Origin of the sequence: Pseudomonas sp. UBA6310 (genome assembly GCF_002438225.1) — a bacterium.
In the GTDB taxonomy this organism is placed as follows: Bacteria; Pseudomonadota; Gammaproteobacteria; order Pseudomonadales; family Pseudomonadaceae; genus Pseudomonas_O; species Pseudomonas_O kuykendallii.
Map to the genome: position 1 here is coordinate 1 of NZ_DJTK01000061.1, position 47274 is coordinate 47274.

A 47274-nucleotide genomic window follows, 5' to 3' on the forward strand; every position below is an offset into this window, starting at 1 on the left:
CCGGAAGTGGTGCGCATTATAGGGGCTCAGAATTAGCCGTCAACACTAAAAGCGGCTTTTTTTCGGAAAACGTCCGAAATCCACCTACATAACCGCCAATGCCACTATCCGGACAAAGAAAAGCCCCGCCGTGATCTGGCGATACGCCAGTCACAACGGGGCTGGTGCGAAGCCCGCCCCTCAGAGAACCGCTTTCTTGCGGCGACGAATAAGGAACTGCACGGGACCGGAAAGCGCGTAGGCCAGGAAGATCAGCAGGAGAACTCGCGGCGGGTCGCTGAAGATGACCGCGAACACCAGCACCACGATAAGGATGGCCACAAACGGCACACGCCCTTTCAAGTCCAGATCCTTGAAGCTGTAGTACTTGATGTTGCTGACCATCAGGAGCCCGGCGGCGGCCACCATCAACGCAAACAACATCACCAGCGGGATCGGCATATGCACACCTTCCACGCCGAAGTCGCGCAGCGTCCACACGGTTCCGGCCACCACACCCGCTGCCGCCGGGCTGGCAAGACCAATGAAGAAGCGCTTGTCGACCTTGCCGATCTGCGTATTGAAGCGCGCCAAGCGCAACGCCGCGCAGGCGACATAGATGAATGCGACCGTCAGGCCGACGTTGACCAGCCCGGACAGCGCCCACTCGTAGGCCAGCACCGCCGGTGCCAGGCCGAATGCAACCATGTCGGACAGCGAATCGTATTCGGCGCCGAAGGCACTCTGCGTATTGGTCAGGCGGGCGACACGTCCATCGAGGCTGTCCAGCACCATCGCGACGAAGATCGTTACCGCGGCGACTTCGAAGCGGCCGTTCATTGCGCTGATGATGGAATAGAAGCCTGCGAACAGATTGGCCGTGGTGAACAGGTTGGGCAGGAGGTAAACGCCACGGTGACGAACCTTGCGCCCCTCGGCGTCGTGACCTTCTTCGATGTGTTCATCGATGGGCAACAGACTGTCGGCCAGGGGGTCTTTTTTCGGTTCCTCGGGTTGATCGGTCATTAGCAGTACCTTGCAACGGATTCGTAAATTGGACAGGGTCGAACATTCAGGGTTCGAGCTTGCGCCTGCGTGGCGCTTTATACCAGAACGGGCCTGTAACGAAAAAACGCGGCCGAAGCCGCGTTTTTTCATTCGTGCAACCAGCCTTAGTTCTTGGCTTTGTCGACGATCTTGTTAGCCGAGATCCAGGGCATCATCGCGCGCAGACGCTCGCCGACCTGCTCGATCGGGTGAGCGGCGTTGTTGCGACGATACGCCGTCATGGACGGGTAGTTGCCGGCGCCTTCGGCGATGAACATCTTCGCGTACTCGCCATTCTGGATGCGCTTGAGTGCGTTGCGCATGGCCTGACGGGATTCGGCGTTGATGACTTCCGGGCCGGTCACGTACTCGCCGTACTCGGCGTTATTGGAGATCGAGTAGTTCATGTTGGCGATACCGCCTTCGTACATGAGGTCGACGATCAGCTTCAGCTCGTGCAGGCACTCGAAGTAGGCCATTTCCGGCGCGTAACCGGCTTCGACCAGGGTTTCGAAGCCGGCCTTGACCAGCTCGACGCAACCGCCACAGAGAACGGCCTGCTCGCCGAACAGGTCGGTTTCGGTTTCGTCCTTGAAGGTGGTTTCGATGATGCCGGTACGACCACCGCCCACGCCGCAGGCGTAGGACAGGGCGACGTTCTTGGCATTGCCGGAAGCGTCCTGATAGATCGCGACCAGGTCAGGGATGCCGCCGCCCTTGACGAACTCGGAGCGCACGGTGTGACCCGGCGCTTTCGGCGCGATCATGATCACGTCGAGGTCGGCACGCGGCACGACCTGGTTGTAATGGATGGCGAAGCCGTGGGCGAAAGCCAGGGTCGCGCCCTTCTTCAGGTTCGGCTCGATCTCGTTCTTGTACAGCTGCGACTGGAACTCGTCCGGGGTGAGGATCATCACCACGTCGGCGGCAGCGACGGCGCTCGGCACGTCGGTGACTTTCAGGCCATGGGCTTCGGCCTTGGCGACGGTGGCGGAACCTGCACGCAGGCCGACGGTGACGTCGACGCCCGAGTCCTTCAGGTTGCACGCATGGGCGTGGCCCTGCGAGCCGTAGCCGATGATGGCGACTTTCATGCCCTGAACGATGGAGAGGTCGCAGTCTTTGTCGTAATAAACTTTCATGAACGTTTCCTTCTATTTACCTGTTGGGCCTCGCGGCCACTCGCTAATTGGGTCAGATGCTCAGCACTTTGTCGCCACGGGAGATACCGGTGACGCCGCTGCGTACGGTCTCCAGGATCGACGCGGTGCCGACCGCCTGGATGAAGCTGTCCAGCTTGTCGCTGGTTCCCGCCAACTGGATCGTGTAGACGCTGCTGGTGACGTCGACGATCTGCCCGCGGAAGATATCGGTGGTGCGCTTGACCTCGGCGCGCTGCGCGCCGGTGGCCTTGACCTTCACCAGCATCAGCTCGCGCTCGATGTGGGCGCTCTCGGACAGGTTCACCAGCTTGACCACCTCGATCAGCTTGTTGAGGTTCTTGGTGATCTGCTCGATGACTTCATCCTGGCCGACGGTGGTCAGGGTCAGACGCGACAGGGTCGGGTCCTCGGTCGGCGCCACGGTGAGGCTTTCGATGTTGTAGTTGCGTTGGGAGAACAGGCCGACCACGCGGGACAGCGCGCCCGGTTCGTTTTCCAGCAACAGGGAAATGATGTGTCGCATGCTCAGGTCCGCTCCGTCTTGCTCAGCCACATGTCACGCATCGCGCCGCCCCGGATCTGCATCGGGTAGACGTGCTCGCTGGTATCCACCGCGATATCGAGGAACACCAGGCGATTCTTCATCGCGAAGGCTTCCTCCAGGCCTGGCTTGAGGTCCTTCAGCTCGGTGATGCGCATGCCGACGTGGCCATAGGCCTCGGCCAGTTTGACGAAGTCGGGCAGCGACTCCATGTAGGAATGCGAGTAGCGGCTGCTGTACTGCATGTCCTGCCATTGACGGACCATGCCCAGCGCGCCGTTGTTGAGGTTGACGATCTTCACCGGCAGGTCGTACTGCAGGCAGGTCGACAGCTCCTGGATGTTCATCTGGATGCTGCCCTCGCCGGTCACGCAGGCCACGTCGTCATCCGGGAAGTTGAGCTTGACGCCCATCGCCGCCGGGAAGCCGAAGCCCATGGTGCCGAGGCCGCCGGAGTTGATCCAGCGGTTGGGCTTGTTGTAGCGGTAGTACTGCGCCGCGAACATCTGGTGCTGACCGACATCGGAGGTGATGTAGGCGTCGCCCCGGGTCACGTCGTAAAGCGCTTCGATCACCGCCTGCGGCTTGATGATCGAACCGTCACCCTTGTCGTACGGGAACAGGCCGCGGTCGCCGCGCCACTCTTCGATCTGCTTCCACCAGCTGGCGACGGTTTCCTTGTTCGGCGTCTGGCCGATTTCCTTGAGCACCGCGACCATCTCGGCGAGCACGCTGTCCACCGGTCCCACGATCGGGATGTCTGCCTTGACGGTCTTCGAGATGGACGCCGGGTCGATGTCGATATGGATGATCTTCGCGTTCGGGCAGAACTTCGCCGCCGTCTCGCCATTGATCACGCGGTCGTCGAAGCGCGCACCGACGGCGAGGATGACGTCGGCGTGGTGCATCGCCAGGTTGGCGGTGTAGCTGCCGTGCATGCCGAGCATGCCGACGAACTGACGGTCGCTGCCCGGATAGGCGCCCAGGCCCATCAGCGTATTGGTGACCGGCAGGTTCAGCAGTTGCGCCAGCTCGGTCAGGGCCGCGGAAGCACCGCCCATGATCACGCCACCGCCGGAGTACATCACCGGGCGCTTGGCCGCGAGCAGCATCTCGGCTGCCTTGCGGATCTGCCCCGAGTGCCCGCGAACGGCCGGGCTGTAGGAGCGCAGCTTGACCTTCTTGGGATGGACGTACTCGAACTTCTGCGTCGGATCGCCCATGTCCTTGGGAATATCCACCACCACCGGACCGGGGCGACCGGATTCGGCGATGTAGAAGGCCTTCTTCAGAACCTCGGGGATTTCCGACGGGTGCTTGATCATGAAGCTGTGCTTCACGATCGGCCGGGAGACGCCGACCATGTCGGTTTCCTGGAAGGCATCGGTACCCACCACGGTGCTCGCCACCTGGCCGGAGATGACCACCATCGGGATCGAGTCCATGTACGCGGTGGCGATGCCGGTGATGGCGTTGGTCGCACCGGGACCCGAGGTCACCAGTACCACGCCGGCACGGCCGGTCGCCCGCGCATAGCCATCGGCCATGTGCGTGGCGGCCTGTTCGTGGCGAACCAAAATGTGCGTTACCGCCGGTTCCTTGAACAGGGCATCGTAAATATGCAGGAGGGCACCGCCCGGGTACCCATAGATGTACTTAACGCCTTCGTCACGCAGGAAGCGGACGACCATTTCAGCGCCAGATAAGAGCTCCACGTTTGTCACCTCTAGAACGCCAGAATGCCATCCACGATGGATGGCCCTAATAGGTCTACTGCCAAGCAGAGCATGAGCGACGGTGGTCGCCGACTACGTCAGCTACTGACTGAGCAAGTATTGGGAAGGCGCCAGACTGTTGCGGTGCCATCCCACCCAGCGCGAGGTAACGCGTTGCGGGTGTTACAGGTCGGCGCGGGTATGCGCCTCATGTCTGCTGAGCTGCGGCCTGCTTGCGGCGGACCCCACTACAGCGAGCGTTGAATTGTTCGGATTAGACCGGCGCAAGTCAAGTCGCGCGTCATGCTTTATTGGATTAGGCCGTGATGCGCTGCAGGATCGCGACGAGCGGCTTTTGGTTATAGTAGCGACACGTACCACCGCTAATCCAAGGACACCGCATGCACCGCATGATCCTCGCCGGCAGCCTGCTGCTGGCTCTCGCCGCCCCCGTTTCGGCCCAGGTCTACAAATGGGTGGACGCCGAAGGCATCACCCATTTTGGCTCGCAACCGCCACAGGGCCAAGCCGCCACGGCGGTAGACACCGCGGCGGCGCCCTCCAAGCCGGCAGCGCAGGTTCCTTCGCCAGGCAGCCTGCCGAAGCTCGACAGCCAGATGGAAGACGACGAGCAGGGCGCGATCGACGCCAAGGTGAAGGAAGAGGTCGCGGCGCGCGAGGCCGAGCGCAAGCGTTACTGCGATGCGGTGCGAACCAACCTCGCCCAGCTGCAGAACAATCCGCGGGTGCAGGTGAACATCGATGGGCAGGTGCGTCGTCTTCGCGAGGACGAGCGCCAGTCGCGGATCGCCGAGAGCCAGAAGGCGATCGCCGAAAACTGCAGCAAGTGACCCGCTAGCCTCGACCGACGATCAGTCGGTCGAATTCGCCGAGGGCCTCCAGCAGCCCTCGCGCCTGATAGACCCTGTCGCGATAGACCTCTTCAGCCATTTCGCGGATTCCCGATACCGCCGGCAGCGCGGCGTCGTTTTCCAGCAGCAGCTTCATCCGCGGCAGAAAGATCCACTGCAGCCATTGCTCGAACTCCAGCGTATCGATGCAGAACGGCTCGAGGCTGGACAGCGCGGCCTCGCTCGGTGAGACGTCCGCCCACCAGCCCTGTACCCGCAGCTCGCGCTCGATCAGCAACAACTGCTCGGCCACCGCCGGGAAACGCGAATCCACTACAGATTGACCTTCGCCTGAGCGCGCGCCTGGGCGGCACCCGCGCTGTCACCCTGCCGTTCGCGGGCCTGGGCGATCAGGTTCCACAGGCTGCCCTGCAAGGCGGGGCGCCCGTTGGCGTAGGTCAGCCCGCGCCGCGCCAGTTGCTCGGCCTGGGCGGCGTCGCCCTGGGCCAGCCGCACTTCGGCGAGGCGATAGAGCACCTGCGGCTCGCGCGGGGCAATGCGCTGGGCACGCTCGAGGCTGGATGATGCGCCGTTGAGATCGCCGCCGCTCTGCTGTTGCTGCGCGGAGGTCAGCAGCGCCAGCACCGGTCCGTCGAGCTGTTCATCGGCGGACAGCACGCTGCCGCCGGCACTGGGAATCCCGCTCGGCGCGGGCGCCGCGTACTGCGGCGTCGAGGCGTACGGGGCCGGCGCGGAATAACTGCCGCCGGTCACCGGGCCGACGGTGATCGGCGTGGTGCTGAGCGGTGCGCTGCTGGTCGCGCCGCCGTAAGGGGTGGAGGTCGCCGGATAGCTCTGCACCGGCGACGATCCGGCGCCACCGGGCACCATCACCACCACGCCGGAATCTTCCTCGATGGCGCGGGGCTGGGTCTGCGCGGCGGGCGGAGTGTAGCCGCCACTGCGAGAGAAGCGCTGCTCGCCGTTGGAGACCGGGGCGCCGGCGTCGACGACCGGCACCGAGCCGCGCGGGTTGGTGGTACAGCCGGCGAGCAGGGCGAGGACCGCCAGTGCAGGGAAAACCTTGTTCAACTTCATAACCTCCTGGCTCATGGCAGCCAGCCCTTGACCCAATCCATCACCGAGTCGACGGGCGCCTGAATACCGCCACAGCCGGTGCCGGCCGGCGGCTCGCTGCCGCGAATATACGGCATCTGTACGGAATTCGGGCAGCTCTGGTCGGAGCCCTGCCCGGTGCTCGCATCGATCCAGGCCAGCACCACGTTGTCCGGCATCGGCATGTCCAGCGGCAGCGGATCGGACCGGCGCATGAAGTTCGTCCACACCTGCAGCGCGCCGGTGGCGCCGGTCAGCGGGGTCTGCCCGTTGTCGTCGCGGCCGAGCCAGACCACCGCCAGCAGGTCCTGGCTGAAACCGGCGAACCAGCTGTCACGCGAATCGTTGGATGTGCCGGTCTTGCCGGCCAGGGTCAGCGACGCCGGCAGCTGGTTGTAGACCGAGCGCCCGGTGCCCTCGCGCATCACCCGCTGCATGGCGTTCTGTACCAGGTAGATGGCACCCGGATCGAAGCGCTGCTGGATCTGGAACGGATAGCGCTTGAGCGGCTCGCCGTCCGCCGCCAGCACGCTGCGGATACCGCGCAACGGCGTGTTAAAGCCACCGTTGGCGAGCGTCTGGTACATGTTGCTGACTTCCATCGGGCTCAGCGAACCGGCGCCGAGAAGCATCGACGGGAATGCCGGCCACTGCCGCGAAATGCCCAGCCGCTCGAGGGTCTTCAAAACGTTCGGCACACCCAGCTCCAGGCCGAGCTTGGCCGTCGACAGGTTGAGCGAGTTGGCCAGCCCCTGATAGAGGAAGATCGAGCCACGCGCCTTGTGATCGAAGTTCTGCGGACTCCAGACCTGGCCGTCCTTGCCCTTCACCGAGAACGGCTCGTCCTGCACGATGCTGGTCAGGGTGTAGCGGCTGGGCTGCTCCAGCGCGGTGAGGTAGACCGCAGGCTTGACCAGCGAGCCGATCGGCCGCACCGCGTCGATCGCCCGGTTGAAGCCGGCGAAACGCGGCTGACGACTGCCGATCAGCGCCTGTACCTCGCCGGTTTCGGGGTTGGTCACGACCATCGCCGCCTCGACCTGATCGATGCCCTTGCGCGTGCCGAGGCGCTTGAAGGTCTCTGCCATCGCGCTTTCGGCCTTGAACTGCAGGATCGGGTCGAAGCTGGTGAAGATGCGCAGGCCTTCCTCGGTGAGGTCTTCCTCGCGGTAATCCTCGCGCATCTGCCGTTTGACCAGGTCGATGAAGCCCGGATACGAGGTATCGGCCATGCTGCCGCGGGAGGTCACGCCCAGCGGTTTCTGCTTGGCCGCCGCGGCTTCCTCGGCGGTGACCACGCCCTGCTCGGCGAGCACGTCGAGCACCAGGTTGCGCCGTTCCAGCGCGCGCTCCGGATTGCGCCGCGGGTTGTAGTAGGTCGGCCCCTTGACCATGCCGACCAGCAGGGCGACCTGATGCAGCTTGAGTTCGGAGAGCGGCTGACTGAAGAAGTACTGGCTGGCCAGGCCGAAGCCGTTGATCGAACGCTGACCGTCCTGCCCGAGGAACACCTCGTTGAGGTAGCCCTCGAGAATGTCGTTCTTGTCGTAGTGCATCTCCAGCAGCACCGCCATCATCGCTTCGGTGGCCTTGCGGGTGAGGCTGCGCTCGTTGGTCAGGTAGAAGTTCTTCACCAGCTGCTGGGTCAGCGTGCTGCCGCCCTGGCGCAACTGGCCGGCACTGGCGTTGACCCACATGGCGCGGGCGATGGATTTGGGCGAGACGCCGAAGTGGTGGAAGAACTCGCGATCCTCAACCGCCACCAGGGTTTCCACCAGGTAGGCGGGCACCTGATCCAGCTTGATCAGGATGCGGTCCTCGTTATGCGCCGGGTAGATGCCGCCGATCATCAGCGGCTCCAGACGCGCCACGGCGAGGTCCTTGCCGTCGGCCTGGCTGAGGCCGGCGACGTAGCTGCCGGAGAAGCGCACGCGGATCGACTTGGAGGGCTCGGCGCCCTCGTAGAACTGGAAGCCGCGGGTATAGAGGCCGACGGTATTGCCTGCCACCGAGGCGGAGCCAGGCCCCTCCACGGAGGGCTCGCGCCGGTAGCCGAGGGCATCGAGTTCCTTGAGGAAGTCGTCCTTGCCCAGCTTCAGCCCGGTGAACAGTTCCAGCGGCCGCGCATAGACCTTGGCCGGAACCGTCCAGCGCTTGCCGGAGAATTTTTCCTGGACCACGGCATCGAGGTAAACCGCGAAACCGGCCAGTGCGACCAGGCCGACGAGGCCCAGCTTCAATACCCAGCCGAATAGAGTTCGCCAGCCGCCGGAGGGGCGTTTGGCACGGGAGCGAGAGGAGCGGGAACGAGTCATGGCGGCGGATTATACGCACTTTGCCAGGGCCGGGCAGGCGCCTCCCGGCGGTTTGCATCACCGCCCGCAGTCGCCATAATGCCGGCTCCGAAACGAACCCGAAGGCAAGGAAAGACCGTGAGCCAAGCACTGATAGCCGCGCTGCAGAACCCGGCCCTGTACGCCCACCCTGTCGAGGGATTCCAGGTCATCGAGACGCATATCTCCTGGGTCCTGCTCACCGGCCCCTTTGCCTACAAGATCAAGAAGCCGGTGAATTTCGGCTTCCTCGACTTCACCACGCTCGAGGCCCGCAAGCATTTCTGCGAAGAGGAAGTGCGCCTCAACCAGCGCCTGACCAAGAACCTCTACCTCGATGTGATCGCCATCGGCGGCCGCCCCGAGGCCCCGATGCTGAACGCCGACGTCGCGCCCATCGAGTACGCCATCCGCATGAAGCAGTTCCCGCAAAGCGACCTGCTCAGCGCGGTACAGGCCAGGGGCGAACTGGGCAACGCACAGATCGACCAGTTGGCCGGATCGATCGCGCACTTCCACCTGGACGCCCCCAAGGTGCCGGCGGACAACCCGCTGGGCTCGCCGGAAAACGTGCGCGCGCCGGTGACCCAGAACTTCGAACAGATTCGCCCGCTGCTGCGCGACGCCGCCGACCTGACCCAGCTCGATGCCCTGCAAGCCTGGGCCGACAGCAGTTTCGAGCGCCTCGAAGGCTTGTTCGCCCAGCGCAAGGCCGAGGGCTTCATCCGCGAATGCCACGGCGACATTCACCTGGGCAACGCTGCTGTCGTCGACGGCCAGGTGGTGCTGTTCGACTGCATCGAGTTCAACGAACCCTTCCGCCTCACCGACACCTATGCCGATGTCGGCTTCCTGGTCATGGACCTGGAAGATCGCGGCCTCAAGTGCCTGGCGCGGCGCTTCCTCAGCGGCTACCTGGAGCTGACCGGCGACTACCAGGGGCTGGAACTGCTCAACTACTACAAGGCCTACCGCGCCATGGTTCGGGCCAAGGTCACGCTGTTCGGTCTGACCGAGCAGAGCACCCCGGTGGAGCGCGCCGCCGCGCTGCGCCAGTACCGCCGCTACGCCAGCCTGGCGGAAAGCTACAGCGCCATCCCCTCGCGCTTCCTGGCGATCACCCACGGCGTATCGGCAGTCGGCAAGAGCCACGTCGCGCTGCGCCTGGTCGAAGCGCTGGGGGCCATCCGCCTGCGCTCGGACGTCGAACGCAAACGCCTGTTCGGCACCCAGCAGAGCACCGACAAGGGCCATCTGGACGCCGGCATCTATCACCCCGACGCCAGCCTCGCCACCTACCAGCATCTGCACCGGCTGGCCGATACCGTGCTGCACGCCGGCTTTCCGGTGGTGATCGACGCCACCTACCTCAAGCAGGCGCAGCGGCGCGGGGCGGCCCAGGTCGCCGAAGAGACCGGCGTGCCCTTCCTGATCCTCGACTGCCAGGCGCCTGAGGCGGTGATCGCCGGCTGGCTGGAACAGCGGCAGCAGGAGGCGCGCGACCCCTCCGACGCGACGCTGGAGGTGATCAAAACCCAGCAGGCCACCCGCGAACCGCTGGACGCCGAACACCAGGCGCACAGCAAACGCGTCGACACCCACGACGCCGCCAGCCTGGACAGCCTGGTGGCGCGCATCCGCGACCGTCTTCCCGGCCTCTGAGGCCGCCCCGTGTGCGCCGGGCAGAGCGCGCCGCACCCTCTATACTGGCGAGTAGCTTTCCACCGGGAGCTCGCCATGAGCCAGCCACATCAACTCGACAACCCGCTCTATGTCCTGTTGCGCGACGACAAGGTCCACGCCTTCAACGAAGGCAAGCCGCAGGAAGGCGAGATCGATCTTTCCGGCGGCGACTTTCGCGGGCTCGACCTGCGTCGGCTGAATCCGGAGCGGATCAACTTCACCGACGCCTATTTCCGCGGCGCCGACCTGCGCGGGCTGGACCTTCGCCAGGTGCGAATGGAGGGCGCCAGCATCGCCCACGCCCAGATATCCGGCACCTATTTCCCGGAAGCGCTGAGCGCCGATGAAATCCTCATGTCGCTGAATTTCGGCACTCGCCTGCGCTACCGCAGTGGCAGCCGATGAGCGAGGTCGTGCAACTGTTCGGCGCCCGTGCGGGCGCTTACGCGAGCTTCCGCCCGCACTACCCGGATGCGCTGTTCGACTGGCTCGCCGATCGCGCGCCGCGCCGCCGCCATGCCCTCGACATCGCCTGCGGAAACGGCCAGGCCAGCCGCCCGCTGGCGAAACGCTTCGAACGGGTGCTGGGTTGCGATGCCAGCGTCGAGCAACTGCAGGCAGCGGACATCGACGGCGTGGCGCTGTTCGCCGCCGATGCCGCACGGCAGCCGCTGGCGGATGGCAGCCTGGACCTGATCGTCGTCGCTCAGGCGCTGCACTGGTTCGCCACGCCGGCATTCTTCGCCGAGACGCGCCGCCTGCTGGTGTCCGGTGGCCTGTTCGCCGCCTGGTGCTACGGGCTGATGCGCATCGATGCGCGCACCGATGCGCTGGTCGACCACCTGTACCACGTCACCCTCGACGGCTGCTGGCCGGAAGGTCGCGCCAGCATCGAGGCCGAGTACCGCGACCTGCAGCCGCCCTTTCCACGCCTCGACGTGCCGGCGTTCAGCATGCAGGCGCACTGGAGCCTGGAGCAGCTGGCAGGCTACCTGCGCACCTGGTCGGCAGTTCAACGCTGGGAGCGCCAGCACGGGCATGACCCGATCGCCGACCTGATGCCGGCGCTGCGTCAGGCGTGGGGCAACGACAGGCACCAGCGGCGGGTGTCCTGGCCGCTACATTTCCTCGCCGGTTATCCCGCGGGCTGACCCCAACCCGCGCAAGGAGGCACGATGAACGACGAACTGCAGAGCATGAAGAACCTCGGCAAGACGTCCGCCCAGTGGCTGCATGCCGTGGGCATCCACACGCCCTCCGACCTGCGCCGCCTCGGCGCGGTGGAAGCCTATCGCAGCGTCCGGGCACGAGGTTTCCGGGCCTCGCGGGTGCTGCTGTATGCCATCGAGGGCGCGCTGCTGGACATCCACTGGAACCAGTTGCCAGAGGCGCACAAGGCGGAACTGAACGCCCGGCTGCAACAGTGAGCGCCACATTTAAGCGCTAGCTCACAGGCTGCGTATGAGATGATTTACGCGCGAAGCGGCGCCCTTTATCGTTGGGCCGTTCGTACGCTTTTGCCAGCCCAGCCAGTTCAAGGATTACTGTCATGTACCTACTCGGGGAGCAACCGGCCTACGCCGATCAGCTGATCAATCGCCTGCAGAGCATCCCCACGCAACTGCTGAAAGATCTCGCGCCGGCCGGCCCTGCGCTGCAGCTCGACCCCACCGACGATCTCGCCGAAGCGCTCCCGGGTACGCGGCTGTTCGTCATCGAAAGCGGCCTGCTGCATGCCTCCGTGGAGAACCGCCCGCTGTTCTATCTGCAGGAAGGCGATCTGCTCGGCCTGCGCCAGGGCATCGACATGCCCTCCTGCCGCTACAGCAGCGAGGAAAGCGTCAGCCTGATCCCCTACAACCGCACCGAAGTCTTCCGCCACATCTATGCCGACGAGCAACGCCAGGAGCTGTTCCTGCAGTACCTGATCGGCCAGACCGCCCTCCTCTCCGACGCGGTGGCACGACTGAAGCAGCCAGAGGTCCGCCCTTCCACCGGCTTCCAGCATTTCGCCGCCGGCGACCAGTTGATCCAGCAGGGCGACGAGGCGGACAACGTGTTCATCATCATCGACGGTCATGCCGAAGCGTTCGTCGACGGGCAGAAGGTCGGCGATGTGCAGAAGGACGAGATCTTCGGCGCGATGGCCGTGTTCACCCGCGAGAAGCGCAGCGCCAGCGTGGTTGCCAGCGAAGCCTGCACGGTGATGGTCATTCCCAAGGAGCAGTTCCTCAGCCTGATGCAGAGCAATCCGCGCATCGCCCACAGCCTGGTGGAAAGCATGGCCCGGCGCATCGACCTGATGAACAAGGAAATCACCCAGTTGCGCCGCGCGCAGCTCGACGACTGAAGCGAATCCGCATCAAACGAACCCGGCCATGTGCCGGGTTCGTGGTTTTCGGGAGGCGGATTTCAGGCGGCACAAAATAAGTGGAGGTCGGGTGTTGACTATGGAATGAGAATTGTTATTATTAACTCAACTGGTCGCGAGATCAGCCAGGTAAGCAAAGAGTCCCTCATCAGGCTCTTCGGTTATCTCCTCATCAGGCTAATCACGGTTATTGACCCGGCACTTTGCCGGGTCTTTTTTTTGCCTGCGATTTCTTGAATCCGGCGGCCTCAGCGATGCAGTTCGGCGCAGTGATCCTGTTCCGGCTGGGCGGCGGTGTACCAGATGAAATCGGCGCTGCCCGGCGCTACCTGCTGCCCGACCTCGACGAGCAGCAGCACGCTGGCATCGCGCACGCCGAGGTCAGCCAGGTGCAGCGGCACGCCCAGATCGCGGCTTGCGTGGTACGCGCCGGTGAACAACAGCGCAGGCAGCGGCGCATCGCGCAGGCGTTCGGCGATGCGCCGGTCGCGTTGCTGCTGCACCGCCAGCATCGCCGGAAGCTGCGACTCTGGCAGCAACCCGCAGTGCGACTGGCGAATCTGCTCCAGCAGCGGCTCGCGCACGGCCGGCGCGGTGGAAGCGCTGCCATTCAGCGACGGCGCCGCGCGATAGATGCCCATGATCTCGCTGCGATCGAGATTGGCCGCGAGCAACGGATAGGGTTGCGCCAGCACGTAGCGCACCAGGGGGCTGTAGCCTGCCCAATCCCAGCCTTTCTGCCAGGCCAGCGCGGCGGGCAGGTCCGTCGGTGGCGTGCCCTCGGCCACCTGCTGGCGAACCGTGTCGACGTTCGCCTGTTGTGCCGGCTCAAGCATCTCCAGCAGCACGCTGCCCTGTGCACGCCGGCTGGCGAGCGCCTGCAGCAGCCATAGCTCCAGCGCATGGTGATCCGGGTTGTCGTGCTGTTCGCCGACCAGCACTCGGTCGACTCCACCCAGGCGCTCGACCAATTGCGCGGGCGTCAGCCTCACGCCCGTGCTCGACTCGACGATCTGGCCCAACTGTGGGTCATCACGCCCCTTTGGACTCTGCCACGCGGGGATGGGCGCCAGACTCTGGCAGGCCGACAGCAGGCCGAGACAGATCAGCAGCAGTGCACGCATGGCGCGACTCCTCGGGAAGAACGATTGCTCCACGGTAAACGGAAGCTCGCACCGGGCAAAGGCTCAGCGCGCGATGATCAGCGGATGGCCGCGCTCCGGGTGGCGCTGCACCAGCACGTCGAGCCCGAACACCGCCTTTAGCGGCTCGGCCCGCAGCACCTCCTCGGGCGTACCGAGCACCTGCGGGCGACCGTCGCCCAGCAACAGCAGGCGATCGCAGTACCGCGCGGCGAGATTGAGGTCATGCAGGATCAGCAGCACCGCCGCGCCGCGCAAGGCGAATTCGCGTACTGCCTGCAACGTGGTGTGCTGGTGCAGCGGATCGAGCATGGAGGTCGGCTCGTCGAGCAGCAGCGTCTGCCCCTGCGCGCCGGGCCACAGCTGCGCCAGCACCCGCGCCAGGTGCACGCGCTGACGCTCGCCCCCGGACAATGCCAGGTAGCTGCGCCCGGCCAGGTGCGCCGCGTCCGCCGCCAGCAGCGCCGCCTCGACGATCTCGGCGTCACGGGCGCGGCCACTGGCGTGCGGCAGGCGCCCCATGCCGACCACCTCCTCCACGCGGAAGGCAAAATTCAGCGTCGACTGCTGCGGCAGCACGGCCAGTCGCTGCGCACGCTCTGCGCCGGGCCAGTGCGCCAGCGCGCGGTCGTCCAGGGTCACGTCGCCCGCGGCCGGCTGCAATTCGCCACAGAGCGCGGCGAGCAGCGTGCTCTTGCCGGCGCCGTTGGGGCCGAGCACGCCAAGCACCTCGCCGGGACGCACGTCGAGATCCACGCCCCCAAGCACCAGCGTGTCGCGACGGCGAACGTCCAGCCCACGACAGCACAACATCAGGCGCGCCCCCGCAACAGCAGATAGAGGAAAAAGGGCGCGCCGATCATCGCGGTGACGATGCCTATCGGCAGCTCCGCAGGCGCCAGCGTCAGGCGTGCGACCAGGTCGGCGAGCAGCAGCAGGCTGGCGCCGGCGAGGGCCGAAGCCGGCAGCAGGATGCGGTGATCGGGCCCGGCGATCAGGCGTACCAGGTGCGGCACCACCAGCCCGATGAAGCCGATCAGCCCGGCCGCCGCCACCGCGGCGCCGACGCCCAGCGCGGTGCAGAACACCAGCTCGCGTTTCAGTCGCTCCACCTCGAAGCCCAGGTGACGCGCCTCGGACTCACCCAGCAGCAGCGCATTCAAGGCACGCGCCCGGCGCGGCAGCCAGAGCGACACCGCCAACGCCACGATCAGCAGCGGCCAGAGCCGCGCGTAGCTGGCACCGTTCAGGCTGCCCATGTTCCAGAAGGTCAGGCTGCGCAGCGTGCTGTCGTCCGCCATGTAGGTGAACAGTCCGATCGCCGCGCCTGCCAGTGCGGTCAGGGCGATGCCGGCAAGCAGCATGGTGGCGACGCTGGTCTGGCCGTCGTGACGACCGAGCCGATAGACCAGCGCGGTCACGCCGAGCCCGCCGACGAAGGCGCAGAACGACAGCAGGTAAGGCTCGAACGCCGCGGGCACGCCGCCCAGCGAGGCCCCGGCGACAATGGCCACCGCCGCGCCAAGGGCGGCCCCGCTGGATACGCCGACCAGGCCCGGATCGGCCAGCGGGTTGCGGAACAGCCCCTGCATCGCCACCCCGGACAGCGCCAGCACCGCGCCCACGGCGAGGCCGAGCAGCGTACGCGGCAGGCGGATTTGCCCGAGGATCAGTTCGGCCTGCTCCAGGCCGGCGGCGGTAACGGGCAGTCCCACCATCCGCAACGCGGCGCGCAGCGTATCCAGCAACGGCAGGCTGACCGGCCCGAGGGCCAGCGACAGCCAGATCGCCAGCACCAGGAGGACGCCCAGGAAGATCAGCAGCCGGCGTGAACGAACGGAAGCACTCATGGTTGGCGGTCGGCGACCTTCAGCGGCGGTGCCGCAGGATAGAAGCCTGCCGACAGGTCGGCCAACGCCTGGGGAATCCGCGGTCCCAGGCCGCCGACCAGCAAGGTCGGATCGACCCAGAGGATGCGCCCGCCCTTCGCCGCCTTGGTCGAAGCCAGCGCCGGCGTGCTCTTGAGCAGCGCGGCGATGGCATCGTCACCGCTCAGCCGGCGGTCCGCGAAGACCACCACGTCAGGGTCCAGCGCCGCCATCGACTCGGCAGAGATCGGCTTGTAGCCGTCGTGCCCGGTCAGGTTCCGGCCACCGGCGTGCTCGACGAACCAGGCGGCGGCCGTGTCCTTGCCCGCGGCCATCGGGCTGTTGCCGACGTGACCGAGGAGAAACAGCACGCGCGGCGCCGGTGCGGTAACCCGCGCCTGCTCGACCCACTGTGCCTGGCGCTGCAGGCGTGCCTCGTAGTCGGCCAGGGTTCGTGCGGCTCGCTGGGGGTCGCCGAGCAGTTCGCCGAGCCGTTTCAGGTTGGCTTGCAGCGCGGGCACTTCCGGCGCGGCGGAGAGGGTTTCGATACGCACCCCGGCGGCCTTGAGCTGCGCCAGCACCGTGGGCGGGCCCATCTCCTCGCTGCCCAGCAGCAGGTCGGGCTTCAGCGCGAGGATGCCTTCCGCCGCCAGTTGCCGCTGGTAACCGATGCTCGGCAATGCACGCAGGCTGCCGGGATGCTGGCTGGTGCTGTCGACGCCGACCAGCTTGCGCTCGCCACCGAGCGCCACGACCCATTCGCTCAGCGAGCCGCCGGCGCTGACCCAGCGCTGCGGCAGGTCCTCGGCGCCGGCCAGGCCAGGCGCCGTGAGAACACCAATGAGCAGCGCGAGCGCGCCTGCGATTCGCCGCATGCTCATCCCTCCAGTACCGAAGCCTGCTCGGCCAAGGTCCGCCAGTCCTGGCGCTCCGGGGTGCCGGGCTTGCGTTCGCCGAACAGTTGAAGGACCAGCTCGCCGTCGGCATCGAAGGCTTCGAGGCTGGTGACCACGCCGTCGATGCTGGGTTTGCGCACGCGCCACAGTTCGTGGACGCCGGAAGTCTTCAGGTGCAGGTTGAACAGCGGATCGAGCACGTTGAACCACTCGCCCATCCAGCGCAGGTTGCGCACCGGCCCGGTGTGGATCTGGATGCAGTGGCGGTTGCCGACGAAGACCATCACCGGCACTTCGCGCACGCCGGCCACATCCAGCGTGCGCGGCAGTTCGGCCGACTGAAGCGGCTCGGCCCACTCAGCGCCGGCCAGGCGCAGCGCCTGGGTGCGGGCGACGGCGTGTTTCCTCAGCATCGCGTGGAAATGGTGGGTGTCCTTGAGGTCGGCCCAGTCGGCACGCAGCGCCTCGACGTCGACCGACGCGTCGGCCACGGTCGCCTCCGGCTCGGCGGCGGCCTGGAGCTCCAGTTCGGCGCTCTTCGATTCGGCGCGAAAACGCTGGATCAACGGCTCCCAGGCGGACACCTCGCTGGCCTCGGTGAGAAAGACCTTGTGCACCGCCGCGCCCTGGCGATCGAAGAACTGCAGGCTGCGGTGGGCGCCGTGGTCGGTCTGCTCGACGATGGCGAACGCGAAGGCCCAGCCGGAGAGGAAGAAGCGCAGGTCGATGTCCGGCGAAACCACCAGCCCCATCTGCCCGTTCGGCGCGATGCTGACTTCGCGGTACGGGCCCTTGCGTTCATGCACGCATTGCTCGTTGCGGGTCAGCGCCATCACCTGGCCGAGGTCGCCGAGCGCCGGCAGCAGCGTTGCCCACTCCGGACGCAGGCGCACCGCGTCGAGACCGATCCGGCTGGCGATCAGTTCGGCCTCGCTGACACCCAGCGCGGCCGCGGCATCGCGGGCGCGCAGATGTGGCTGCTGCTCGCGCAGCGATTGCCAGGCCTGGTAGAGCCGCGAGGGCGACGACGCGCCGGGAGGGGAAAGACTCATTTTCGAGGTTCCTTGGACGATCAGAAAGGCGTTGGACCATAGCGCAAGCGTTTTGCACGGGTCATCCAAACTTACACTTACTGCGCCCTCATTCTCAATTGAGATTTACTTGCAATAAAGTGCGACCGGCTGCTTCAGTCGAGGTCTCAGCGGCGCGAAGAACAGATGAAGCCCAAATGCCTGCGTTGACTTGCGCATATTCGGACGAATAATGCGCAGCCCGAATGGAGACCGCCGTGCACCTGCTCTGCACATCCGACCAACTGGCCGAAGGCCAGAGCCGCAGTTTCGTCTGCGCCGACCTGCCGCTGCTGGCGGTGCGCCGCGACGGCCGCGTGCACCTCTACCGGAACCGCTGCCCGCACCGCGGCGTGCGCCTCGACTGGCAACCCGACCGCTTCCTCGACGACAGCGGTAGCCTGATCCGCTGCGCCGTGCACGGCGCGTTGTTCCTCATCGAGGGCGGCGAATGCGTGACCGGCCCCTGTGAAGGCCAGGCGCTGGAAGCACTGGACTGCCTCGAGGACGAGCGCGGCATCTGGTTGAACGCGCAGCCGTAGGGCGGGTAAAACCAGCGAACGCCTGCTCGATCTGGACGCATCGACGCACCGATGCGTCGGGGGCAACGGTGGGCTGAAGCCCACCCTACGCGAGGCCTTCACACCGCCTGCCGATCAGTCTCAACACGCCATAGGGCACCTGAAACCCGCGAATGTACACTCGTCCTTACCGGAACGAGGATTGCACCCGCCCTGCACGAACACTCGCTCGATCCAGACGTAGGGTGGGCTTCAGCCCACGCGAAACACCGATGCATGGGCGGCGGCGGTGGGCTGAAGCCCACCCTACGGGAGACGTTCACTCCGCCCTCCCGCCGATCAACTGCAGTCCGCCATAGAACTGCCTGAAACCCGCGAACGCGCCCTCACCTGGACGCGGACTGCACCCGCCCTGCGCGAATACTCGCTCGATCCGAACGTAGGGTGGGCTTCAGCCCACGCGACACACCGATGCGTGGGGTCGGTGGTGGGCTGAAGCCCACCCTACGGGAGACCTTCGCTCCACCCTATCTGAGTCCCAGGCGCTGCGCCGCTTCGCGCAGCACTCGCTCGGTGCCGTCCCAGCCCAGGCAGCCATCGGTGATCGAGACGCCGTAGCGCAGCTCGCAACCCAGCGACTGGCTGCCGTCGAACAGGTGGCTTTCCAGCATCACCCCACGCAGCGAGTCATCGCCGGCCAGGCGCTGGTCGATCACCGCGCGCAGCACCTCGGGCTGGCGCAGCGGGTCCTTGCCGCTGTTGGCGTGGCTGCAATCGACCATGATCCGCGCGGCAATGCCCTGGCGCTGCAGGTCGGCGCGGGCGCTGGCGACGCTGGCGGCATCGTAGTTCGGCCCGCGATGGCCGCCGCGCAGGACCAGATGGGTATCCGGATTGCCCTGGGTGTGCACGATGGCTGGACGGCCCTGGCCGTCGACGCCGAAATGCTGGTGCGCGTGGGCCGCGGAGCGCATGGCGTCGCAGGCGATGCCGAGGCCGCCATCGGTGCCGTTCTTGAAGCCAACCGGCAGGTCCAGGCCGCTGACCAGTTCGCGGTGGACCTGGGATTCGCTGGTCCGCGCCCCGATCGCCGCCCAGCCGAGCAGGTCGTCGAAGTAGCCGGCGAGCAGCGGCTGCAACAGTTCATTGGCCAGCGGCAGCCCCATCTCCGCGAGCCGCAGCATCAGCCCGCGCGAACGCTCCAGCCCGGCGTGCATGTCGCCGCTGCCATCCAGGTGCGGGTCGTAGACCAGGCCTTTCCAGCCGACGGTGGTGCGCGGCTTCTCGACGTAGGCGCGCATCACCAGCAGTAGCTGCGGAGCGACCTCCTTGGACAGCCCGGCGAGGCGCTCGGCGTAGTCGAGCACGGCCTTCTCGTCATGCAGCGAGCACGGGCCGACCACCACCAGCAGGCGCGGATCGCGGCCATCGAGGACGGCACGGATGGCCTGTCGCTGTTGCTGGATCTGTTGGGCGAGGACGGGAGCGAGCGGCAGTCGCTCGCGCAGCTCCAGCGCACTGGGCAGCGGCGAGGTGTGCCGGCGGGGCTGGCTGGGGAAGTTACGCAGTTCGGCGGTATGCGGCGTGGCGAGGGTGGCGGCGGAAACGGCGGATGACATGGACGGGCTCCTTGGCCGGCGCGGGCATTGGCCGCGCGCGGCGCGCTATCGTGTGGTTGTTCGTTCGAGGGGAATGGCGGTGGCGAAGCGGGTAAATCGCCAGGCGTAGCGGGAGTCGTCGAAGGAGCGGCGGTAGGTGGTCATGGGATGTTCCTCGGGTTGAAAAAACGTTGGCTGAAAAAACGAAACCCCCGGTCGGGTTACCGACCGGGGGTTCTGAGAACTCTGTGGTGGCGACCCGTCTTGCCGGGCGCCTGGTGGGGTATCAGGCGCGCGCGTGGCTAAACCAATACCCATAAAAGAAGAAACGCACGGCAGCGCCGGTGGCCCGGACACGCGCGGTCGCACTGCGCTGGGCAGCGGAACGAACGAGGGGGTTGGCGGCGTTGTGCATGGTTGTCTCCGTTGAATGTGAGCCACGTTACTGCATAGCCCGGCGGCGATCAATCGCCTGTGGCTATGGCGGTGATCGATCCGGCACGCCGTCGTAGTCTGGGAAGATCGCCTTGCGGATGATCGCGTGCACGCCGAGGTTGCCGTCCACCACCTGGGTGACGCCGAAATCCACCGCCACCGAGATCAGTGAGATTGCCTCGTCCTCGGTCAGTCCGTGGGCCTTCATCAGGTAGTGGCGGGTCTTGCGGAAGGCGTCGCGCATCGCCGCTTCCATCGAGGACTCCTTGTACACCTGGGTCTGCGCGTTCGGCCCCAGCTCGGCCTGGTAGTTGGCGAAACTCAGCCCCTGCAGCACCCACTCCTCGGCGGTTTCGAGGAACGGGTAGCTGAGCTCGGCGAGGAAGCTACCGGCCATCTGCGCCTTCTTGTGCAGCACCAGCTGGAAAACGCCAGTCAGCGAGCACTCGATGGCGGTGCCGCACAGCTCGGAGTCGCCCTGCGAGGCGTGCGGATCGCCCACCGAGAACAGCGCGCCGTCCACCGACACCGGCAGGAATACCTTGGCGCCCTTGCCGGCCCGCCAGTTGTCGAGGTTGCCGCCGAAGTAGCTGGGCGGGATCGAGTCCACCGGGCCGAATTCCTTCGGCGCCACCGCCAGCACCCCGAAGTGCGGGCGCACCGGCACCACCGCCTTGGCCAGCACGCCATACTGCCGCTCGATGGTGGCCGGGTCGACCGGCACGCCGGGATAGTCGATGGTGGCGTGGCGCACGCCGAACGGGTCGGTCTGCGGCGTCCAGCGGAAGTTGTAGAGCGCCTTGGCGTGCGGCGGATGGGTGCGCGCGTCGATCTCGTAGACGGTCACCACCTCGCGCTTCTTCGGCTCGGTGAGCAGGTCGTCGTAGTGGAAGCCCCACCAGGCCGCCGCGTTGCTGCCGAAGCTGCGGCCCTGGTGCTGCGGATGGCGACTGGGCCGCGGCAGGATGTCGAGGATGCGGATCTCCAGCACGTCGCCCGGCTCGGCACCGCGCACGTGGACCGGCCCGGTGCAGATGTGCACGCCGAAGCCTTCGCCGGCGCCGCGGCCGAGAATGGAGGCGTCCATCGGGCCGGCGCCGCGGCGCTCGACGTTCTTCTTCTCGGCGCTCCAGTGGAACACGCTCTCGGCGCCGGGATCGCCTTCGATCATTCGCTCGCAGTCGTCCGTGGCGTGCTGGGTCAGCGTCTCGATGGTCAGGATGTCACCGGAATTCACCGTCAGCACCGGCGCGATGGAGCGGCTGAAATAGCCCCAGTGCACGGTCTTCTCCGATACCGGGATGTAGTAGTGGTTGGGCAGCGCCTCGCCGGCGGGACCTCCCGGCGAATCCTTCTCCGCCACCGCCGCTGCGCGTTTCGGCGCCAGCGCCAGGCTCAGCGCGTAGCGCGCATGGTCGTCGAGCACGCCCTGGAACGCACGGCGCTGGCGCTCGCCGGGATCGTCGACGGCACGCGGCGGCGCCAGGTTCAGCCGCTGGCTTTGCGGCGGACGACCGCGCTGCAGCGTCTCGTGCGGATTCTTCGGCGGCTCGGCGCGGTAGGCACGCGGCGACAGGCCGAACTGCGCGGAGAAGGCGCGGCTGAAGTTCGCCGCATCGCCGAAGCCCCAGCGAAAGCACAGCTCGGAAATGCTGAAGTGCGCCAGCGCCGGGTTGGCCAGGTCGAGCCGGCAGCGCTCCAGGCGGCGGTTGCGCAGGTATTCGCCGAAGGTGGTCGCGCCGGTCTTGAACAGCTTCTGCAGGTAACGCACGGAAAGCCCTTCCAGGCGGGCGACATCCTCGACCTGCAGCTCGGCGTCGCCGAGGCGCGCCTCGATGCTACGGCAGACGCGGCGCAAGTGGGCCAGTTGCACCGAGGTGGAATCCTCCGGCTGGCTGCGCTCACGGTACGACAGGCAGGCCACCAAAAGCTCGGTGAGCGTCGCCTCCAGCGGCGGCAGCTGGTCGCGGTCCAGATGCGCCAGCTCGTCGGCGATCGACTGGATCAGGTTCAGGCACACCGCGCCGACACCGTTGCGGGTGGCGATGCGGTTGAGTTCCTGGCTGCCGGTACGCACCAGCCGGAGGATGAAGCTGGCCGATTCGAGCTTGACCAGCAGCGCGCGGAAATCGCTGTCCAGCTCGATACGCCAGGCCTGCGCCGGGTCGAACAGGACGATGTCGCCCGTGCCGATGGCGACGCGCTGGCCGCCCTCCTCCAGCGCTCCGCTGCCGCTGAGCAGGGCCAGCACCAGCACGGTGCTGCCCTGGCACAGGCGCGCGTTGTCGGGGTGCGGGCTGAGCACCTGCGGCGAGGCGCTGACCTGCAGGAATACCGAATCCAGCGCCGAACTGCACAGCGCGACATGGCCGTCGGCCGGCTGGCCGGCGAGGCTGCTGGCCAGGCGCACGCGCTGGAACACCTCGTCCCAGGCGGACTGGCGCAGCTCCTCGGGGAAGGCGCTGCTGGAAAAACGGCGCAAGTCGTTGAGCATCGCTATCCCGTGCAGAAGAAAGAAGTCTGGCCAGTGTACCCACCGCGTCGCGACACCGGCCGAAGCGACCGGCATTGCGAAGCGAGGGTCATGCCAGGGCGGTTCAGCCCTCGCGGGCGGGGAAGATGCTCTTCTTGATCACCGCGTGCACGCCCCAGTTGCCGTCCACCACCTGGGTGATGCCGAAGTCCACCGCCACCGACATCAGCGAGATCGCCTCGTCCTCGTCCAGGCGCTGGGTGGTCATCAGGAAGTGCCGCATCTTGTGGTACGCGTCGCGCAGCGCCAGGTCCACCGAGGACTTGGAGTAGATCGACTGCTGCGCACCAGCGCCCAGCTCGGCCAGGTAGTTGGCGAAGCTGAAGCCGTGCAGCACCCAGTCGTCCTGGGTTTCCAGCAGCGGGTAGTTGAGTTCCGCCAGCGGCGTGCCGGGCAGTTCGGCCTTCTTGTGCAGGACGAACTGGAAGGTGCCGGTCAGGGAGCACTCGATGGCCGTGCCGCACAGCTCGGAGTCGCCCTGAGAGGCGTGCGGGTCGCCCACGGAAAACATCGCGCCGGCCACCGCCACCGGGAAATACAGGGTCGCACCCTTGCCGATGCGCCAGTTGTCGATGTTGCCGCCGGTGTAGCTGGGCGGGATCGAGGTGACCATGTCGGCCTCGGCCGGGGCCACGCCGATGGTGCCGAAGTGCGGGCGGATGGGGACGCGGATGTTCTTCAGCACGTTCTCGTTCTTCCTGATCGTGCTGTGGTTCACCGGAATGCCGGGGTAGTCGATGGTCGGGTGGACCACGCCGAACGGGTCCGTCTGCGGCGTCCAGCGGTAGTTGTAGACCGCGCGCGCCCAGTTGCGCTCGCCGGTGGCGTCGATCTCGTAGAGGGTCACCACCTCGCGCTTCTTCGGTTCGCTGAGCAGGTCACCGTAGTGGAACCCCCAGTTGGCGGCGGCGTTGCTGCCGAACGACTTGCCCTTGAACGCCGGGTTGGCGCTGGGCCGCGGCGCCACGTCGACGATCCGCACTTCGAGGATGTCGCCCGGTTCGGCGCCCTTGATGAACACCGGCCCGGTGCAGATGTGCACGCCCTCGCCGCCGCCGGCACCGATCTTCGCATCCATCGGCCCGGCACCGCGGCGGTTCACGCCTTTGCGCTTGGCGTCCCAGTAGAAGACGCTTTCCGCGCCCGGATCGCCCTTGACCATGCGTTCGGCATCGTCATTGGAATGGTGGGTCAGGGTCTCGATGGTCACGTAGTCGCCGGTTTCGATCTCCACCACCGGCTTGGCCGACTTGCTGAAGTAGCCCCAGAGCACGGTCTCCGCGCTGGCCGGAATATAGTAGTGGCTGGTCGGGCCATTCCCCGGCTTGGCGCTGGCGCTCGCCGCCATCACACTGGGCGACATCGATACGCCAAGGGCGCCGAGCGTCGCCGCACCGCCGCCGACCACCATGGCGTCACGCAGGAAGCTGCGCCGCGCGGCGTGGAATTCACCCTTGATGTCTTTTTCGTTCTCGGCGGTAACGCCGTGCATGCAACCCGGACTGCAAACGTGATCGTCCATAGGAACCCCCTTGGTCAGCGCGAAAGGCGCCGGCACCTGGCGGGCCGGCGTGTCGATTATTCGCGGGGGTGGCGGCAAAGCGCTTGTCGGGCGCCGCACAAATCCTTGTCGCCGGCGCTAATCCAGCAGCACCGGCAACCGTCGGTCGATGAACAGGCCGTCGAGCGTCACCTGCGCGCCGTAGGCGAGGATTTCTACGCCGGCCGCATGGGCGTCCTGCAGCGCCGCGGCATAGAGCGGGTCGATTTCCCGCGCCGGGCGCACCGCCTCGACCCTGGAGAGGTTGACGCAATACAGCTGCACCGCGCGAACCCCGGCCCGCGCCAGCGCCGCCAGCTCGCGCAGGTGACGCGCGCCGCGCAGGGTCTGCGCATCGGGGAAGGCGGCCACCGGACTGTCGTCGAAACCGAGGGTGACGCTTTTGACTTCGACGAACGCCGGGCCGCTGGCGAACTCCAGGCGGAAATCGATGCGGCTGTTCTCCACGCCGTAGGGCACTTCGCGCTTGAGCGCCTCGAAACCGGCCAGCTCGGCGATGCGGCCGGCACGCAACGCTTCCTCGATCAGCGGGTTGGCCCGCGCGGTGTTCACGCAGGCCAGCCGGCCCTGCGGGGTTTCCGCCAGCTCCCAGGTGCCCGGCAGCTTGCGCTTGGGGTCGCTGGAACGCTGGAACCACACGCGTCCGCCGGGCGCCATGCAATTGAGCATCGAGCCGGTGTTCGGGCAGTGGATGCACAGCTCCTCGCCGCCGGCAGTGACCACGTCGGCGAGGAATCGCTTGTAGCGGCGCACCAGCAGCGCCTCTTCGAGGGGAGCGGCGAAGCGCATCAGCCCTGCCAGCTCTTCAGCCCGCGGGCAATGCGCTCGACGGCTTCCTGCAGGCGCGGCAGGCTCTGGGTGTAGGCGAAGCGCACGTGCTGGGTGGCCAGGTGGCGGCCGAAATCCAGGCCCGGCGTGATGGCGACGAACTCGGTTTCGATCATGTGCTGGCAGAACGCGAAGGCGTCGCCGCCGAACGCGGAAATATCCGCATATAAATAGAAGGCCCCTTCCGGCTCCACGGCGATGCGGAAACCCAGCTCGCGCAACGCGGGCAGGAGAAAGTCGCGGCGCCGGCCGAATTCGGCGCGACGTTCCTCGAGAATCTCCAGCGTGGCCGGCTCGAAACAGGCCAGCGCAGCGTGCTGGGCCATCGACGGCGCGCTGATGTACAGGTTCTGCGCCAGCTTCTCCAGGTCGGCGACCGCCGCCGGAGGCGCCACCAGCCAGCCGAGCCGCCAGCCGGTCATGCCGAAATACTTGGAGAAACTGTTCAGCACGAACGCCTGGTCGTCGACTTCCAGCACGCTGGCGGCATCGGTGCCGTAGGTCAGCCCGTGGTAGATCTCGTCCACCACCAGATGCCCGCCACGCGCCTTCAGGGCGGAGGACAGCGAGGCCAGTTCATCGCGCTGCAACAGGGTGCCGGTAGGGTTGGCCGGCGAAGCGACCAGCGCACCGACGCTGTCGCCGTCCCAGTAGCGGTCGACCAGATCGGCGGTCAGTTGGTAGCGGGTGTCCGCGCCGACCGGCACCAGTTGCGCGGCGCCCTCCACCAGGCGCAGGAAGTGCCGGTTGCACGGATAACCGGGGTCGGCCAGCAGCCAGTGCTTGCCCGGATCGACCAGCAGGCTCGCCGCCAGCAGCAAGGCGCCGGAACCGCCGGGAGTAATCAGGATGCGTTCGGGGTCAATGCTTAACCCGTAGCGCCGCGCGTAGAAGCCGGCGATGGCCTGGCGCAGCGGCGGCAGGCCGCGCGCCGCGGTGTAGCGGGTATGTCCCGCCGCCAGCGCAGCCTGCCCGGCGGCAACGATCGGCGCGGCGGTGGAGAAATCCGGCTCGCCGATTTCCAGGTGGATCACGTCATGGCCTTCACCCTGCAATTGATTGGCGCGGGCCAGCAGGGCCATGACGTGAAACGGTTCGATAGCGCGACTACGTGCGCTGTAGGACGGGGCCATTGGCCTTCCTTTATCAGGGCAAAAACGGTGATTCTAACCAAGGCTTCACCGAAGCGGCAGCATCCGGGAGTTTGGAGTAGCGCGCCCAGTTTTGATCTGGTAAGTTCGCCCGCTTGCAGACGCGGGGCCGGGTTGACCGGCGAAGGACATCTTCCTGCGCAGTGGACCAAAAAGAGTTGAGAGGCGGCCATCCATGCCCACCAAAGCTAAAGAACAGAGCAGCCAGCTGAACCGTGGCTACGAGCCCTACCAGGAAACCAAGGGCGAGGAGTACATGAGCGACAAGATGCGCGCTCACTTCACCGGCATCCTCAACAAGTGGAAAAAGGAGCTGATGGAAGAGGTCGACCGTACCGTGCATCACATGCAGGACGAAGCCGCCAACTTCCCCGATCCGGCCGACCGCGCCAGCCAGGAAGAAGAGTTCAGCCTGGAACTGCGTGCCCGTGACCGCGAGCGCAAGCTGATCAAGAAGATCGACGAAACGCTGCAGCTGATCGAAGACAACGACTACGGCTGGTGCGACTCCTGCGGCGTGGAAATCGGCATCCGCCGGCTCGAAGCCCGTCCCACCGCTACGCTCTGCATCGACTGCAAGACGCTGGCGGAAATCAAGGAAAAGCAGATCGGTTCATGATCTCGACGGGGCGCCAAGGCGCCCCGTTTCGTTTCTGCCGTTTGCCCGTCGAGCAGGCGATTTGCGTGGAACCAGGCCGTCTGGCGCAATGCCGGGCAACGCACCGATAATCCGCCGATGAACAACTCTTCCTATATAGGCCGCTTCGCGCCGACGCCCAGTGGTCATCTGCATTTCGGTTCGCTGGTCGCCGCCCTCGCCTCCTGGCTCGACGCCCGCGCGCTCGGCGGTCGCTGGCTGCTGCGCATGGAAGACCTCGACCCGCCCCGCGAAGTCCCTGGCGCCCAGGCCGGTATCCTGCAGACACTGGAGCGCTATGGCCTACACTGGGACGGCGAGATCGTCCGCCAGAGCGAGCGTCACGCCGCCTACCTGCAGGTCGTCGAACGCCTGCAGCAGCAGGGCCTGGCCTACGCCTGCATCTGTTCGCGCAAGCAGCTCGAAGGCCAGGGCGGCGTCTATCCCGGCACCTGCCGCGACGCCCGGCACGCCAACGAGGACGCCGCGATCCGCCTGCGCGTGCCGCAGCTGGAGTACCGCTTCGTCGATCGAGTGCAGGGCGAGTTCAGCCAGCACCTGGGCCGCGACGTCGGCGATTTCGTCATCCGCCGGCGCGACGGATTATTCGCCTACCAGTTGGCGGTGGTGCTCGACGACGCCTGGCAGGGTGTCACCGATATCGTCCGCGGCGCCGATCTGCTCGACTCGACGCCACGCCAGCTCTACCTGCAGGAACTGCTGGGGCTGCCCCAGCCGCGCTACCTGCACGTGCCGCTGATCATCCAGCCGGACGGGCACAAGCTGGGCAAGTCGTACCGCTCGCCGCCGCTGGCCGCCGGTCAGGCATCGCCATTGCTGTTGCGCGCGCTGCGGGCGCTCGGCCAACCCACGCCGGACGCCGCCGAAGGCGCCGCCCCCGAGGAACTGCTCGCCTGGGCCGCACGGCATTGGGACGCCGGCCGCATTCCGCGCTGCCGCACCCTGGCCGAGGCACAGCTGCGCTAGGCGCCGCCCCACGACCTTGCGCTTATAGCTTGCGGCGCGCCGCTTCCATTACCATCGCCCGACTTCCGAATCGAGACCGAGCATGTACATCTACCGACTGGTCTTGCTCCTGGTGGTGGGGATCTACCTGTTTTCCCCGGCCATCATGGATTGGTGGATCGACCCCAACGGCGCCTGGTATCGGCCGTATCTGCTCTGGCTGATCCTCATCGTGGTCACCTTCATCCTGCAGAGCCAGCGAGACGCCGATGAGCTTTAGCCTGAGCCAGCTGACGCTGGTCAGCGCCGTCTACCTGTTCGCCCTGTTCGGCGTCGCCTGGCTCAGCGAGCACGGCGTGGTGCCGCGGCGCCTGGTTCGCCACCCGCTGGTCTACACGCTGTCGCTGGGCGTCTACGCCAGCGCCTGGGCCTTCTACGGCACGGTCGGCCTGGCGTACCAGTACGGCTACGGCTTCCTCGCCAGTTACCTCGGCGTTTCCGGCGCCTTCCTGCTGGCGCCGGTGCTGCTCTATCCGATCCTGCGCATCACCCGCGCCTATCAACTGTCGTCGCTGGCCGACCTGTTCGCCTTCCGCTTCCGCAGCGGCTGGGCCGGCGCGCTGACCACGCTGTTCATGCTGATCGGCATCCTGCCGCTGCTGGCGCTGCAGATCCAGGCGGTGGCCGACTCCATCGGCATCCTCGCCGGCGAGGCGCAGCAGGCGAAGATGGCGCTGGGCTACTGCCTGATGATCATCCTCTTCACCATTCTCTTCGGCGCCCGCCACATCGCCACCCGCGAGAAGCACGAGGGGCTGGTCTTCGCCATCGCCTTCGAGTCGATGGTCAAGCTGATCGCGCTGGGCGGCATCGGCCTGTATTCGCTGTACGGCGTGTTCGGCGGGCCGCACCAGCTGGAGGTCTGGCTGCTGCAACACCAGACGGCGCTGACCACCCTGCACACGCCGCTGCAGGAAGGCCCATGGCGCACGCTGCTGCTGGTGTTCTTCGCGTCGGCGATCGTCATGCCGCACATGTACCACATGACCTTCACCGAGAACCTCAACCCGCGCGGGCTGGTCAGCGCCAGTTGGGGCCTGCCGCTGTTCCTGCTGCTGATGAGCCTCGCGGTGCCGCCGATTCTCTGGGGCGGCCTGAAGCTGGGCGCCACCACCAACCCGGAGTATTTCTCCCTGGGCCTGGGCCTCGCCGCCGGCAAGCCGGCGCTGGCGATGCTGGCCTACGTCGGCGGCCTGTCCGCCTCCAGCGGGCTGATCATCGTCTCGACCCTGGCGCTCTCGGGGATGGTCCTCAATCACCTGGTGCTGCCGGTCTACCAGCCGCCGGCCGAGGGCAACATCTACCGCTGGCTGAAATGGACCCGCCGCGGCCTGATCGCCGCGATCATCCTCGCCGGATACGGCTTCTACCTGCTGCTGGGCGCGCAGCAGGACCTCTCCAACCTGGGCATCGTGTCCTTCGTCGCCACCCTGCAGTTCCTCCCCGGCGTGCTCTCGGTCCTCTACTGGCCGACCGCCAACCGGCGCGGTTTCATCGCCGGCCTGCTGGCCGGCATCGCCGTGTGGACGGTGGGCATGCTGCTGCCGCTGATCGGCGACATGGAGGGCTTCTACCTGCCCTTCTTCGACCTCATTTACGTGCTCGACGACACCAGCTGGCACCTGGCGGCAATCGCCTCGCTGGCCGCCAACGTGCTGGTGTTCACCCTGGTTTCGCTGTTCACCGAGGGCAGCGCCGAGGAGAAGAGCGCCGCCGAAGCCTGCGCGGTGGACAACGTGCGCCGCCCACAGCGCCGCGAGTTGCTCGCCGCCTCGCCGCAGGAGTTTGCCGCCCAGCTGGCCAAGCCGCTCGGCGGCAAGACCGCGCAGAAGGAGGTCGCCCAGGCCCTGCGCGATCTGCACCTGCCCTTCGACGAGCGCCGCCCCTATGCCTTGCGCCGCCTGCGCGACCGTATCGAGGCCAACCTGTCGGGGTTGATGGGGCCGAGCGTGGCGCAAGATCTGGTGGAAGGTTTCCTGCCCTACAAATCCGGCAGCGAGGGCTATGTCACCGAGGACATCCACTTCATCGAGAGCCGCCTGGAAGACTACCAGTCGCGCCTCACCGGCCTTGCCGCCGAACTCGACGCGCTGCGCCGCTACCACCGGCAGACCCTGCAGGAACTGCCGATGGGCGTCTGCTCGCTGGCCAAGGACCATGAAATCCTCATGTGGAACCGTGCGATGGAGGAACTCACCGAGATTCCCGCCCAGCGGGTGGTCGGCTCGCGCCTGTCGGCACTGGGCGAACCCTGGAAGAGCCTGCTGGAGAACTTCATCGCCGCCGACGACCAGCATTTGCACAAGCAGCATCTGGACCTCGCCGGGCACACGCGCTGGCTCAACCTGCACAAGGCGGCGATCGACGAGCCGCTGGCGCCGGGTAACAGCGGGCTGGTGCTGCTGGTCGAGGACCAGACCGAAACCCAGTCGCTGGAAGACAAGCTGGCACACTCCGAACGCCTGGCCAGCATCGGCCGCCTCGCCGCCGGCGTCGCCCACGAGATCGGCAACCCGATCACCGGCATCGCCTGCCTGGCGCAGAACCTGCGCGAAGAGCGCGAGGCCGACGAGGAACTCAGCGAAATCAGCAGCCAGATCGTCGAGCAGACCAAGCGGGTGTCGCGCATCGTCCAGTCGCTGATGAGCTTCGCCCACGCCGGTAGCCGCCAGGTCGAGAGCGAATCGGTCTGCCTGGCGGACATCGCCCAGGAAGCCATCGGCCTGCTGTCGCTGAACAAACGCAGCGTCGACGTGCAGTTCTACAACCTCTGCGACCCCGCGCACTGCGCCGAAGGCGATTCGCAACGCCTGGCCCAGGTGCTGATCAACCTGCTGTCCAACGCCCGCGACGCCTCGCCGGAAGGCGGCGCGATCCGGGTACGCAGCGAGGCCAGCGAGCACAGTGTCGAGCTGATCGTCGAGGACGAAGGCGGCGGAATTCCGAAGGAGATCGCCGACCGGCTGTTCGAGCCTTTCTTCACCACCAAGGACCCCGGCAAGGGGACCGGCCTGGGGCTCGCGCTGGTCTATTCGATCGTGAAAGAGCATTATGGCCAAATAACACTCGACAGCCCGGTGGACACCGAGCACCAGCGCGGCACCCGTTTCAGGGTCCGTTTGCCGAGGTATGTCGAAGCGACGTCCGCAGTGATCCCCGGGAGCTGAAATGCAGGCTGCATGCCGCTTGGCGGCTATTTCCGCGCAGCCCCGAGACCGTCGAGAGAATTCTATTGATGCCGAATATCCTGATCGTCGAAGACGAAACAATCATCCGCTCCGCCTTGCGCCGACTGCTCGAGCGCAACCAGTACGAAGTCAGCGAAGCCGGCTCCGTGCAGGAAGCCCAGGAGCGCTTCAGCATTCCGTCCTTCGACCTCATCGTCAGCGACCTGCGCCTGCCGGGCGCGCCCGGCACCGAGCTGATCAAGCTCGCCCAGGGCACCCCGGTGCTGATCATGACCAGCTACGCCAGCCTGCGCTCGGCGGTGGATTCGATGAAGATGGGCGCGGTCGACTACATCGCCAAGCCGTTCGACCACGATGAAATGCTCCAGGCCGTGGCCCGCATCCTGCGCGATCGCCAGGGCGCCAGCAGCGCGCCGGCCGAACAGCCGAATGCGACGCGCGGGGCCGACAAACCGGCGTCGGCGAACGGCGAGATCGGCATCATCGGCTCCTGCGCGGCGATGCAGGACATGTACAGCAAGATCCGCAAGGTCGCGCCGACCGACTCCAACGTATTGATCCAGGGCGAATCCGGCACCGGCAAGGAGCTGGTCGCGCGCGCCCTGCACAATCTGTCCAAGCGCGCCAAGGCGCCGCTGATCTCGGTGAACTGCGCGGCGATCCCGGAGACCCTGATCGAGTCCGAACTGTTCGGCCACGAGAAAGGCGCCTTCACCGGCGCCAGCGCCGGCCGCGCCGGCCTGGTCGAAGCGGCCGACGGTGGCACGCTGTTTCTCGACGAGATCGGCGAGCTGCCGCTGGAAGCCCAGGCCCGGCTGCTGCGCGTGTTGCAGGAAGGCGAGATCCGCCGGGTCGGGTCGGTGCAGTCGCAGAAGGTCGACGTGCGCCTGATCGCCGCCACCCACCGCGACCTGAAAACCCTGGCCAAGATCGGCCAGTTCCGCGAGGACCTCTATTACCGCCTGCACGTCATCGCGCTGAAACTGCCGCCGCTGCGCGAGCGCGGCGCCGACGTCAGCGAGATCGCCCGCGCCTTCCTTGCCCGCCAATGCGCGCGCATGGGCCGCGACCTGCGCTTCGCCGCGGACGCCGAACAGGCGATTCGTCACTATTCCTGGCCGGGCAACGTGCGCGAGCTGGAGAACGCCATCGAGCGTGCGGTGATTCTCTGCGAGAGCCCGGACATCTCGGCCGACCTGCTGGGGATCGACGTGGAGCTGAGCGACCTCGACGACGACGATTTCGTCGAAAGCGCCGCGCAGGGCAGCAGCAACAGCCACGAACCGACCGAGGACCTGTCGCTGGAGGACTACTTCCAGCACTTCGTCCTCGAACACCAAGACCACATGACCGAAACGGAACTGGCCCGCAAGCTCGGCATCAGCCGCAAGTGCCTGTGGGAACGTCGCCAGCGCCTGGGCATCCCACGCCGCAAGAGCGCCACCGCCGACGTATCCGAGATCCGGTAACGTCTCGCGACACACACATCCTGTTACCGCACACGGATGCGACGTAACAAAGCCGGGTTCATCGGTAACGGGGACCCGGCTTTTTTTCGCTCCGGTCGCCACATAGAAAAATCAAACCGTTGATTTAAAAGGAATTTTAAAAACTGGCACAGCTTCTGCTTTATCTATTGCACAACAACAATAACAAACGCTGAACCCCACAATAAAAACAAGACGTATCGACTCCAGCACAATAAAAACAACACGGCGGAGGCGCAGCTAACTGATTCTTTTGGAGAGGAATTGCTTTTGGGGCTTGCCCCACAGCCAGGACAAGAACAATAAAACTGCCTAGAGGCAGCGTCGGACTGGTTGGATCGCAAGGTCATGGCAGCATCAGCGTCCAAAGTAATCCGTTTGCTATTAGCTCCCAGAGTGGGAGTCCGTCCTCAGGCCCCTGGCCTCGGGGACGGGTCGGACAACAAAAACAACAAGCCGACATAATAATAAAAACAAAGAAAGCATTACTTAGGGGGAGCTTCGGCTCCCCCAGTAGCTTTACCCCCCGCAAGATCCGTCGTTCACCATCCCCCCTCGTAATGTTAGAATCCGCGAAAATCAAGCGGTCATTCTCAATCCTGGCCGATCATCCCGCCAAACAGTGCCATCCATGCTGAAGAAGCTGTTCCAGTCGTTCCGCTCACCCCTGCGCCGTGCCCAGCACCCGCGTAGCACCCCCGAGGTGCTGAGTAGTCGCCAGCATTCCCTGACCCACTCCCAGATCAGCCGTCACGCCGTGAGTGTCGTAGAGCGCCTGCAGAAGGCCGGCTACGAAGCCTACGTGGTCGGCGGTTGCGTGCGCGACCTGCTGCTCAACTACACGCCCAAGGATTTCGACGTCGCCACCAGCGCCACGCCCGAGCAGGTCCGCGCAGAGTTCCGCAACGCGCGGGTGATCGGCCGCCGCTTCAAGCTGGTTCATGTGCATTTCGGCCGCGAGATCATCGAGGTCGCGACCTTCCGCGCCAACCACCCGCAAGGCGATGATGAGGAGAACAGCAACCAGTCCTCGCGCAACGAGAGCGGGCGAATCCTGCGCGACAACGTCTACGGCACGCTGGAGGACGACGCGCAGCGCCGCGACTTCACCATCAACGCGCTTTACTACGATCCCAGCACCGAGCGCATCCTCGACTACGCGCGCGGCGTGAAGGACATCGACAATCACCTGATCCGCCTGATCGGCGTGCCGGAGCAACGCTACCAGGAAGACCCGGTGCGCATGCTGCGGGCGATCCGCTTCGCCGCCAAGCTCGACTTCGACATCGAGAAGCACAGCGCCGAGCCGATCCGCCGACTGGCTCCGATGCTGCGCGAAATCCCCTCGGCGCGGCTGTTCGACGAAGTGCTCAAGCTGTTCCTCTCCGGCGTGGCCGAGGAGACCTTCGAGCTGCTGCTCGAGTACGACCTCTACGCGCCGCTGTTCCCGGCCAGCGCGAAAGCGCTCGAGCAGCGCCCGGAGTACGCAGGCTCGCTGATTCGCCAGGCCCTGGCGAACACCGACGAACGCGTCCACCTGGGCAAACCGGTGACGCCGGCATTCCTCTTCGCCGCCTTGCTGTGGCCTGCCCTGCCCGCCCGCGTGCTGCAACTGCAGGATCGCGGCCTGCCGCCGATCGCGGCAATGCAGGAAGCCGCGCACACGCTGATCGTCGAACAGTGCCAGCGCACCGCGGTGCCCAAGCGCTTCACCATCCCGATTCGCGAAATCTGGGACATGCAGGAACGCCTGCCCCGCCGCCACGGCAAGCGCGCCGACCTGTTGCTGGAAAACCCCCGCTTCCGCGCGGGCTACGACTTCCTCCTGCTGCGCGAAAGCGCTGGCGAGAAAACCGACGGCCTGGGCGACTGGTGGACCGACTACCAGGACGCCAGCGACAGCGAACGGCGCGCCATGATCCGCGACCTCAGCGGCAAGGACGATGCCGGCGGTGCGCCGCGCAAGCGTCGCCGTGGCGGCAATCGGCGCCGCCGTGGCCCGCAGGATGGCGCGCCGAGCTCGGCCGACTGATCCGTGGAACGGGTCTACCTCGGCCTGGGCAGCAACCTCGCCGAGCCACTCGCCCAGCTCGGCGCGGCGCTGCAAGCCATCGGCGAGTTGCCGCAATCGCGGCTCGTCGCCGTCTCTTCCTTCTACTCCAGCGACCCGCTTGGCCCGCCGGACCAGCCGCGCTACCTCAACGCCGTAGCGGCGCTCGATACCACGCTGGCGCCCCTCGCATTGCTCGACGCGCTGCAGGCCATCGAGCAGGAGCAGGGGCGCCAGCGCAAGGCCGAACGCTGGGGCCCGCGCACCCTCGACCTGGACATCCTGGCGTTCGGCGACCGGCTGATCGACGAGCCGCGGCTGCGCGTGCCGCACTACCATATGCATGCGCGGGCGTTCGTCCTCTATCCGCTGGCGGAAATCGCCCCGGGGCTGCGCCTGGCCGATGGCCGGACGCTCGACCAGCTGCTCGCCGCCTGCCCGTTCAGCGGCCTCGAGCGACTGCCGGTAACGCCGTAACACGGCGGTAACACCGCCTAATTGACTTCACGCCCCCCCATCGGGACTATAGGCGTCCCGTTGCCCAGAGCCGGTGCCAAAAACCGGTGCGATCAGGACGGGTGAAGTGTCGTGCGAGCAATCCCCGCGGGCCTCCAGGCCGCCAAAACCGCCTCGTGCAGTACCATTCACACCGCCTGCGAAGAGGACCTTTTCCATGCCTGAAACAACCCTGACGTCCCTGCAACAACTCAAGCTGCAGGGCGAGAAGATCGCCATGTTGACCTGTTACGACGCCACCTTCGCCGACGCCTGCTGCGCCGCTGGCGTCGAGATGCTACTGATTGGCGACTCCCTGGGCATGGTCCTGCAGGGCCACGACAGCACGCTGCCGGTCAGCGTCGAGGACATGGTCTATCACACGGCCTGCGTGAAGCGCGGCAACAAGGGCGCGATGATCGTCGCCGACCTGCCGTTCATGGCCAACGCCACGCTCGAGCAGACGCTGAACAATTCCGCGGCGCTGATGAAGGCCGGCGCGCACATGGTCAAGGTGGAGGGCGCCGCCTGGCTGGCCGAGTCGATCCGGCTGCTGGCCGAGCGCGGGATTCCGGTCTGCGCGCACCTGGGCCTGACGCCGCAGGCCGTGAACGTCCTCGGCGGCTACAAGGTGCAGGGACGCGGCGACGCCCAGGCGCGTCAGCTGCGCGCCGACGCCGTGGCGCTGGAACAGGCCGGCGTGGCGATGCTGCTGCTCGAATGCGTGCCCAGCGAGCTGGCCGCGGAGATCACCCAGGCGGTGAAGATTCCGGTGATCGGCATCGGTGCCGGCAGCGATACCGACGGCCAGGTGCTGGTGTTGCACGACATGCTCGGGCTGTCCCTCTCCGGCCGCATGCCGAAGTTCGTGAAGAACTTCATGCAAGGCCAGAGCAGCATCCAGGGCGCCCTCGCCGCCTACGTGCGGGAGGTGAAGGCCGTCAGTTTCCCCGCCGCCGAACACGGGTTCTCCGCATGATCACCGTGCATACCGTCGCGGAACTGCGCGCCGCCGTGCTGCACGCGCGCCGCGCAGGCAAACGCATCGGCCTGGTGCCGACCATGGGCAACCTGCACGCCGGCCACGCGGCGCTGGTCGAACGGATCGCCGGGCATGCCGACTTCGTGGTCGCCAGCATCTTCGTCAATCCGCTGCAGTTCGGCCCGCGCGAAGACCTGGCGACCTACCCGCGCACGCTCCCGGCCGATCAGGAAAAGCTCCTCGCCGCAGGCTGCGATCTGCTGTTCGCGCCCAGCGTCGAGCAGATGTACCCCAATGGCGCCGACGGCCAGACCCGGGTCAGCGTGCCCGAGGTGTCCGAAGGCCTGTGCGGCGCCAGCCGGCCGGGTCACTTCGAAGGCGTGGCAACGGTGGTCAACAAGCTGTTCAACATGGTCCAGCCGGATGTCGCGGTGTTCGGCCAGAAGGATTTCCAGCAACTGGCGGTGATCCGCAAGATGGTTGCCGACCTCAATCTGCCGATCGAGATCATCGGTGCGCCGACCGTGCGCGCCGGCGACGGGCTGGCGCTATCCTCGCGCAACGGCTACCTCGACGAACGGCAGCGCGCCACGGCGCCGGCCCTGTATCGCAGCATGACGCGCCTGGCCGACGGCCTGCGCGCCGGCAACACCGACCGCGCGGCGCTGCTCGAGCAGGCACGCGCCGAGCAGGAAGCGTCCGGCCTGCGCGTCGACTACCTGGAAATCCGCGAAGCCGACCACCTGCGAGCCGCGCGCCCGGAAGACCGCAAACTGGTGATTCTGGCCGCCGCGTACCTCGGTAGCACGCGCCTGATCGATAACCTGACCGTCGAGCTGCCGCCGACCGGCTGAGCGTCGCGGGGATGCCGCCAGGCCTTCGGGCGGAGCGGCGCGCTAGATTCGAAAAGCCCCGGAACACTGCGGGCTTTTCCTGTTCCAAGCAGTTCAGCGGTATAGGACATGCGCCCGGTCGACGCGACCGCGGTGCCTGAACAAGGCTCAAGCTAAGGAAGCCGGACATTCATGGCGTACTACCAGAATCCCCTCGACGTAACTTCCCTCCCCTCCTGGAAAGCCCTCACCGATCACCGGCTGAACCTGCAGAACTTCAGCATGCGCGAGGCCTTCGCCTCGGACCCGCAGCGCTTCAGCGACTTCTCCCTGAGCGCCTGCGGCCTGTTCCTCGACTACTCGAAGAACCTGATCACCCACGAGACCCGCGACCTGCTGGTCAGCCTGGCGCGCGAGGCCGGCGTCGAGCAGGCGCTGCACGCGATGTTCGAGGGCCAGCCGATCAATGCCTCGGAAAAGCGCCCGGTGCTGCACACCGCCCTGCGCCGCCCGGTGGGCGAATGCATCATGGTCGACGGGCGTAACATCATCCCCGACGTTCACCAGGTGCTGAACCAGATGACCGACGTGGTCGGCCGCATCCACACCAACCAGTGGCGCGGCTACAACGACAAGACCATCACCGACGTGGTCAACATCGGCATCGGCGGTTCCTTCCTCGGCCCTCAGCTGGTTTCCGAGGCGCTGCTGCCGTTCACCCAGAACGGCGTGCGCTGCCACTACCTGGCCAACATCGACGGTAGCGAATTCCGCGAGGTGATGGCCAAGCTGAACGTCGAGACCACGCTGTTCATCATTTCCAGCAAGACCTTCAGTACCCTGGAAACCCTGAAGAACGCCCAGGCAGCCCGGGCCTGGTACCTGGCCCGTGGCGGCACCCAGGAGAAGCTCTACCGGCACTTCATCGCGGTCACCAGCAACAAACCGGCCGCCGTGGCGTTCGGCATCCTCGAGAAGAACGTGTTCCCGATGTGGGACTGGGTCGGCGGGCGCTACTCGCTGTGGTCGGCCATCGGTCTGCCGATCGCGCTGGCGGTGGGCATGTCCAACTTCAAGGAGCTGCTCTCCGGCGCCTACACCATGGATACGCACTTCCGCACCGCACCGTTCGAGAAGAACATGCCGGTGCTGCTTGCCATGCTGGGCGTCTGGTACAGCAATTTCTGGGATGCCCAGAGCCACGCCTTCCTGCCGTACGACCACTACCTGCGCAACTTCGTCAAACACCTGCAGCAGCTGGACATGGAGTCCAACGGCAAGAGCGTGCGCCAGGACGGCTCGCCGGTGTCCTGCGATACCGGGCCGATCATCTGGGGCGGCGTCGGCTGCAACGGTCAGCACGCCTATCACCAGTTGCTGCACCAGGGCACGCCGCTGATCCCGTCGGACTTCATCGTGCCGGTCGTCAGCTTCAACCCGGTCGCCGATCACCACCAGTGGTTGTATGCCAACTGCCTGTCGCAGAGTCAGGCGCTGATGCGCGGCAAGACCCGCGCCGAGGCCGAGACCGAGTTGCGCGAGAAGGGCCTGGACGACGCCGAGGTGCAGCGCCTGGCGCCGCACAAGGTGATTCCCGGCAACCGCCCGAGCAACACCCTCGTGCTGGAACGCATCAGCCCGCGTCGCCTCGGCGCGCTGATCGCGCTGTACGAGCACAAGGTGTTCGTCCAGGGCGTGATCTGGGGGATCAACTCCTTCGACCAGTGGGGCGTCGAGCTGGGCAAGGAACTCGGCAAGTCGGTCTACCAGAAGCTCACCGCCTACGAGGCGGACGCCGCCGAGGACGCTTCCACCCAGGGTCTGATCGACTACTTCCGCGGCCGTCACCGCGGCTGATCGCCCTTCGCGCCGCGCGGCGAACCCTCGTCGCGCGGCCGCTCCCGCCGAAACATTCCTACAACTAAAGACACCGTCGCCCGGCCATCGGTACTTGAATGCGCCGGCGGCGCGGGTGCACCCTACGAACACAGCGGATACAAAAACAAAGGAACCCGCCCATGTTCGAGATCAGCACCCACCCCGTCAGCGACGCGGTGCGGCGGTACGCGCACCTGGACCGCGACGACTACCAGCGCCTTTACCGGCAATCCGTCGAACAGCCCGAGACGTTCTGGGCCGAGCAGGCAACCACCTTCCTCGACTGGATCAAGCCCTGGGACAGCCTCCACGAAAGCGACATGCGGCGCGGCCACGCCTCCTGGTTCAAGGGCGGCCAGCTCAACGTCAGCTACAACTGCATCGACCGCCACCTGGAAAAGCGCGGCGAGCAGATCGCCATCGTCTGGGAAGGCGACAACCCCGCCGAGTCGGCGCAGATCACCTACCGCAAGCTTCATCACCACGTCTGCCGCCTGGCCAACGTGCTGAAGAGCCGCGGCGTGAAGAAGGGCGACCGGGTGTGCATCTACATGCCGATGATTCCCGAAGCCGCCTACGCCATGCTCGCCTGCACGCGCATCGGCGCGATCCATTCCGTGGTGTTCGGCGGTTTCTCCCCGGACGCCCTGCGCGACCGCATTCTCGATGCCGACTGCCGCACCGTGATCACCGCCGACGAAGGCGTGCGCGGCGGCAAGTACGTGCCGCTGAAGAACAACGTCGACCAGGCCCTGCAGCGCTGCCCGGAGGTTTCCACCGTGCTGGTGGTGGAACGCACCCAGGGCGAGATCGAATGGGTCGAAGGCCGCGACCTCTGGTATCACCAGGCGGTGCGCCAGGCCTCCGCCGAATGCCCGCCGGAGCCGATGGATGCCGAGGACCCGCTGTTCGTCCTCTACACCTCCGGCAGCACCGGCAAGCCGAAAGGCGTGCTGCACAGCACCGCCGGCTACCTGCTCGGCGCGGCGATGACCCACCGCTACGCGCTGGACTACCACGACGGCGAAATCCACTGGTGCACCGCCGACCTCGGCTGGATCACCGGCCACGACTACGTGGTCTACGGCCCGCTGGCGAACGGCGCCACCACCCTGATGTTCGAGGGCGTACCGAGCTACCCGGACGCCTCGCGCTTCTGGCAGGTGGTCGACAAGCATCAGGTGAACATCTTCTATACCGCGCCGACGGCGATACGCGCGCTGATGCGCGAGGGCGACGAACCGGTCCTGCGCACCTCGCGCGCCAGCCTGCGCCTGCTCGCCAGCGCCGGCGAACCGATCAACCCGGAAGCTTGGGAGTGGTTCTACGAGGTGGTGGGCGACAGCCGCTGCCCGATCGCCGACACCTGGTGGCAGACCGAGACCGGGGCGATCATGATCGCCCCGCTGCCCGGCGCCATGGCGCTCAAGCCCGGCTCGGCGACGCAGCCGTTCTTCGGCGTGCAGCCGGTGATCCTCGACGAACAGGGCCAGGAAATCGAAGGCCCCGGCGCCGGCATGCTGGCGATCAAGGCCAGCTGGCCGAGCCAGATCCGCAGCATCTACGGCGATCACCAGCGGCTCATCGACACCTACTTCTCGCAGTATCCCGGCTACTACTTCACCGGCGACGGCGCGCGCCGCGACGAGGACGGCGACTACTGGATCACCGGCCGCGTCGACGACGTGATCAACGTCTCCGGCCACCGCATCGGCACGGCCGAGGTGGAAAGCGCACTGGTAAGCCATGACGATGTCGCCGAGGCCGCAGTGGTCGGCTGCCCCCACGCGGTGAAGGGCCAGGGCCTGTACGCCTTCGTCACCCTGATGAACGGCGCCCAGCCGAGCGACGGGCTCAGGCAGGACCTGCTCAAGCGGGTGGCCGGCGAGATCGGCAGCTTCGCCAAGCCGGACGCGCTGCAATGGGCGCCGAGCCTGCCGAAGACCCGGTCCGGCAAGATCATGCGGCGCATCCTGCGCAAGATCGCCTGCAACGAACTGGACGAACTCGGCGACACCTCGACCCTGGCCGACCCGGGCGTGGTCGACGACCTGATCGAGAACCGCCTGAACCGTTGAGCCGGACGCGTCGCCGGCGTTCGCGCCGGCGACCTGTAACGCGCGCTGCATCCGTTATCATCGGCCGATGGAAATCCTTCGCCGCCGCATCGAAACCCAGGTCCTCAGCCTCACCGGCCTCGCGCTCGGCGGGGTCGACTTCGAGCATCCGCCGGGCGACCCCGGCCTGTTCAGTCCGGACTCGGCGTGCTGGAAGGTCCACGGCGACTTCACCTCGATGCTGATCGGCGGCATCTCCGCCCTGATGTTGCAGGCGCTGCACCCGCTGGCGCTGGCGGGCGTCTGGGACCATTCGAACTTCCGCGAGGACATGCTCGGCCGGCTGCGCCGCACTGGGCAGTTCATCTCGGCCACCACCTACGGCAGCCGCGCCGACGCCGAACGCCTGATCGAGCGGGTCCGGCACATCCACGAGGGCGTGGTCGGGCAGGCCGCCGACGGACGCCCCTACGCGGCGTCCGATCCGGCGTTGCTGACCTGGGTCCACGTGGCCGAGGTCAGCAGCTTCCTCAAGGCCCACCTGCGTTACCTCGACCCGCACCTTCCGGGCGCCGAGCAGGACCGCTACTACGCCGAAATCGCCCGGGTCGCCGAACGCCTCGGCGCCCATGACGTGCCGCGCTCGCGGGTGGAGATCGCCGACTACCTGCAGGCGCAGCGCGCGCAACTGGTCTGCGACGCGCGCTCGCGCGAGGTGCTGCGCATTCTCCTCGATGCGCCAGCGCCCAGCCTGCTGGCCAGGCCGTTCGGCGGGCTGATGATGCAGGCCGGCATCGACCTGCTGCCGGACTGGGCGCACGCCATGCTCGGGTTCGACTTCAGCCCGGGCAGACGCCGGCTGATCCGCGTCGGCGTGCGCAACACCGCGCCGCTGCTACGCTGGGCCGTGCGCAATGGCTCGCTGGCGCGCGCCCGGCGACGCATGGGGCTGGCGCCGCTGCGCTGACCTGGCCCGGTACGTGACCGCCCGGTTCGCGTTTTGAGCGCCGCCACCGGTCTGTGCCAACATAGCGAATCGTCGCGCCCGCCGCGCCCACGCTCGAGGAATCGTCATGCAAGAAGTCGTAATCGTCGCCGCCACCCGCACCGCCGTCGGCAGCTTCCAGGGCTCGCTGGCGAACCTGCCCGCCGTCGAACTCGGCGCCGCGGTGATCCGTCGTCTGCTGGAACAGACCGGCCTCGACCCGGCCGAGGTGGACGAAGTGATCCTCGGCCAGGTGCTCACCGCTGGCGCCGGGCAGAACCCCGCCCGGCAGGCCGCGATCAAGGGCGGCCTGCCTTACTCGGTGCCGGCGCTGACCCTGAACAAGGTCTGCGGCTCCGGCCTCAAGGCGCTGCATCTCGGTGCCCAGGCGATCCGCTGCGGCGACGCCGAGGTGGTGATCGCCGGCGGCCAGGAGAACATGAGCCTGGCGCCCTACGTCATGCCCGGCGCGCGCACCGGCCTGCGCATGGGCCACGCCAAGCTGGTCGACACGATGATCGAGGACGGCCTGTGGGACGCCTTCAACGACTACCACATGGGCATCACCGCCGAGAACCTGGTGGAGAAGTACGCGCTGACCCGCGAGGAGCAGGACGCCTTCGCCGCGGCCTCGCAGCGCAAGGCCGTCGCCGCCATCGAGAGCGGACGCTTCAAGGACGAGATCACCCCGATCAGCATTCCGCAGCGCAAGGGTGAGCCGCTGGTCTTCGACACCGACGAACAGCCACGCGCCGGCACCAGCGAGGAAACCCTGGCCAAGCTCAAGCCGGCGTTCGCCAAGACCGGCTGCGTCACCGCCGGCAATGCCTCGGCGCTGAACGACGGCGCCGCCGCCGTGCTGCTGATGAGCGCTGACAAGGCCCGCGCGCTCGGCCTGCCGGTGCTGGCGCGCATCGCCGCCTACGCCAGCGCCGGCGTCGACCCGGCGATCATGGGCATCGGCCCGGTCCCGGCCACCCGGCGCTGCCTGGAAAAGGCCGGCTGGACGCTGGAACAGCTCGACCTCATCGAAGCCAACGAGGCGTTCGCCGCGCAATCGCTGTCGGTGGGCAAGGAGCTGGGCTGGGACGCCGCCAAGGTCAACGTCAACGGCGGCGCCATCGCCATCGGCCACCCGATCGGCGCATCGGGCTGCCGCGTGCTGGTCACCCTGCTCCACGAGATGCTCAAGCGCGACGCGAAGAAGGGCCTGGCGACCCTGTGCATCGGCGGCGGCCAGGGCGTGGCATTGGCGCTCGAGCGCTAGGCCGCCGGCCCGCACGGGGCCTCGACCGGCTTTTTTCGCTACACTGCGCGGCCCTCTCTTTCGAGTCGCCGCGCATGCCCTCTCTCGATCAGGCGCTGCGCGCCGCCCTCCTCCAGCGCGAGCCGCTGCTCGCCGAACTGCACGCCAAAGCCACCGATTGCTACCGGTTGTTCCACGGCAGCCAGGAAGGCGCGCCCGGCCTCACCCTCGACCGCTACGGCCCGCAACTGCTGGTACAGAGTTTCCACCTGCCGCTGGATCAGGCCCTGCTGCCGGACCTGCTCGGCCAGGTCGAGGCGGCCCTCGGCGTGCCCTTGCTGCTGGTCTACAACGACCGCTCCGGTGGCAACTCGCGCATCGACCGCAGCGCCGCTGCGCACCAGCCCGACGCCGCAGCGCTAGCCGACCTCGTCGGGCGCGAATGGGGGCTGAACTACCGCGTGCGCGGTCGCCATCCCGGCCAGGACCCGCTGCTGTTCCTCGACCTGCGCAACGCGCGCGGCTGGGTCAAGGCGCACAGCGCCAGCAAGTCGGTGCTCAACCTGTTCGCCTATACCTGCGGCGTCGGGCTCTGCGCGGCGGCCGGCGGCGCGAACGAGGTGTGCAACCTGGATTTCGCCGAAGGCAACCTGGCGGTCGGCCGGGAAAACCTGGCGCTCAATCCGGGGCTGGCGATGAGCTTCGTGCAGTCCGACTACTTCTCGGCGATCCGCCAGCTCGCCGGGCTGCCCGTCAGCAGCCGCCGTGGGCACAGGCTGCCGTCGTACCAACGCCTGGCGCAGCGCACCTTCGACCTGGTGTTCCTCGACCCGCCAGCCTGGGCGAAGAGCGCGTTCGGCACCGTCGATCTGCTGCGCGACTACCAGAGCCTGCTCAAGCCCGCGCTGCTGGCCACCGCGGAAGATGGCGTGCTGGTCTGCTGCAACAACCTGGCGAAGGTCGCCCTCGCCGACTGGCGCGAGCAGGTGCTGCGCTGCGCCAGCAAGCTCGGTCGCCCCGTGCGTGACTGCCAGCAGATCGAACCGGCGGCGGACTTTCCCTCGCGCGATGGCCAGCCGCCGCTGAAGACACTGGTGCTGCGCTTCTAGCGAAACCGCAGCGGAGCTTCGGAACCGCGACGACATGCCATACTCCAACGAACCTTTCGTCGGGACAGAAGACTACCCATGCCCAAAGGATTGAAACGCGCCGGCATCGCCTCCCTGGTCGCCCTCGTGCTGTATGCCCTGATCGGTTTCCTGATCCTGCCCGCCGTCGCGGTGCGCGTGGTCAACGCGAAGCTCGCCGAGTACGCCACGGTTCCGGCGCATCTGGAAAAGGTCCGCTTCAACCCCTTCACGCTGGAGCTGGAGCTGACCGGGCTGCGCTTCGGCGAGGTCGGCGGGGAGTCGCTGGCCTTCGCCCGGCTCTACGCCAACCTGCAGCTGAACAGTCTCTGGAGCGGTGCGCTGCACCTGGCCGACGTGGAACTCGAGCAGCCGCTGGTGGACCTGCGCTTCGCCAAGGACGGCGCGTTGAACCTCGCCCAACTGTTCAAGTTGCCGCCCGCCGAAACGGCGGCCGAAGCACCGGCCGACGCCGATGAAGGCCCGTTTCCGGTGCGTATCGACCGCCTGGCGATCGCCGGCGGCAAGCTGCACTTCGAGGACCTGCGCCCGAGTGAGCCGATCGAATTCTTCTACGACTCGCTGGATCTCGACCTGGCGAACCTCAGCACACTGCCCGATGGCAACGCCGAGGCCACGCTGTCCGCCAGCAATCCGGCCGGTGGCCGCATCGACTGGCAGGGCCAGGTGAGCCTGGCGCCGATCCGCTCCAGCGGCCACCTGCAGGTCACCGACGTCGCCTTGAAGACGTTCTGGCCCTACGTGCGCGACGCCGCACCACTGGACCTCGAGGAAGGCAGCGCCAGCCTGGACAGCCGTTACGAGCTGGACCTCAGCCAGGGCACCGAGCTGCGCCTGAGCGACGCCAGCCTCAAGCTGGCGCCGTTCTCGATCAAGGCACCGGATGGCCGTCCGCTGCTCAAGCTCGCCAGCCTGGACGTCGCCAAGGTGGCACTGGACCTGGCCCGGCGCCATGTGGAAATCGGCGAGGTGCGCAGCCAGGGCCTGGAAGCCTGGGCCGCCCGCGAGGCCGACGGCCAGATCGACTGGCAGAAGCTGTTCGCCCAGGACGCCGCCGAGCCCGCCCCGGCCACCGCAGCAGCGCCGACAGCGCCCGCAGCGGAAACGGCGGAAGCGCAAACGCCCTGGCAGGTGCTGCTGCAGGATGCGCAGCTGCGGGGCGCGAAACTGCATCTCGCCGACCGCCAGCCGAAGCCCGCGGTCGCGCTGGAAGTCGGCCCGCTGGACCTGGACGTCAGCGCCTTCGACAGCCTCGGAACCTCGCCCTTCCAGCTCAAGCTGAACACCTCCATAGCCGGCCAGGGACGTCTGGAGGTGCAAGGCCAGGCCCAATTGCAGCCGACCAGCGCGCAACTCAAGGTCGTCAGCAAGGACATCGACCTGCGCCTGGCCCAGGCCTACCTCAGCCCGTTCATTCGCCTGGAGTTGCGCAGCGGCCTGCTGAGCAGCGATCTCGATGTCGCGCTGACCGGCACCGAGCCTCTGGCATTGAGCGTCACCGGCAGCGCCGACGTGGCCCAGTTGCATACGCTCGACACGCTCAAGGAGCGCGACTTCGTCAAATGGCGCGCGCTGGCGATCAAGGGCCTGGATTACCGCCACGGCAAGAGCCTGAGCATCGACACGGTCAATCTCGACCAGCCCTACGCACGCGTGGTGATCAACGAGGACCTCACCACCAACGTCAAGGAGCTGCTGGTTCCGCAGCCGCCCTCGAACGAGCCGGACAGCCCGCCGCTGGCGATACGCATCGGTGCGATCGGCCTTAAGGACGGTTCGGCGAACTTCGCCGACTTCAGCCTGCGCCCCAACTTCGCCACCGCCATCGGCCAGCTCAACGGAAAGATCGGCACCCTCGACAACCGCAGCAAGAAGGCCGCTGCGGTGGAAATCGCTGGCAAGGTGGACCGCTACGCGCCGGTCAGCATCCGTGGCCGCCTGGAAGCCTTCGATCCGCTAAACAGCCTGGACATCGCCACCAGCTTCCACAACGTCGAGCTGACCACGCTGACGCCCTACTCCGGCAAGTTCGCCGGCTACCGTATCCGCAAGGGTCGCCTCGACCTCGACCTGCACTACAAGGTCGAGCAGGGCCGGCTGAACGCCGAGAACAAGCTGGTGCTGCATCAGCTGGAGCTCGGCGAACGGGTCGACAGCAAGGACGCGGTGGACCTGCCGGTGCGCCTGGCGGTTGCCTTGCTCAAGGACACCAAGGGCGTGATCTCCATCGAGCTGCCGGTGCAGGGCAATCTCAACGATCCGCAGTTCAGCGTTATGCCGATCGTCTGGCAGACCCTGCGCAACTTGGTACTGCGCGCGGTGCAGGCGCCCTTCAAGCTGATCGCCGGGCTGGTGCCCGGTGGTGGTGACAACCTGGATCAGGTTTCCTTCGCGCCCGGCAGCGCCGAACTGGACGACAGCGCGATGCGCTCGCTGGACACCCTCGCCGATGCGCTGAAGAAGCGCCCCGAGCTGCGCCTGGAAGTCGAAGGCGTCAGCGCCCGTGCCAGCGATGGCCTGCCCCTGGCCGAGCAGCGCCTGGAGCGCGAGTACCGCACCGTCAGCTACCGGATGCTGCAACGGCGCGGCGACAAGGTGCCGGCCAGCGCCGACGAGCTGGTGGTGGAGGACGATGACAAGCCCGCGCTGCTCGAAGGCATCTACCGTGATCGGCTCAGGCAACAACCGCCGGCGGAGTGGAAGGAGCTCGACCGCGAACAGCGCGTGGCGAAGATGCGCGAGGCGGTGATCGGCTCCTGGGTACAGCGCCCGACCAGCCTGCTCTCGCGCAAGCTGGCCCAGGACCGCGCCGCGAACATCAAGGATTACTTGGTGCAGCGCGGCGGCCTGGAGGATCAGC

39 protein-coding genes are annotated in these 47274 nt (G+C 66.8%); 22 read left to right on the top strand and 17 right to left on the bottom strand.

Going from position 1 to position 47274, the window contains the following annotated elements; translation table 11 throughout:
* Positions 1 to 180: 180 nt before the first annotated feature.
* From pssA to B3E91_RS14685, 4 genes are all read right to left on the bottom strand, one after another.
* Positions 181 to 1005: a CDP-diacylglycerol--serine O-phosphatidyltransferase gene (gene pssA / locus B3E91_RS14670; RefSeq protein ID WP_287030124.1), complete on the bottom strand. Its 825-nt coding sequence runs from the start codon at positions 1003 to 1005 to the stop codon at positions 181 to 183.
* Between the two features lie 146 nt (positions 1006 to 1151).
* Positions 1152 to 2168 carry a ketol-acid reductoisomerase gene (gene ilvC / locus B3E91_RS14675; protein ID WP_090223535.1) on the bottom strand — a complete coding sequence of 339 codons (1017 nt, stop codon included), beginning with the start codon at positions 2166 to 2168 and terminating at the stop codon, positions 1152 to 1154.
* 52 nt (positions 2169 to 2220) lie between these two features.
* The gene (gene ilvN / locus B3E91_RS14680; RefSeq protein WP_090223537.1) at positions 2221 to 2712 is read right to left on the bottom strand and encodes an acetolactate synthase small subunit; all 492 of its coding nucleotides are present in this window, start codon (positions 2710 to 2712) and stop codon (positions 2221 to 2223) included.
* Between the two features lie 2 nt (positions 2713 to 2714).
* A complete protein-coding gene (locus B3E91_RS14685) occupies positions 2715 to 4445 on the bottom strand; it encodes an acetolactate synthase 3 large subunit (protein WP_090223539.1) in 1731 nt (576 codons plus the stop codon).
* Positions 4446 to 4846: 401 nt separating this feature from the next.
* Between B3E91_RS14685 and B3E91_RS14690 the strand changes: the two genes are divergently transcribed.
* Positions 4847 to 5296 (top strand): DUF4124 domain-containing protein, encoded by a 450-nt coding sequence (locus B3E91_RS14690; protein WP_287030127.1) that lies wholly within the window; start codon positions 4847 to 4849, stop codon positions 5294 to 5296.
* A gap of 4 nt (positions 5297 to 5300) precedes the next feature.
* On the opposite strand, the gene B3E91_RS14695 is transcribed toward B3E91_RS14690, so the two are convergent.
* From B3E91_RS14695 to mrcB, 3 genes are read right to left on the bottom strand one after another with little or no spacing between them, the layout of a single operon-like run.
* Positions 5301 to 5630 (bottom strand): YqcC family protein, encoded by a 330-nt coding sequence (locus B3E91_RS14695; RefSeq protein ID WP_287030128.1) that lies wholly within the window; start codon positions 5628 to 5630, stop codon positions 5301 to 5303.
* Positions 5630 to 6388, bottom strand: coding sequence for a tetratricopeptide repeat protein (locus B3E91_RS14700; RefSeq protein ID WP_287030129.1), 759 nt, complete (start codon positions 6386 to 6388; stop codon positions 5630 to 5632). Before B3E91_RS14700 ends, B3E91_RS14695 begins: the two co-directional genes overlap by 1 nt.
* 17 nt (positions 6389 to 6405) lie before the next feature.
* Entirely contained in the window at positions 6406 to 8727 is a 2322-nt protein-coding gene (gene mrcB / locus B3E91_RS14705) for a penicillin-binding protein 1B (RefSeq protein WP_287030131.1), read from the bottom strand.
* Between the two features lie 117 nt (positions 8728 to 8844).
* On the opposite strand from mrcB, the gene B3E91_RS14710 reads away from it, so the two are divergent.
* The 5 genes from B3E91_RS14710 (at position 8845) to B3E91_RS14730 (ending at position 12778) form a co-directional block, all read left to right on the top strand.
* Positions 8845 to 10407, top strand: a complete 1563-nt coding sequence (locus B3E91_RS14710; RefSeq protein ID WP_287030132.1) for an AAA family ATPase — start codon at positions 8845 to 8847, stop codon at positions 10405 to 10407.
* A 75-nt stretch (positions 10408 to 10482) separates the two neighbouring features.
* Positions 10483 to 10833 carry a pentapeptide repeat-containing protein gene (locus B3E91_RS14715; protein WP_090223548.1) on the top strand — a complete coding sequence of 117 codons (351 nt, stop codon included), beginning with the start codon at positions 10483 to 10485 and terminating at the stop codon, positions 10831 to 10833.
* A complete protein-coding gene (locus B3E91_RS14720; protein WP_287030133.1) occupies positions 10830 to 11579 on the top strand; it encodes a class I SAM-dependent methyltransferase in 750 nt (249 codons plus the stop codon). Before B3E91_RS14715 ends, B3E91_RS14720 begins: the two co-directional genes overlap by 4 nt.
* Positions 11580 to 11603: 24 nt before the next feature.
* Entirely contained in the window at positions 11604 to 11855 is a 252-nt protein-coding gene (locus B3E91_RS14725) for a TfoX/Sxy family protein (RefSeq protein ID WP_090223552.1), read from the top strand.
* Positions 11856 to 11977: 122 nt separating this feature from the next.
* Positions 11978 to 12778, top strand: coding sequence for a Crp/Fnr family transcriptional regulator (locus tag B3E91_RS14730; RefSeq protein ID WP_287030134.1), 801 nt, complete (start codon positions 11978 to 11980; stop codon positions 12776 to 12778).
* A gap of 269 nt (positions 12779 to 13047) precedes the next feature.
* On the opposite strand, the gene B3E91_RS14735 is transcribed toward B3E91_RS14730, so the two are convergent.
* The 5 genes from B3E91_RS14735 to B3E91_RS14755 all read right to left on the bottom strand — a co-directional run bounded on the left by B3E91_RS14735 (position 13048) and on the right by B3E91_RS14755 (position 17757).
* Positions 13048 to 13923: a ChaN family lipoprotein gene (locus tag B3E91_RS14735; RefSeq protein ID WP_287030136.1), complete on the bottom strand. Its 876-nt coding sequence runs from the start codon at positions 13921 to 13923 to the stop codon at positions 13048 to 13050.
* Between the two features lie 63 nt (positions 13924 to 13986).
* Positions 13987 to 14754 carry a heme ABC transporter ATP-binding protein gene (locus B3E91_RS14740; protein ID WP_090223557.1) on the bottom strand — a complete coding sequence of 256 codons (768 nt, stop codon included), beginning with the start codon at positions 14752 to 14754 and terminating at the stop codon, positions 13987 to 13989.
* Positions 14754 to 15737, bottom strand: coding sequence for a FecCD family ABC transporter permease (locus B3E91_RS14745; protein WP_287030157.1), 984 nt, complete (start codon positions 15735 to 15737; stop codon positions 14754 to 14756). The genes B3E91_RS14740 and B3E91_RS14745 overlap by 1 nt, the downstream gene beginning before the upstream one ends.
* A gap of 50 nt (positions 15738 to 15787) precedes the next feature.
* Positions 15788 to 16690 (bottom strand): heme/hemin ABC transporter substrate-binding protein, encoded by a 903-nt coding sequence (locus B3E91_RS14750; protein WP_090223561.1) that lies wholly within the window; start codon positions 16688 to 16690, stop codon positions 15788 to 15790.
* The gene (locus B3E91_RS14755; RefSeq protein WP_287030137.1) at positions 16687 to 17757 is read right to left on the bottom strand and encodes a hemin-degrading factor; all 1071 of its coding nucleotides are present in this window, start codon (positions 17755 to 17757) and stop codon (positions 16687 to 16689) included. The genes B3E91_RS14750 and B3E91_RS14755 overlap by 4 nt, the downstream gene beginning before the upstream one ends.
* A gap of 236 nt (positions 17758 to 17993) precedes the next feature.
* On the opposite strand from B3E91_RS14755, the gene B3E91_RS14760 reads away from it, so the two are divergent.
* Positions 17994 to 18317, top strand: coding sequence for a Rieske (2Fe-2S) protein (locus B3E91_RS14760; protein ID WP_287030139.1), 324 nt, complete (start codon positions 17994 to 17996; stop codon positions 18315 to 18317).
* A gap of 506 nt (positions 18318 to 18823) precedes the next feature.
* Here B3E91_RS14760 and B3E91_RS14765 read toward each other — a convergent pair.
* From B3E91_RS14765 to B3E91_RS14785, 5 genes are all read right to left on the bottom strand, one after another.
* A complete protein-coding gene (locus tag B3E91_RS14765; RefSeq protein ID WP_287030140.1) occupies positions 18824 to 19915 on the bottom strand; it encodes a 3-deoxy-7-phosphoheptulonate synthase in 1092 nt (363 codons plus the stop codon).
* Positions 19916 to 20372: 457 nt separating this feature from the next.
* Positions 20373 to 22823 carry an acetamidase/formamidase family protein gene (locus B3E91_RS14770; protein ID WP_287030142.1) on the bottom strand — a complete coding sequence of 817 codons (2451 nt, stop codon included), beginning with the start codon at positions 22821 to 22823 and terminating at the stop codon, positions 20373 to 20375.
* 103 nt (positions 22824 to 22926) lie between these two features.
* Positions 22927 to 24384, bottom strand: a complete 1458-nt coding sequence (locus B3E91_RS14775; protein ID WP_287030144.1) for an acetamidase/formamidase family protein — start codon at positions 24382 to 24384, stop codon at positions 22927 to 22929.
* A 117-nt stretch (positions 24385 to 24501) separates the two neighbouring features.
* Complete coding sequence (sfsA, locus tag B3E91_RS14780) at positions 24502 to 25212, bottom strand: DNA/RNA nuclease SfsA (RefSeq protein ID WP_287030145.1); 711 nt, start codon at positions 25210 to 25212, stop codon at positions 24502 to 24504.
* Entirely contained in the window at positions 25212 to 26384 is a 1173-nt protein-coding gene (locus B3E91_RS14785; protein WP_287030147.1) for a pyridoxal phosphate-dependent aminotransferase, read from the bottom strand. The genes sfsA and B3E91_RS14785 overlap by 1 nt, the downstream gene beginning before the upstream one ends.
* Before the next feature lie 193 nt (positions 26385 to 26577).
* Between B3E91_RS14785 and dksA the strand changes: the two genes are divergently transcribed.
* The 15 genes from dksA to B3E91_RS14860 all read left to right on the top strand — a co-directional run.
* A complete protein-coding gene (gene dksA, locus B3E91_RS14790) occupies positions 26578 to 27021 on the top strand; it encodes an RNA polymerase-binding protein DksA (RefSeq protein ID WP_090223573.1) in 444 nt (147 codons plus the stop codon).
* Positions 27022 to 27138: 117 nt separating this feature from the next.
* Positions 27139 to 28026, top strand: coding sequence for a tRNA glutamyl-Q(34) synthetase GluQRS (gluQRS, locus tag B3E91_RS14795; RefSeq protein ID WP_287030148.1), 888 nt, complete (start codon positions 27139 to 27141; stop codon positions 28024 to 28026).
* Positions 28027 to 28108: 82 nt separating this feature from the next.
* Positions 28109 to 28285 (top strand): hypothetical protein, encoded by a 177-nt coding sequence (locus B3E91_RS14800; RefSeq protein WP_003095129.1) that lies wholly within the window; start codon positions 28109 to 28111, stop codon positions 28283 to 28285.
* Positions 28275 to 31232, top strand: a complete 2958-nt coding sequence (locus tag B3E91_RS14805) for a sensor histidine kinase (RefSeq protein WP_287030149.1) — start codon at positions 28275 to 28277, stop codon at positions 31230 to 31232. Before B3E91_RS14800 ends, B3E91_RS14805 begins: the two co-directional genes overlap by 11 nt.
* A gap of 68 nt (positions 31233 to 31300) precedes the next feature.
* The gene (locus B3E91_RS14810) at positions 31301 to 32722 is read left to right on the top strand and encodes a sigma-54-dependent transcriptional regulator (RefSeq protein WP_090223578.1); all 1422 of its coding nucleotides are present in this window, start codon (positions 31301 to 31303) and stop codon (positions 32720 to 32722) included.
* A gap of 649 nt (positions 32723 to 33371) precedes the next feature.
* The gene (locus B3E91_RS14815; protein ID WP_273234292.1) at positions 33372 to 34772 is read left to right on the top strand and encodes a polynucleotide adenylyltransferase PcnB; all 1401 of its coding nucleotides are present in this window, start codon (positions 33372 to 33374) and stop codon (positions 34770 to 34772) included.
* A 3-nt stretch (positions 34773 to 34775) separates the two neighbouring features.
* On the top strand, positions 34776 to 35267 hold the full coding sequence (gene folK / locus B3E91_RS14820) for a 2-amino-4-hydroxy-6-hydroxymethyldihydropteridine diphosphokinase (RefSeq protein WP_273234290.1): 492 nt from the start codon (positions 34776 to 34778) through the stop codon (positions 35265 to 35267).
* 196 nt (positions 35268 to 35463) lie between these two features.
* The gene (gene panB, locus B3E91_RS14825) at positions 35464 to 36264 is read left to right on the top strand and encodes a 3-methyl-2-oxobutanoate hydroxymethyltransferase (RefSeq protein WP_287030151.1); all 801 of its coding nucleotides are present in this window, start codon (positions 35464 to 35466) and stop codon (positions 36262 to 36264) included.
* Positions 36261 to 37121, top strand: coding sequence for a pantoate--beta-alanine ligase (panC, locus tag B3E91_RS14830; protein WP_287030152.1), 861 nt, complete (start codon positions 36261 to 36263; stop codon positions 37119 to 37121). The genes panB and panC overlap by 4 nt, the downstream gene beginning before the upstream one ends.
* Positions 37122 to 37292: 171 nt before the next feature.
* Complete coding sequence (gene pgi / locus B3E91_RS14835) at positions 37293 to 38957, top strand: glucose-6-phosphate isomerase (protein ID WP_273234286.1); 1665 nt, start codon at positions 37293 to 37295, stop codon at positions 38955 to 38957.
* A gap of 161 nt (positions 38958 to 39118) precedes the next feature.
* A complete protein-coding gene (gene acs, locus B3E91_RS14840; RefSeq protein WP_287030153.1) occupies positions 39119 to 41056 on the top strand; it encodes an acetate--CoA ligase in 1938 nt (645 codons plus the stop codon).
* 67 nt (positions 41057 to 41123) lie between these two features.
* Complete coding sequence (locus B3E91_RS14845; protein ID WP_287030154.1) at positions 41124 to 42002, top strand: oxygenase MpaB family protein; 879 nt, start codon at positions 41124 to 41126, stop codon at positions 42000 to 42002.
* A 106-nt stretch (positions 42003 to 42108) separates the two neighbouring features.
* Positions 42109 to 43287, top strand: a complete 1179-nt coding sequence (locus B3E91_RS14850; protein WP_273234281.1) for an acetyl-CoA C-acetyltransferase — start codon at positions 42109 to 42111, stop codon at positions 43285 to 43287.
* A 74-nt stretch (positions 43288 to 43361) separates the two neighbouring features.
* Entirely contained in the window at positions 43362 to 44375 is a 1014-nt protein-coding gene (locus B3E91_RS14855) for a class I SAM-dependent rRNA methyltransferase (protein ID WP_287030155.1), read from the top strand.
* A 78-nt stretch (positions 44376 to 44453) separates the two neighbouring features.
* A partial coding sequence (locus B3E91_RS14860; protein ID WP_287030156.1) for a DUF748 domain-containing protein occupies positions 44454 to 47274 on the top strand: 2821 nt, incomplete at its 3' end.

Excerpts from the sequence above, each read along its gene's own strand:
- pssA (WP_287030124.1), bottom strand. The coding sequence starts at position 1,005 with ATGACCGATCAACCCGAGGAACCGAAAAAAGACCCCCTGGCCGACAGT.
- ilvC (WP_090223535.1), bottom strand. The coding sequence starts at position 2,168 with ATGAAAGTTTATTACGACAAAGACTGCGACCTCTCCATCGTTCAGGGC.
- ilvN (WP_090223537.1), bottom strand. The coding sequence starts at position 2,712 with ATGCGACACATCATTTCCCTGTTGCTGGAAAACGAACCGGGCGCGCTG.
- B3E91_RS14690 (WP_287030127.1), top strand. The coding sequence starts at position 4,847 with ATGCACCGCATGATCCTCGCCGGCAGCCTGCTGCTGGCTCTCGCCGCC.
- mrcB (WP_287030131.1), bottom strand. The coding sequence starts at position 8,727 with ATGACTCGTTCCCGCTCCTCTCGCTCCCGTGCCAAACGCCCCTCCGGC.
- B3E91_RS14715 (WP_090223548.1), top strand. The coding sequence starts at position 10,483 with ATGAGCCAGCCACATCAACTCGACAACCCGCTCTATGTCCTGTTGCGC.
- B3E91_RS14720 (WP_287030133.1), top strand. The coding sequence starts at position 10,830 with ATGAGCGAGGTCGTGCAACTGTTCGGCGCCCGTGCGGGCGCTTACGCG.
- B3E91_RS14725 (WP_090223552.1), top strand. The coding sequence starts at position 11,604 with ATGAACGACGAACTGCAGAGCATGAAGAACCTCGGCAAGACGTCCGCC.
- B3E91_RS14730 (WP_287030134.1), top strand. The coding sequence starts at position 11,978 with ATGTACCTACTCGGGGAGCAACCGGCCTACGCCGATCAGCTGATCAAT.
- B3E91_RS14735 (WP_287030136.1), bottom strand. The coding sequence starts at position 13,923 with ATGCGTGCACTGCTGCTGATCTGTCTCGGCCTGCTGTCGGCCTGCCAG.
- B3E91_RS14740 (WP_090223557.1), bottom strand. The coding sequence starts at position 14,754 with ATGTTGTGCTGTCGTGGGCTGGACGTTCGCCGTCGCGACACGCTGGTG.
- B3E91_RS14750 (WP_090223561.1), bottom strand. The coding sequence starts at position 16,690 with ATGAGCATGCGGCGAATCGCAGGCGCGCTCGCGCTGCTCATTGGTGTT.
- B3E91_RS14755 (WP_287030137.1), bottom strand. The coding sequence starts at position 17,757 with ATGAGTCTTTCCCCTCCCGGCGCGTCGTCGCCCTCGCGGCTCTACCAG.
- B3E91_RS14765 (WP_287030140.1), bottom strand. The coding sequence starts at position 19,915 with ATGTCATCCGCCGTTTCCGCCGCCACCCTCGCCACGCCGCATACCGCC.
- B3E91_RS14770 (WP_287030142.1), bottom strand. The coding sequence starts at position 22,823 with ATGCTCAACGACTTGCGCCGTTTTTCCAGCAGCGCCTTCCCCGAGGAG.
- B3E91_RS14775 (WP_287030144.1), bottom strand. The coding sequence starts at position 24,384 with ATGGACGATCACGTTTGCAGTCCGGGTTGCATGCACGGCGTTACCGCC.
- sfsA (WP_287030145.1), bottom strand. The coding sequence starts at position 25,212 with ATGCGCTTCGCCGCTCCCCTCGAAGAGGCGCTGCTGGTGCGCCGCTAC.
- B3E91_RS14785 (WP_287030147.1), bottom strand. The coding sequence starts at position 26,384 with ATGGCCCCGTCCTACAGCGCACGTAGTCGCGCTATCGAACCGTTTCAC.
- dksA (WP_090223573.1), top strand. The coding sequence starts at position 26,578 with ATGCCCACCAAAGCTAAAGAACAGAGCAGCCAGCTGAACCGTGGCTAC.
- gluQRS (WP_287030148.1), top strand. The coding sequence starts at position 27,139 with ATGAACAACTCTTCCTATATAGGCCGCTTCGCGCCGACGCCCAGTGGT.
- B3E91_RS14800 (WP_003095129.1), top strand. The coding sequence starts at position 28,109 with ATGTACATCTACCGACTGGTCTTGCTCCTGGTGGTGGGGATCTACCTG.
- B3E91_RS14805 (WP_287030149.1), top strand. The coding sequence starts at position 28,275 with ATGAGCTTTAGCCTGAGCCAGCTGACGCTGGTCAGCGCCGTCTACCTG.
- B3E91_RS14810 (WP_090223578.1), top strand. The coding sequence starts at position 31,301 with ATGCCGAATATCCTGATCGTCGAAGACGAAACAATCATCCGCTCCGCC.
- B3E91_RS14815 (WP_273234292.1), top strand. The coding sequence starts at position 33,372 with ATGCTGAAGAAGCTGTTCCAGTCGTTCCGCTCACCCCTGCGCCGTGCC.
- panB (WP_287030151.1), top strand. The coding sequence starts at position 35,464 with ATGCCTGAAACAACCCTGACGTCCCTGCAACAACTCAAGCTGCAGGGC.
- panC (WP_287030152.1), top strand. The coding sequence starts at position 36,261 with ATGATCACCGTGCATACCGTCGCGGAACTGCGCGCCGCCGTGCTGCAC.
- pgi (WP_273234286.1), top strand. The coding sequence starts at position 37,293 with ATGGCGTACTACCAGAATCCCCTCGACGTAACTTCCCTCCCCTCCTGG.
- acs (WP_287030153.1), top strand. The coding sequence starts at position 39,119 with ATGTTCGAGATCAGCACCCACCCCGTCAGCGACGCGGTGCGGCGGTAC.
- B3E91_RS14845 (WP_287030154.1), top strand. The coding sequence starts at position 41,124 with ATGGAAATCCTTCGCCGCCGCATCGAAACCCAGGTCCTCAGCCTCACC.
- B3E91_RS14850 (WP_273234281.1), top strand. The coding sequence starts at position 42,109 with ATGCAAGAAGTCGTAATCGTCGCCGCCACCCGCACCGCCGTCGGCAGC.
- B3E91_RS14855 (WP_287030155.1), top strand. The coding sequence starts at position 43,362 with ATGCCCTCTCTCGATCAGGCGCTGCGCGCCGCCCTCCTCCAGCGCGAG.